The organism is Marinomonas transparens (assembly GCF_016463975.1).
Lineage (GTDB): Bacteria > Pseudomonadota > Gammaproteobacteria > Pseudomonadales > Marinomonadaceae > Marinomonas > Marinomonas transparens.
The window spans coordinates 1-57,671 of the sequence record NZ_JAEMNX010000024.1 but is presented as its reverse complement, the minus strand read 5'-3'; the positions used below and the strand labels follow the sequence as shown (position 1 = coordinate 57,671).

General features: G+C 45.1%; 55 protein-coding genes (1 of these 55 running past the window's edge). 26 read left to right on the top strand and 29 right to left on the bottom strand.

What is annotated here, in order from left to right; all coding sequences use genetic code 11:
* From I8J31_RS17170 to I8J31_RS17155, 4 genes are all read right to left on the bottom strand, one after another.
* Positions 1–903 carry the 5' portion of a S8 family peptidase gene (locus tag I8J31_RS17170; RefSeq protein ID WP_199469816.1) on the bottom strand. 882 nt of this gene lie to the left of the window's left edge, so only the first 903 of its 1,785 coding nucleotides appear in the window; its start codon is at positions 901–903; its stop codon lies beyond the left edge, outside the window.
* A gap of 559 nt (positions 904–1,462) precedes the next feature.
* Entirely contained in the window at positions 1,463–2,440 is a 978-nt protein-coding gene (locus I8J31_RS17165; protein ID WP_199469815.1) for a sterol desaturase family protein, read from the bottom strand.
* 93 nt (positions 2,441–2,533) lie between these two features.
* Positions 2,534–3,931 carry a DUF4856 domain-containing protein gene (locus I8J31_RS17160; RefSeq protein WP_199469814.1) on the bottom strand — a complete coding sequence of 466 codons (1,398 nt, stop codon included), beginning with the start codon at positions 3,929–3,931 and terminating at the stop codon, positions 2,534–2,536.
* A 164-nt stretch (positions 3,932–4,095) separates the two neighbouring features.
* Positions 4,096–5,055, bottom strand: coding sequence for a helix-turn-helix domain-containing protein (locus I8J31_RS17155; protein ID WP_199469813.1), 960 nt, complete (start codon positions 5,053–5,055; stop codon positions 4,096–4,098).
* 263 nt (positions 5,056–5,318) lie between these two features.
* Between I8J31_RS17155 and I8J31_RS17150 the strand changes: the two genes are divergently transcribed.
* The 10 genes from I8J31_RS17150 to I8J31_RS17105 all read left to right on the top strand — a co-directional run bounded on the left by I8J31_RS17150 (position 5,319) and on the right by I8J31_RS17105 (position 17,539).
* Complete coding sequence (locus tag I8J31_RS17150) at positions 5,319–6,728, top strand: ethanolamine ammonia-lyase subunit EutB (RefSeq protein WP_199469812.1); 1,410 nt, start codon at positions 5,319–5,321, stop codon at positions 6,726–6,728.
* A complete protein-coding gene (gene eutC / locus I8J31_RS17145; RefSeq protein ID WP_199469811.1) occupies positions 6,728–7,615 on the top strand; it encodes an ethanolamine ammonia-lyase subunit EutC in 888 nt (295 codons plus the stop codon). The genes I8J31_RS17150 and eutC overlap by 1 nt, the downstream gene beginning before the upstream one ends.
* Before the next feature lie 69 nt (positions 7,616–7,684).
* The gene (eat, locus tag I8J31_RS17140) at positions 7,685–9,079 is read left to right on the top strand and encodes an ethanolamine permease (RefSeq protein WP_199469810.1); all 1,395 of its coding nucleotides are present in this window, start codon (positions 7,685–7,687) and stop codon (positions 9,077–9,079) included.
* A 407-nt stretch (positions 9,080–9,486) separates the two neighbouring features.
* Positions 9,487–10,848 (top strand): ammonium transporter, encoded by a 1,362-nt coding sequence (locus I8J31_RS17135; protein WP_199469809.1) that lies wholly within the window; start codon positions 9,487–9,489, stop codon positions 10,846–10,848.
* Positions 10,849–10,850: 2 nt separating this feature from the next.
* Positions 10,851–11,015 (top strand): hypothetical protein, encoded by a 165-nt coding sequence (locus tag I8J31_RS17130; protein ID WP_199469808.1) that lies wholly within the window; start codon positions 10,851–10,853, stop codon positions 11,013–11,015.
* 179 nt (positions 11,016–11,194) lie between these two features.
* Positions 11,195–11,833 (top strand): LysE family translocator, encoded by a 639-nt coding sequence (locus I8J31_RS17125; RefSeq protein WP_199469807.1) that lies wholly within the window; start codon positions 11,195–11,197, stop codon positions 11,831–11,833.
* 410 nt (positions 11,834–12,243) lie between these two features.
* Positions 12,244–13,938, top strand: coding sequence for a methyl-accepting chemotaxis protein (locus tag I8J31_RS17120; protein ID WP_233402871.1), 1,695 nt, complete (start codon positions 12,244–12,246; stop codon positions 13,936–13,938).
* A gap of 438 nt (positions 13,939–14,376) precedes the next feature.
* Positions 14,377–15,042 (top strand): GntR family transcriptional regulator, encoded by a 666-nt coding sequence (locus tag I8J31_RS17115; protein ID WP_199469806.1) that lies wholly within the window; start codon positions 14,377–14,379, stop codon positions 15,040–15,042.
* Positions 15,043–15,107: 65 nt separating this feature from the next.
* Positions 15,108–16,052, top strand: a complete 945-nt coding sequence (puuE, locus tag I8J31_RS17110) for an allantoinase PuuE (RefSeq protein ID WP_199469805.1) — start codon at positions 15,108–15,110, stop codon at positions 16,050–16,052.
* Between the two features lie 137 nt (positions 16,053–16,189).
* Positions 16,190–17,539: a Fic family protein gene (locus I8J31_RS17105; protein ID WP_199469804.1), complete on the top strand. Its 1,350-nt coding sequence runs from the start codon at positions 16,190–16,192 to the stop codon at positions 17,537–17,539.
* Between the two features lie 23 nt (positions 17,540–17,562).
* Here the strand turns inward: I8J31_RS17105 and I8J31_RS17100 are convergent, their stop codons facing one another.
* The 7 genes from I8J31_RS17100 to I8J31_RS17070 all read right to left on the bottom strand — a co-directional run bounded on the left by I8J31_RS17100 (position 17,563) and on the right by I8J31_RS17070 (position 25,231).
* Positions 17,563–17,928, bottom strand: a complete 366-nt coding sequence (locus tag I8J31_RS17100; protein ID WP_199469803.1) for an AraC family ligand binding domain-containing protein — start codon at positions 17,926–17,928, stop codon at positions 17,563–17,565.
* Between the two features lie 221 nt (positions 17,929–18,149).
* The gene (locus I8J31_RS17095) at positions 18,150–19,376 is read right to left on the bottom strand and encodes an allantoate amidohydrolase (protein WP_199469802.1); all 1,227 of its coding nucleotides are present in this window, start codon (positions 19,374–19,376) and stop codon (positions 18,150–18,152) included.
* Positions 19,376–20,596, bottom strand: coding sequence for a pyridoxal-phosphate-dependent aminotransferase family protein (locus I8J31_RS17090; RefSeq protein WP_199469801.1), 1,221 nt, complete (start codon positions 20,594–20,596; stop codon positions 19,376–19,378). Before I8J31_RS17090 ends, I8J31_RS17095 begins: the two co-directional genes overlap by 1 nt.
* Positions 20,597–20,605: 9 nt before the next feature.
* Positions 20,606–21,424 carry a sulfite exporter TauE/SafE family protein gene (locus I8J31_RS17085; protein WP_199469800.1) on the bottom strand — a complete coding sequence of 273 codons (819 nt, stop codon included), beginning with the start codon at positions 21,422–21,424 and terminating at the stop codon, positions 20,606–20,608.
* Between the two features lie 42 nt (positions 21,425–21,466).
* Positions 21,467–23,056, bottom strand: a complete 1,590-nt coding sequence (locus tag I8J31_RS17080) for a gamma-glutamyltransferase family protein (protein WP_199469799.1) — start codon at positions 23,054–23,056, stop codon at positions 21,467–21,469.
* Positions 23,057–23,062: 6 nt separating this feature from the next.
* The gene (locus tag I8J31_RS17075) at positions 23,063–24,253 is read right to left on the bottom strand and encodes an amidase (RefSeq protein WP_199469798.1); all 1,191 of its coding nucleotides are present in this window, start codon (positions 24,251–24,253) and stop codon (positions 23,063–23,065) included.
* 159 nt (positions 24,254–24,412) lie between these two features.
* Positions 24,413–25,231 (bottom strand): MurR/RpiR family transcriptional regulator, encoded by an 819-nt coding sequence (locus I8J31_RS17070; protein ID WP_199469797.1) that lies wholly within the window; start codon positions 25,229–25,231, stop codon positions 24,413–24,415.
* Positions 25,232–25,579: 348 nt separating this feature from the next.
* On the opposite strand from I8J31_RS17070, the gene I8J31_RS17065 reads away from it, so the two are divergent.
* From I8J31_RS17065 to I8J31_RS17040, 6 genes are all read left to right on the top strand, one after another.
* Complete coding sequence (locus tag I8J31_RS17065) at positions 25,580–26,371, top strand: transporter substrate-binding domain-containing protein (protein WP_199469796.1); 792 nt, start codon at positions 25,580–25,582, stop codon at positions 26,369–26,371.
* 9 nt (positions 26,372–26,380) lie between these two features.
* Complete coding sequence (locus tag I8J31_RS17060) at positions 26,381–27,043, top strand: amino acid ABC transporter permease (RefSeq protein WP_199469795.1); 663 nt, start codon at positions 26,381–26,383, stop codon at positions 27,041–27,043.
* A 24-nt stretch (positions 27,044–27,067) separates the two neighbouring features.
* On the top strand, positions 27,068–27,718 hold the full coding sequence (locus tag I8J31_RS17055) for an amino acid ABC transporter permease (protein ID WP_199469794.1): 651 nt from the start codon (positions 27,068–27,070) through the stop codon (positions 27,716–27,718).
* Entirely contained in the window at positions 27,705–28,433 is a 729-nt protein-coding gene (locus I8J31_RS17050) for an amino acid ABC transporter ATP-binding protein (protein ID WP_199469793.1), read from the top strand. The genes I8J31_RS17055 and I8J31_RS17050 overlap by 14 nt, the downstream gene beginning before the upstream one ends.
* 194 nt (positions 28,434–28,627) lie before the next feature.
* Entirely contained in the window at positions 28,628–29,983 is a 1,356-nt protein-coding gene (locus I8J31_RS17045; RefSeq protein WP_199469792.1) for a GGDEF domain-containing protein, read from the top strand.
* A 97-nt stretch (positions 29,984–30,080) separates the two neighbouring features.
* Positions 30,081–31,436, top strand: a complete 1,356-nt coding sequence (locus tag I8J31_RS17040; protein ID WP_199469791.1) for a GGDEF domain-containing protein — start codon at positions 30,081–30,083, stop codon at positions 31,434–31,436.
* A gap of 12 nt (positions 31,437–31,448) precedes the next feature.
* Here I8J31_RS17040 and I8J31_RS17035 read toward each other — a convergent pair whose 3' ends face one another.
* The 3 genes from I8J31_RS17035 to I8J31_RS21065 all read right to left on the bottom strand — a co-directional run bounded on the left by I8J31_RS17035 (position 31,449) and on the right by I8J31_RS21065 (position 32,599).
* Positions 31,449–32,015, bottom strand: coding sequence for a hypothetical protein (locus tag I8J31_RS17035; RefSeq protein ID WP_199469790.1), 567 nt, complete (start codon positions 32,013–32,015; stop codon positions 31,449–31,451).
* A 12-nt stretch (positions 32,016–32,027) separates the two neighbouring features.
* Positions 32,028–32,393, bottom strand: coding sequence for a DUF805 domain-containing protein (locus tag I8J31_RS17030; RefSeq protein WP_199469789.1), 366 nt, complete (start codon positions 32,391–32,393; stop codon positions 32,028–32,030).
* 80 nt (positions 32,394–32,473) lie between these two features.
* Complete coding sequence (locus tag I8J31_RS21065) at positions 32,474–32,599, bottom strand: hypothetical protein (RefSeq protein WP_267905904.1); 126 nt, start codon at positions 32,597–32,599, stop codon at positions 32,474–32,476.
* Between I8J31_RS21065 and I8J31_RS17025 the strand changes: the two genes are divergently transcribed.
* On the top strand, positions 32,589–33,650 hold the full coding sequence (locus I8J31_RS17025) for a helix-turn-helix domain-containing protein (RefSeq protein ID WP_199469788.1): 1,062 nt from the start codon (positions 32,589–32,591) through the stop codon (positions 33,648–33,650). The two genes, I8J31_RS21065 and I8J31_RS17025, sit on opposite strands and share 11 nt — an antisense overlap.
* Here the strand turns inward: I8J31_RS17025 and I8J31_RS17020 are convergent.
* The 8 genes from I8J31_RS17020 to I8J31_RS16985 form a co-directional block, all read right to left on the bottom strand.
* Positions 33,645–33,947: a hypothetical protein gene (locus tag I8J31_RS17020; RefSeq protein WP_199469787.1), complete on the bottom strand. Its 303-nt coding sequence runs from the start codon at positions 33,945–33,947 to the stop codon at positions 33,645–33,647. The two genes, I8J31_RS17025 and I8J31_RS17020, sit on opposite strands and share 6 nt — an antisense overlap.
* 87 nt (positions 33,948–34,034) lie before the next feature.
* Positions 34,035–35,015 (bottom strand): aldo/keto reductase, encoded by a 981-nt coding sequence (locus I8J31_RS17015; protein WP_233402870.1) that lies wholly within the window; start codon positions 35,013–35,015, stop codon positions 34,035–34,037.
* 87 nt (positions 35,016–35,102) lie between these two features.
* Positions 35,103–35,957: a fumarylacetoacetate hydrolase family protein gene (locus I8J31_RS17010; protein WP_199469786.1), complete on the bottom strand. Its 855-nt coding sequence runs from the start codon at positions 35,955–35,957 to the stop codon at positions 35,103–35,105.
* Between the two features lie 59 nt (positions 35,958–36,016).
* The gene (locus I8J31_RS17005; protein ID WP_199469785.1) at positions 36,017–36,964 is read right to left on the bottom strand and encodes an ABC transporter substrate-binding protein; all 948 of its coding nucleotides are present in this window, start codon (positions 36,962–36,964) and stop codon (positions 36,017–36,019) included.
* Between the two features lie 103 nt (positions 36,965–37,067).
* Positions 37,068–38,072, bottom strand: a complete 1,005-nt coding sequence (locus I8J31_RS17000) for an ABC transporter permease (protein WP_199469784.1) — start codon at positions 38,070–38,072, stop codon at positions 37,068–37,070.
* An 18-nt stretch (positions 38,073–38,090) separates the two neighbouring features.
* Positions 38,091–39,581: a sugar ABC transporter ATP-binding protein gene (locus tag I8J31_RS16995; RefSeq protein ID WP_233402869.1), complete on the bottom strand. Its 1,491-nt coding sequence runs from the start codon at positions 39,579–39,581 to the stop codon at positions 38,091–38,093.
* A gap of 111 nt (positions 39,582–39,692) precedes the next feature.
* Complete coding sequence (locus I8J31_RS16990) at positions 39,693–40,442, bottom strand: SDR family oxidoreductase (protein WP_199469783.1); 750 nt, start codon at positions 40,440–40,442, stop codon at positions 39,693–39,695.
* An 18-nt stretch (positions 40,443–40,460) separates the two neighbouring features.
* Complete coding sequence (locus I8J31_RS16985) at positions 40,461–41,987, bottom strand: UxaA family hydrolase (RefSeq protein ID WP_325101221.1); 1,527 nt, start codon at positions 41,985–41,987, stop codon at positions 40,461–40,463.
* Positions 41,988–42,096: 109 nt separating this feature from the next.
* Here I8J31_RS16985 and I8J31_RS16980 point away from each other — a divergent pair, with 109 nt between their 5' ends.
* The 3 genes from I8J31_RS16980 to I8J31_RS16970 all read left to right on the top strand — a co-directional run bounded on the left by I8J31_RS16980 (position 42,097) and on the right by I8J31_RS16970 (position 44,145).
* Positions 42,097–42,792 (top strand): GntR family transcriptional regulator, encoded by a 696-nt coding sequence (locus I8J31_RS16980; protein ID WP_199469782.1) that lies wholly within the window; start codon positions 42,097–42,099, stop codon positions 42,790–42,792.
* Positions 42,793–42,881: 89 nt separating this feature from the next.
* On the top strand, positions 42,882–43,334 hold the full coding sequence (locus I8J31_RS16975; protein ID WP_199469781.1) for an RbsD/FucU family protein: 453 nt from the start codon (positions 42,882–42,884) through the stop codon (positions 43,332–43,334).
* The gene (locus tag I8J31_RS16970; protein ID WP_199469780.1) at positions 43,321–44,145 is read left to right on the top strand and encodes an amidohydrolase family protein; all 825 of its coding nucleotides are present in this window, start codon (positions 43,321–43,323) and stop codon (positions 44,143–44,145) included. The genes I8J31_RS16975 and I8J31_RS16970 overlap by 14 nt, the downstream gene beginning before the upstream one ends.
* Positions 44,146–44,231: 86 nt before the next feature.
* Here I8J31_RS16970 and I8J31_RS16965 read toward each other — a convergent pair whose 3' ends face one another.
* Entirely contained in the window at positions 44,232–45,128 is an 897-nt protein-coding gene (locus tag I8J31_RS16965) for a GntR family transcriptional regulator (protein WP_199469779.1), read from the bottom strand.
* Positions 45,129–45,538: 410 nt separating this feature from the next.
* On the opposite strand from I8J31_RS16965, the gene I8J31_RS16960 reads away from it, so the two are divergent.
* From I8J31_RS16960 to I8J31_RS16940, 5 genes are all read left to right on the top strand, one after another.
* A complete protein-coding gene (locus I8J31_RS16960) occupies positions 45,539–46,549 on the top strand; it encodes a zinc-binding alcohol dehydrogenase family protein (RefSeq protein ID WP_199469778.1) in 1,011 nt (336 codons plus the stop codon).
* A 3-nt stretch (positions 46,550–46,552) separates the two neighbouring features.
* Entirely contained in the window at positions 46,553–47,755 is a 1,203-nt protein-coding gene (locus tag I8J31_RS16955; RefSeq protein WP_199469777.1) for a mannitol dehydrogenase family protein, read from the top strand.
* A gap of 99 nt (positions 47,756–47,854) precedes the next feature.
* Complete coding sequence (locus I8J31_RS16950) at positions 47,855–48,874, top strand: sialic acid TRAP transporter substrate-binding protein SiaP (protein WP_199469776.1); 1,020 nt, start codon at positions 47,855–47,857, stop codon at positions 48,872–48,874.
* A 22-nt stretch (positions 48,875–48,896) separates the two neighbouring features.
* Positions 48,897–49,472, top strand: coding sequence for a TRAP transporter small permease (locus tag I8J31_RS16945; protein WP_199469775.1), 576 nt, complete (start codon positions 48,897–48,899; stop codon positions 49,470–49,472).
* A gap of 12 nt (positions 49,473–49,484) precedes the next feature.
* Positions 49,485–50,762 (top strand): TRAP transporter large permease, encoded by a 1,278-nt coding sequence (locus I8J31_RS16940; RefSeq protein ID WP_199469774.1) that lies wholly within the window; start codon positions 49,485–49,487, stop codon positions 50,760–50,762.
* Positions 50,763–50,872: 110 nt separating this feature from the next.
* On the opposite strand, the gene I8J31_RS16935 is transcribed toward I8J31_RS16940, so the two are convergent.
* The 6 genes from I8J31_RS16935 to I8J31_RS16910 form a co-directional block, all read right to left on the bottom strand.
* Positions 50,873–51,313, bottom strand: coding sequence for an SRPBCC family protein (locus I8J31_RS16935; protein WP_199469773.1), 441 nt, complete (start codon positions 51,311–51,313; stop codon positions 50,873–50,875).
* A 796-nt stretch (positions 51,314–52,109) separates the two neighbouring features.
* On the bottom strand, positions 52,110–52,703 hold the full coding sequence (locus I8J31_RS16930; RefSeq protein ID WP_199469772.1) for a DUF6151 family protein: 594 nt from the start codon (positions 52,701–52,703) through the stop codon (positions 52,110–52,112).
* A gap of 181 nt (positions 52,704–52,884) precedes the next feature.
* Positions 52,885–54,231 carry an FtsX-like permease family protein gene (locus I8J31_RS16925; RefSeq protein ID WP_199469771.1) on the bottom strand — a complete coding sequence of 449 codons (1,347 nt, stop codon included), beginning with the start codon at positions 54,229–54,231 and terminating at the stop codon, positions 52,885–52,887.
* On the bottom strand, positions 54,209–54,877 hold the full coding sequence (locus I8J31_RS16920; RefSeq protein WP_199469770.1) for an ABC transporter ATP-binding protein: 669 nt from the start codon (positions 54,875–54,877) through the stop codon (positions 54,209–54,211). The genes I8J31_RS16925 and I8J31_RS16920 overlap by 23 nt, the downstream gene beginning before the upstream one ends.
* Before the next feature lie 25 nt (positions 54,878–54,902).
* Positions 54,903–55,316: a hypothetical protein gene (locus I8J31_RS16915; RefSeq protein ID WP_199469769.1), complete on the bottom strand. Its 414-nt coding sequence runs from the start codon at positions 55,314–55,316 to the stop codon at positions 54,903–54,905.
* A gap of 79 nt (positions 55,317–55,395) precedes the next feature.
* Entirely contained in the window at positions 55,396–56,889 is a 1,494-nt protein-coding gene (locus I8J31_RS16910) for an alkaline phosphatase family protein (protein ID WP_199469768.1), read from the bottom strand.
* A 184-nt stretch (positions 56,890–57,073) separates the two neighbouring features.
* Between I8J31_RS16910 and I8J31_RS16905 the strand changes: the two genes are divergently transcribed.
* Positions 57,074–57,664 (top strand): TlpA disulfide reductase family protein, encoded by a 591-nt coding sequence (locus tag I8J31_RS16905; RefSeq protein WP_199469767.1) that lies wholly within the window; start codon positions 57,074–57,076, stop codon positions 57,662–57,664.
* The last annotated feature ends 7 nt before the right edge of the window (positions 57,665–57,671 follow it).

The window sequence follows — 57,671 nt, the reverse complement described above, 5'->3', positions numbered from 1 at the left end:
AGCAGGGGTAGAATTAGATGGCACACCGGAAACAGAACCCCCTGCGGCCCAAATCACAGCATCGGAAAAATCAGACATCCAACCGCCACAACGACCTAATACACGCACGGGTAAAATCTTCGAGTCATACGCCACACCAGCTACCCCAAACCCGTTATTAGTCTGTGCCGCAATCGTCCCAGCCACATGAATGCCATGCCAAGTACTGTTATTACCATTATCACCTGAATTACAATAACCAGCCGAAGCCCAGTCACCCGGATCTATGGCGTCAGCATCCCTACCATCACCATCGACAGAGACATTAGTATCTGCAATAAAATCATAACCAGACAACAGATTATTCACCAAATCTACGTGTGGTAAATAGCCCGTATCTAAGACAGCTACCACAACATTTTCACCGGTAGAAACTTCCCAGGCATTCGGCATATCAATACCGGTATTGCTATCAAATAAGCTCCACTGGTCACTGTAACGCGAGTCATTTGGCACCATAAAAGCTTGATAACGAACATCTGGCTCAGCGTATTCAACCTGAGAATCAGACTTAAACCTATCCACTAGGGCTTTTAACTCGGTTGGTGTTTTTGGCTGCTCCACTTCAATAACACGAGCGCCTGTATGTAGCTTTCGTAAAACCGATAAGGTCTCACCGGTTTCTTCAGATAAACGACTTAGCAATGATGCCTGAGCTGTTTTTTGTGTGCTGAGAAATAAAGCATCATCGCCAAGAAGGCCTTGACTCTCTTTATATTTCACTATGATACGACTAGGCGTCGGATCGTTTACATTCACATACGAGGACGTTCCCAACTCAACGGCTTGTACACTACATGCTGCTATTGCAGCGGTTATTCCACTAACTTGGCGTACTTTTTTAAAAGTTCGTTCCATCGTCATAATAACTATCCCTTTATTAATTAATATCTTCCCTGATGACAAAGCACGACAGACTAAAACAATTTACTGAAGTCAGCTCCGTGCCAACCTTCAAGTATGTTAGTCAATGGTTCGTATGAACCATAAAGAATACAGCCATAAACTGGCTATGCTCTTTTAAACCATATGTCATAAATGAGTCAACTAAACGACATTTAAAAAAACTTAATACTTCGAGTATCTTTGTGCGAAGTTGTGAGCAAAACCAAGGCGAAGCAAAACAGACGAAAAAGTCGCGTTTATGGCTTATAAATGAACATTTGAAGCCTGCTGTTAGCAATGTATTGGACGCACAGCAATCGTGCAAAACCTCACTTCAGATACAGAGAGTCGAGAACAAAGGCTGAACACAGCACCAGCAAATCTAATCATGCCGGCGCTTTCCTCTAAAGTAGAAAGTGAATTGGCTTGTTCACGCCTTCCTGACCTTTGACGAAAAATGCAGTTTGATCAACGCCTTTTTGATCGACTCACTAAGAAAAGGGCATTTTGTTAGGCTTTCACTGCCAACAACACCGCATTACACTCGCTTCCGCCATAACGCCTTAAAAGGCTCTATGAGCTGTCGGCCTGCATTTTTACAAGGGAGAATATACAACCCAACAAAACTCGCTTTATCCAAAACGGTTTGGGTACCGAAAGTGATTTTCTGATCATCATGCCCAAAACGCAGAGAGCCAAAAAAGCGGTCCCAAATAGCCAGTACAACGCCAAAATTACAGTCATAATCCTTCACACTCGAAGAATGATGACGTTGATGTTGAGCAGGAGAAATAAACACTTTTTCCAACGTTCTTCCATAGCTGATAGACACATGGGAATGCCTAAGGTTGGCCCCAAGCAGATTAAAAAAGTAGGTAAAAATACTCACACTAAAAACAGTATAAAGTGACACCTGGTTCGGAAACAAAAAAACAAACACACCGATACAAAGCGCTTGCACAACGAGAGAACGAAGGAAGAACAAAACGCCTTCTATTGGATGAGTGCGAAATACCGTCATCGGCGTCATCACTTGGGCGCTGTGATGTACCGAGTGAAACGCCCACAATATGGGCCATTTATGCAGCAATCGATGAAGATAAAAACGCGAAAAATCATCCACTATAAAATAGCAAAAAGTAAATGAAGCAATCACCCAAGGCGTAGGAAGAGAGAACGATTGAAAAGAGCCAAACCACTGATGTGATTGGAAAAATACCCAACTCGTCAAAATAATTTTCGTTGGCAATAGAGGAATCAATAATGCCATCACAAATCGATTCAATAAAAACACGCCGTAATCCATACGCGCAGAGGAATGCCACCAGATTTGTGGTGAGAAAAGCGTTGCCATTCGGGCTTTTACCTGTCGGCCATAGCGAAGCCCTAACAATAACCAAGCAAAGAGAATGGCAGACAAAATATACCAGACAGAAACACGCTTTTGCATGTTGAAAAAATCTTGCCCTGCCTGCGATACAACAGAAAGAAGCCATTCACCAAAAGCAACCTCCATAATGTCCTCACAGTCGGTTTTAAAAGAGAAAGAAACGCCGCTTTCCCATCAATCAAAAAAAGCGGCGTTTTAGATTAATACAAAATCCATTGATTAATCGTTTTCAGCGCTACCGCCTGATTTCATCTGCTCCATCAGGTCATGCATACCGCCAGTCTTATCATTTAACTTGGCTTGCAAAGAAAACGCATCAGCCAAATGAGCCTGTAGCTTCAGCATATTCAGCTTATAGCCATTCATATCAATTGTTTTTGCTTGAATGAAAGCACCATCGGGCTTGGTTGCGACCACTTGGAAATCACCAAACAACACAGGGCTAAAACCGGTTAAACGGTTTAACTGAACTTGCGTGGCACCCAACTCACGGCCTGCGGCTTGAAGAGACAAGGTAAAGCCTTTCATCTCGCCCCAATGTTTCACATAGTTACGGTAGGCTTTTTTCACATCGCCATCCGCTTCTTCGACCGCTTGCAGCGTTTCTATGTCTTTATAAACACTGCCTGCGTATTTATAAGCTGCTTCCGCGATCACCTGCTGCCAATTCGTCGCAATCGTTTTCGCGTAGGCTCTAAGTGCATGCAGCTGCTCACTCGTTAAGGCTTCTCCATCCGCGTCCGCAATCAACTTACGGCCATCATAAAAAGCTTTGACTATGGTATGAAAATAATTGGTATTGCCAGAGGCATCAATGCTGGCGGCATAATAAGCGTGGGCATACGCCATTTCAGAAGCAAGATCAACAACACCATCTTTATTCGCGTCCGCCTTTTCAAAGTAATCAGGATTACGTTTCGTAATTTGAACCACTTCTTTAGGCGTTAATGATAAAGAATGAGCAGGTGCACCAAAATACCCAAAGCCTTCATCCCAAACGTGTTCTTTACCCGTGTAAGGTGTGCCTTTTTTATAAGGTTTGTTGTTCAGATAAACATCTGCACCCAATTTTTCATCCAAATAATGGTTCACAGACTTGTTATAAAACACCGCGCCCATGGTAAATTTTGAAATAAGTTGAGTGTAATCATAACCATTAACAGGGTCGTAACCGCCTTTTGTCGCCGCGGCTTTTTCGATCATCGAAGTCAGTACTTCTGCTGCCGTTAAGTTACCCGGCCAGCCAGTCATCACACCTTTATAAGCGCTCGACGCTAAATCTTTTCCTTTCGACAATTCATCTACTTGGGTTTGCTTAATGGCAAAACCTTCTTTGCTTTTCGGGTCAAGAATTTTACGACCCGAATCCTTACCAGAAAAATAAGCCAACAATTCTTTTGAAAGCGCCTCATTCGGTTTTCCATTTCCGGTTTTTGCTAAAGCTTTTAAAGAGTTATGCAGAGTATGGCGTGCAATTTGACCACCATAAGACACCGAGCTTTTTTTATCACCCTGATAATCCTTTTGAGTAATACCGAACTCATAAAACGGATCGGCGGCCAAGGTAACCGATGCTGCGCTTAATGCAACTAATGATGAAACCAACTTAATCTTCATGTTTTAACCTCAAGACTCACTTTATTCGTGATTTTATTTTTTTTAGAAAACCGCAGAGAAAATTAACATAAGGAAAAAGCTATCGCTATTGATTCTCATTGCCTATTTGTAAACATTTGCTATGAATAAGATAGTAAAAAACTATTTGAATAATTTGATTAGTATTAAGTACGCCTCTCAAGCGTATGAGAAGGCTGCTCACCAAACAGCTGTCTGTAGTCCTTGGCAAATTGGCTCAAATGCCAAAATCCCCATTGAGTGGCAAGGTCGCTAACCGATTGCCCGTCTTTCGCATTCACCAAATCACGACGAACGCCATTAAGACGACTAATACGTAAGTACTGAATAGGGCTGATGCCCAAAATGCTTTCAAAACTATATTGCAGCGTACGACGACTCACCTTGGTGACTTCACACAACTGAGTGACCGTCACCACATCATCTAAATGCTGGTCCAAAAACTGACGGGCCACATCGACGACCTGTTTACGATGATAATAGCTTGGGGTTTTAGCGGGTTTCGGGGTTTCGACCTTAAGTACTTCAAGCAAGGCCATCATCACAATGTCATGCTGTAAACGCGGGGAAGCATCTGAATTACTACCGGATAAAAGCCGAGCTAGCAAAAAACGTACTTCTTCTAAGGTCTTAGCAGGTACACCTAAACGGCCATATTCAGTTAACTCTTTCCAATTAAGGTCCACGCCATGGGTATTGGCCATTTTCATCAAGGTTGCTCGCTCCACGACCAACCCGTATAAGTCATAATCTTGTGGTGTCGTCAGTTCAAATTCACAATTTCCTGGACGACACATAATGCTGTCATTGCCAATGGTTAAGCCATTAATGCGACTTGCTTCCTGTTCAGCTAATGGAATACCGAGCCACACAGAATCAGGCCAAACCACACACTTCTGCTGCAAAGCTTGGCTGGTATGCTCTTTAAACGCCTGCAAATCATCAAAGGGCAATTCCGTGATGCTGCCATAAAAATTACCGCGGCTTGTTTGATCGTATTCTTGCTGCCAATTAGTCAGATTACTGGCATGAAGGTCCGCATCCCGCGCTTCCATGATGCGGACAGCATTGCTCTTATTTGGTGCACCTTTAATTTCAGACAACATCTTCCACCCCTCTTAAGCCGTGACTGGGCCTATCTCTTCCTTGGAAACAAATATAGTACATTGATATATATAGGATATTTAATTCTTCTCGGTATCTGACAAGCGTTTTTGCCATTATTCGATAACAGACAGATAGCATATTTTATTAAAGTACTCACTAGGAAATATATTTAGCAAGATATATGCCTTCACGATAAAGAGAATGTCAAAAAGGTCGCGAGCGCAGTCGTTCTGCAACAGCCTCATCAATGAGAAAAGTGCTTATGGCAAATCAACATCAATTTCGTAATCAAGTAGGTGAGCGTACCTTTGGCTTTGTTGACCTAGCCGACCTAATGGCCAAAGCCACACCAGCACGCTCAGGAGATAGACTCGCTGGCGTGGCCGCCGACAGTGCCGAAGAACGCGCTATCGCACAAATGACCCTCGCCGATGTGCCGCTCAATTTATTTCTTGAACAACTACTTGTGCCTTATGAAGAAGATGAAATTACTCGCCTAATCATAGACGAACATGACAAAGAGGCTTTCGCCCCGATTGCACACCTCACCGTGGGTGGTTTTCGTGACTGGTTGCTAAGTGATATTGCTACGCCAGCCATGCTGATAAAGATACGCGCTGGCGTCACCCCAGAAATGGCCGCCGCCGTCAGTAAGATTATGCGTAACCAAGACCTCATCTTAGTTGCCAAAAAATGCCATGTTAAAACCGCTTTTCGTAACACCATCGGCTTACCCGGCCACCTATCGACTCGCTTACAACCCAACCACCCAACCGACGACCTAACAGGCATTGCTGCCAGCATGCTAGACGGTTTGTTATACGCCAACGGCGATGCTGTCATCGGCATCAACCCAGCCACGGACAATGTTCAACAAGCAACGAACTTGATCAAAATGATGGACGACGTCATCCAGCATTACGACATTCCCACCCAGTCCTGTGTTTTGACCCACGTTACCAACACCATAGAATGCATCGAACAAGGCGCACCTGTCGATCTCGTCTTTCAATCCATTGGCGGCACCCAAGCCACCAATGACAGCTTTGGTTTTAACCTAGCCAACCTCGCCGAAGCACAAGCAGCGGCCTTATCGCTAAATCGTGGCACCGTCGGCAACAACGTCATGTATTTTGAAACAGGACAAGGCAGTTCATTATCGGCCAATGCCAATCATGGTTTAGACCAACAAACCTGTGAAGCCCGCGCCTATGCCGTTGCTCGTAAGTTTGACCCATTATTAGTCAATACCGTGGTGGGGTTTATCGGCCCAGAATATTTGTACGATGGCAAAGAAATTACTCGCGCAGGGTTAGAAGACCACTTCTGTGGCAAGCTACTGGGCTTACCCATGGGCTGTGATGTTTGCTACACCAATCACGCCGAAGCCGATCAAAACGACATGGACAACTTATTGACACTTTTAGGTGTCGCTGGGTGCACCTTTATTATGGGCATTCCCGGTTCAGACGACATTATGCTGAACTACCAGACGACCTCCTTTCACGATGCGTTATACGCCCGTCGCGTACTGGGTTTAAAACCGGCTCCTGAATTTGATGCTTGGCTAGCAAAAATGGACATCTTCAAAAACAACGAGCAATTTACCCTTAACCATGAATTACCCGATGCCTTCCACCAATCACTTAATCGCATGATTGGAGGCCACTGATGAGCCAAGACAAATCTTTCCCAACTCATCCCCATGCGGAACCCGTGACCAAAAACGCTTGGCGTAAACTTAACGCCTTTACCGATGCTCGCGTTGGCTTAGGTCGTTCGGGCATTAGTGTCCCGACCAAGCACTTACTGGCTTTCCAGCTCGCCCATGCACAAGCGATTGATGCGGTGCATACACAACTCGATTCTGCCCAACTAGCAGACGCCCTAATGGAACAGGACTGGGCTCCTGACTGTGCCCCCCTATTGCTGCACAGCCGCGCGACGGATCGCGCAACCTATTTACAGCGTCCAGATTACGGTCGCTTGCTTGACCAAACCTCCGCACAAAAGCTGGACAAGCATAGCCAACAACATTCGCAAACCTCTTATCAAAGTTATGACCTTGCCATTGCCGTAGTCGATGGTCTCTCCTCGCGTGCCATTGAGCAAAATACCTTACCTTTTTTAAACGCACTTTTTAGTCACATTCAACCCCATAAGCTCTCTCGAAAAGACACCCAAAAAGACAACTGGAACATCGCACCGATCTGCATTGTAGAACAAGGCCGAGTCGCCATTGGCGACGATATTTGCCAACGCCTCAACGCAAAATGCGTTCTCGTATTAATCGGCGAACGTCCGGGACTGAGCTCACCAGATAGCCTTGGCTTGTACCTTACCTGGGGTGGAAAAGTCGGCTATACCGATGCTTACCGAAATTGCATTTCCAATGTTCGTCCTGCGGGATTGGTTTACCAAGAAGCCGCCCGCAAAGCCTTTTACTTATTAAACGAAGCACGAACCTTGAAACTATCCGGAGTGACATTAAAAGACAGATCAGATGATGAGCGAGTGATAGACACAAGCAAGGAATCCGAAAACTTTCTTATTTCTTAGCCATGGAAATACTAAAAGCCACACGGCTACGGAAGAAAAAACAAAAAATTAGCGAATAAGGAAATGACTATGTCAGAACCAATGGATAAAGAATACTTAGCAAAGCGTCAGTTAAAACGCGGTTCAGCAGGCTGGATTCTGCTTGCCGGCCTCGGGGTTTCTTATGTTATTTCAGGTGACTTTGCTGGTTGGAATTTTGGCATCGCCGAAGCCGGTTGGGGTGGTTTTGCCATTGCCGCCGGACTCATGGCCGTAATGTATTTTACTCTGGTACTGTCTCTCGCCGAAATGTCAGCAGCGATTCCGGCGGCGGGCGGTGGCTATAGCTTTGCTCGTCAAGCCATGGGGCCAACAGGTGGTTACCTAACAGGTTTGGCTGTCTTAATTGAATACGCCCTCGCTCCAGCGGCGATTGTTATCTTTATCGGTTCAGCGGTAGAAGCCCTATTGGGCTTCAATGGACCTTGGGTCTACGCCGCATTTTATATCATCTTCATTGGCATTCATTTAGCCGGTGCCGGTGAAGCACTAAAAGTCATGATGGTCATCAGTGCCTTAGCCGTCATTGCCATTATTGCCACGGCGGTGGCCTTGATTGGTGATTTCGACACTAACCGTTTATTTGACGTGGCCGTCACCGATGCCAATGGTGCCTCGGCATTCATGCCAATGGGCTGGTATGGTGTATGGGCCGCCTTACCATTTGGCATGTGGTTATTTCTCGCGGTGGAAGGCGTACCATTGGCTGCCGAAGAAGCAAAAGACCCGGCCAAGGATGTACCGAAAGGCATTATCGGCGCGATGGTCTTCCTGCTTTTTACCGCCCTATTAGTGGTTTTTCTCTTAGCAGGCGCCGCCGGTGCCGATGCAATCGGAAAAAGTGCCGTTCCTTTAGTCGATGCACTTAATGTCGCAGGCCATGAAACCTTAGCGACCGTGGTAAACGTATTAGGTTTAGCAGGGTTAATCGCCTCTTTCTTCTCCATCATTTACGGTTACAGCCGTTTAGTGTTTGCCCTATCTCGTGCGGGTTATATTCCACAGAGCTTATCGGTAACAGACAAACGTAAAGTCCCTTCTCGCGCTTTGATCGTTCCAGGGATTTTAGGTTTTCTAGCGTCATTAACTGGTGAAGGCGACCTAATGTTGGCCATGGCCGTTGTCGGTGCCACGGTTTCTTATGCCCTAATGGCGCTCAGCCATATCTTGCTGCGGATCAAGCAACCTGACATGCATCGCCCATATAAAACACCGGGCGGCATTTTTACCTCGTCGGTCGCGTTCGTTTTGTCATTACTAGCATTAACTGGGGTATACGCTTATGACCCAAGAGCGTTCAACTACACACTAGTCTTGTTCCTAATCGGTGCAGTTTACTTCTTTTTCTACAGCAAAAAGCACCTTGTTGCGAAAACACCAGAAGAAGAATTCGCCATGTTGGCAGAAGCGGAAGCCGCTCTCTAAACACCAACCTAATTTGGTGAAAAAAACCGTCTCTATTTGGTAGAAAAAAGGCCTGAATTTGAAAAAATCGGGCCTTTTTATGTTTTTTTTCCTTATCTATCAAAATCCCCCCTATCCCTTTGCTAGCAAGCGCTTCGTAGGAAAAATTAAAATATCAAACTTGCAAAAGTGGGCATGCTATTTGCTCTTTTAATCAGTGTAGATATTCAACATGGCAATCAGATTCTGAATGGCAAAAAAATCGTTGAAACATTCTTATCAATATTTTCTCAAGGATAGATAAATATCAGCAAATAACGCGTAAGACGTGACCCTGATAGTGCCAAATTAAGGATTGAAAACGGCGTAATACCATCACTGAACTAAAGGTTCTGTGATACATATACTCCACAATAAGGAACAATATTATGGCGACAGAAACTCCAACGCTTGAATCCCTGCAAGCCGCGCTCGATGCGCAGCAAGCGGTATTCAACATGCATCAAGCAATGAATGTAGAAGTCTTTTACTGGTGGTGTACCGCCATCATGGTAATGATTCACGCAGGCTTCTTAGCCTACGAAATGGGGGCATCTCGTAGTAAAAACGCATTGGCAGCCGGTGTTAAAAACATCCTTGCACTGGCCGTCATTATTCCCACTTTTTACCTGTTCGGCTGGTGGATTTACAACGCCTTCCCAGGCGGGTTAATTCCGGCTGAAGCCTCTGCGGCATTACCGTGGGCGCAAAGCATGGGGCCTGATGTTCAAGACATGGGCACAGGGATTTTCTGGGCGGCATTCGCCTTATTCGGTGCAACAACAGGCTCTATTATGTCTGGTGCCGTTATTGAACGTATTCGCGTGAGTGCCTTCTTAATTCTCACCGTCATTCTTGGTAGTGGCGTTTGGATTTTAGCCGGTGCTTGGGGCTGGCATCCAGACGGCTGGATGCTGACTGAAATGGGCTACCATGATGTTGGCGCTTCTGGGGTGGTACACGCCATTGCTGGTTTCTTCACCCTTGGTGTATTGATCAACCTAGGGCCTCGTGTTGGTAAATTCATTGAAGGCGTTCCACAGCAAATCAAAGCCCATAACTTACCCATGACCTTAATTGGTTTGATGATGATCATCTTTGGTTTCTTTGGATTCCTTGGCGGTTGTATCATCTTTAATGGTGGCGAAACGGGTTGGACGACTATCTACAACACACCCACTAACCTATCGGCTTTTGCTTTCAATACCTTGATGGGCTTCGCTGGTGGTGTTATCGGTTGCTATATTGCTACTCGTGACCCTTTCTGGACCATGTCTGGCGGCTTAGTCGGTATCATTTCTGTGGCAGCGGGTTTGGATTTGTACGATCCGGGCTTAGCATTCATTATCGCAACGTGCGTCAGCTTCATTGCGGTTGGTGCCGCAAAACTGCTTGAAAAACGTGGCATCGATGATGCGGTTGGCGCGGTTGCTGTTCACGGTGTCACTGGGGTTGTTGCGGTTATTCTAGTTGGTGTATTCGCTGGCGGCACACCAAATATGGATGGTAATCCAGCCATTAGCTTATACGGTCAAACCGTCTGTGCCATTGTCATGATGGTGCTTGGTTTCGTTCCAGGTTACCTAGTGTCTTATCTTCTTAAGAAGTTCAACATGCTACGTGTTCCTGAAAACGTAGAAGACCTAGGTCTTGATGAAGTTGAAATCCTTACACACCCTTATCCAGAAACCGTCCCAGCGAGTACCTCTAAAGGTGCTGACATGGGCGATCTAGAAGCGAAAGGAGCATAATTATGGGCACATCTATTACAACGTGGGAAAACGTCTCGGCTTACTTTACCTTTGCCGACAGTCCGATGGCTTTGGTTCTATTCAGTGCTGGCGTAACAGGTATTGTTGTCGGGCTGATTCGCTTCATTATGAAACATGAAAAAGAAGCCTTCGAAAATACCAAGTAAGAGGATCACTATTTGATCATCTTTCTGAAATAGGTGCAGATTTATTTCAGTCAAAACGCTCGATGCCTGCCATCGAGCGTTTTTATTTTAGAATCAAATCTAATGAGAGAGTTTTTTATTAGAATTAATGAGTGCTACAGAGCACCTTCCCTAAACTTACCAATCCAACGAGGGTCTTTATGAACCACCACACCCTATTCATTTATGCTGCTGTTGCCTTCTTTTATATTATCAGTCCCGGCCCTGCGGTTTTTCTTGCCCTGTATAACGGCGCATCACGGGGAATAAAAGCCGTTATGGTGTCGGCTCTAGGTAATATTATCGGCCTTTTCTTCCTTTCCTTGCTCTCCATCAGCGGACTCAGTGCCATCCTGATGGCCTCATCAAGTTTGTTCATGGCGGTCAAAATTATTGGGGCTGCTTACCTTATTTATTTAGGCATCAAACAGCTACGCGCCACGCGAAAACCTAAACCAGCAATGCATTCCCCTGACACTATAAAGAGTGAACGCGGTTTATTTTCTTACTTCAAAGAAGGGCTAATTGTGGCGGTGACCAACCCAAAGCCAATTCTGTTTTTCGCCGCCTTGTTCCCGCAATTTTTGGATATGACCCAAGCGATTCTACTTCAGTTCATCATAATGACAGGCATCTTCATGTTGTTTTCATTCCTTTCACTCACCACCTACGGTTATTTAGCCCAACAAACGAAAACACTGGTACGCAACTCAAACGCAGGGAAGTGGTTTCAACGTGTTAGTGGTGGGCTTTTCATCCTCATGGGCATTAGTTTGTTTCAAGTAAAAAATGCAAGCTAATTGACGCGATAAAGTAAACCTCGCCGATTCCTTCAAGCTGAGTAGGTTAGAGCAATTTTTCCTTCTTCAGAGATTCAATTTATGATGGCAGCTTATTTAGCCGCTGCCATCTGCCATCTCCAATAACTCACAATCATTTTTTGATATTGATTCTCAGTAATCACAAAAAATTGTTACCAGAATGTAACTGAAGCGCTTTTTTATAGTAAACAGAATCATCTCATACTATGGTTAGTTATAAGTTCGGCTTATCCAAAAGTAATGTCTTAGATACGTGGGAACAGCAAAAGCAAAAAATCAGATCGAGATCGTTCCATAACGCTAGAGGAAGCCATTCGATATTATTTTTTAGCGCTCACTCCAAAGACTCTACTCAAGGATCAATATTTTAATCAGGATGGAAGTAACCTATGCTACGTCACGTAAAAATTTCCCAAAAAATATTCATAATGAGTGCCATACAGCTCCTTATTATCGCATTTTTAGGCTACGTCAGCCTTACCAGCATGTTTAAAATAGGCAAAGAAATAACCGATATAGCACACACCAACATCCCTCTTTCCCGAAGCATTTCAGTCATTACTGAACACCAGCTAGAAGAAAGCATTTTATTTGAAAAGGTCATTTCTCACGCCCTGATTGACCTCGTTAATGGTCATGATATCTCAGAAGAGACCTTGGCTTTAATCAATAAACTTAAAGAAAAAACCGACCAACTTCATACCGAACTATACGACTTAGAAAGCAGCCTGGAATCAGCTATAGACTCATTGCACTCAGAACAGGAAAAAGCAAAATATTCAACGCTTCTAGAAAGCTTTAAAGGAATAGAAGAACAATTTAGCCATCTCGAAAAAGCCACATTAGATTTCCTAGACACAATGAAAGCAGAGGGCATTAAATCGGCATTAAACAAAGTCTACGCTCTAGAAAAAGAAAACACTCTGGTCGCGGGGCAGCTAGTCGCACTACTTAATCAGGCACAAGAATTCTCATTAAGCGCCGCGAACCAAGCCGAAAAAGATGAACTCAGCGCCATTTCTAATATCACAACGCTTTTAGCGATTGCCTTCTTATTGGGCATCATCATTCCCTTTTTCATTGGTCGTTCCATCACGAACCCTTTGCAATACTTAATTCAGAGAGTACAAGCTGTCGTCACGGGTGATGGCGACCTTACCTATCGAATTAATAGCCCAAGCACGGACGAACTAGGTCAAATATCTAATATTTTCGACAGTTTCATGGCCAAACTGCAAAGCACCATTCAAAACGTTAATACTTCCGCAGAATCTCTAGGCAAATCGTCTGACACAGCGTTAGGTATCATCCAAAACACCCTCAGTGGTGTAGAAAACCAACAAGCAGAAACACGACAAGTCAATGAGTCGGTAAAGCATATGAGCCTTGCCACAGCAGAAGTGGCACAACATACCATAGAAGCGTCAGAAGTGGCTGAACGCGTCAAAGCCAGAGTTCTTGAAGGTAAAAAGTCCGCCGATGAATCTCAGGACATCATTAAAAGCCTCGCCAGAGACGTTCAAGACACCTCCACTGACATCAGTGCTTTAGTAAAAGAAACCGATAATATTGGTACCGTCTTAGATACTATTCAAGGGATTGCTGAACAGACTAACTTACTGGCGCTTAATGCTGCTATCGAGGCCGCTAGGGCTGGCGAAACAGGCCGAGGATTTGCCGTCGTTGCCGATGAAGTCCGCACCCTAGCGCAACGCACACAAGAGTCAACCGTAGACATTCAAGCCCTTGTTGAGAAGTTGCAACAGGAAGCGAGCAAAGCAATGGAAAGCATGAATAAAGGCAGCGCGGTAACAGAGGAATGTCTAGAAAAAAGCCAACGAACTTCTGAAGTGTTTGATGAAGCAGCCATCGCCGTTAATGAAATCTCTGCGTTTAACGCCCAAATCGCCACCGCCGCAGAAGAGCAATCTGCCATGGCTGAGCTAGTCCAAACGAGTATCGAAAACATCAACAAGATCGCAGAAGAAACTCGTACAGACACTCAATCTGCGGTGCAATCGAGCGAAAACGTAGCGATGCGACTGAACGATTTAAACGATAACTTAAGCCACTTTAAATGCTAATCTTACTGAGCTAGCAGCAGCGCAAGATTATCAATTTAGGAGGTCATCTAAAATACTAAAAGGCCCTGTACTTATACAAGTACGGGGCCTTTCTACTTTTGACCTTGCTCAAATAACACACCTTTATTACTGGGCCCAAGACGCTGTTCAGCTTCTTACTTTATAGCCACATTCCTCTCGACCCATTGTATACAATGCCCCCCCCCCTACTATGCGCTAAAAAGCCTGAGCCTTTTACTTGACCGAGAAACAAGCTTTCAATCGCCTGTAAAATAATAGAGCACCATAAAAAGGCGAAAGCTCCGATTTAAACCCAATATAATGCACAGTGTTCAATGCTTTTGTTGAAGATGTGAAGATCATTTTGTCGTGTTATATTGATGAGCTGCTAGGTATATAAATAAAACAAGTTGTATACCATCTTCAAGAGAATAACCTATGTCCAATGACGAAAAAATTTACCAACAAATTCTAAAAGCCATTATTGAACACCAATTACCGCCTGGAGCACGTCTGCCAGAAGACAGCCTTGCCGTAGCCTTTGGCGTTAGCCGCACAGGCATTCGCAAAGTATTGCAAAGGTTAGCCCTAGAACACTTTGTCGTGATCGTGAAGAACAAAGGCGCTCAAGTGAACAGACCCAACGAAACAGAAGCCTTAGAAGTATTGGACAGCCGCATCCTAATAGAACCTCAACTCATTCATGAGCTATTACCACATTGGAATACAACACACTCCCAGACATTCAGAACCATGGTTCAAGAAGAAAACAGTGCAGAACAAAATAGCCAATTGGCTGACAGTATTCAGTTAACCGCACGTTTCCACTACGAGCTCGCCAAGCTGTCAGGGAATAGAATACTCGCCGCCTTTGTCGAACAACTCTGCTATCGGTCCTCCCTTATCTTGGCGGCTTACGGCACCCGAGGCAGTGTGAGTTGTGATGGTGGAGATCATTCGAAATTACTCGACCTACTCGACAAAAAAGACGCCAATAACGCAGAAAAATGGATGAGAGACCACCTTAAACACATCAAAGCCTCTCTTATCCTAGAAAGTCGAGAAGAGCAAAATATTGATTTTAAAAGACTTTTTTCTCGTTAACAACAGGGCACCCATTTTGCTAATAGAACCAAATTTTCCCAACATACTATTTGAGGGCAAGCTTCATGAAACATTATCTAGAAAGAGACCACGCTGGCTACGGCCGTCAGCCACCAAAAGTAAACTGGCCTAACAAGGCTCGCGTGGCGTTACAGTTCGTATTGAACTTCGAAGAAGGCGGTGAAAATTGCGTACTACATGGGGACGAACATTCAGAAACCTTCCTATCGGAAATGTTCGGCGCTCAAGCCTATAAAGACCGCCACATGAGCATGGAGTCCCTCTACGAATACGGTTCTCGGGCTGGCGTATGGCGTATCCTGAATGAATTTGAACGCCGAGGTTTACCACTTTCTATCTTTGCCGTCGCAACGGCCCTACAACGTAACCCAGACATTGCCAAAGCCTTCGTGGATGGCAATCATGAAATCGTCTGTCATGGCTTAAAATGGATTCATTACCAAGACATGCCCATTGAGCAAGAGCGCGAACACATGCGCGAAGCACTGGCGCTTATCGAACACGTTACTGGGGTAAAGCCCACCGGCTGGTACACAGGACGCGATTCGCCAAACACCCGCGCCCTCGTCGCAGAACAAACCCAACTAAAATACGACTCAGACAACTACGGCGACGACCTACCCTATTGGGTACAAGTCCCTCATCATGAAGACGCTCTTCATGATGGTGAAAATAAAACCAAACCGCATTTGATTGTGCCCTACACCCTAGACTGCAACGACATGCGTTTTGCTTCACCTTACGGATTCAGCCATGGAGAAGAGTTTTTCCAGTATCTAAAAGACAACTTTGATTGTTTATACGAAGAGGGCGCCACCGCACCAAAAATGATGTCCATTGGCATGCACTGCCGAACCCTAGGCAAACCCAGCCGCTTCATGGCATTAAAGCGTTTCTTAGATTATGTGCAATCTCATGACCATGTTTGGATCGCTAAACGGGAAGACATTGCCGACCACTGGATACAAAACCATCCGCCAGAGCTTTAGTAGATAAAATGAGAAAAGAACAAAGGAGCAATACCGCTACAGTATTGCTCCTTTTTTATTTGACATGGTTAATTGACATTAACACTAAAAATGTCATTATAAGTCATTCATAACGCAATTTTAGGAATTTGAGTTATATGTCAAAGGGAAGCGTAGAAAGAGCCCCTGAGTTTCATATTGATAAAATAGATTTGTCTGCTTTATCGGCATTTATCACATCTCATAAAGCGACCGACGATAAAGGCAGGTATTTACACTGGGACCAACTCAAATGGCGTGTTCCAAGAGCTGATGCAAAAAATATTTGGCTCGCAGTAAAATTCCATAGAGCAATGCAGGAAAAAGTCATCACAATAACGGATGAAAAAAACATTCCTTTTTCGTATTCCATCACCCACTCTATGGAAGCAAAACTACATCAGGTAATAAAAATCGCTGGTGGAAGTATTGGGGCAATAGCAGACAATCCAGTTTCCAAAAATATTCAGCAAAAATTTCTCGTTTCTTCATTAGTGATGGAAGAAGCCATCACCAGCGCTCAACTTGAAGGCGCTTCTACGACCAGAGAAGTAGCGAAAAAAATGTTAGAAGAAGAACGGGACCCTATTGATGAGGATGAAAGAATGATCCTCAACAACTTCTTCTTACTGAGACATGCAGAAAGACAGTCAAAAAATGACCTTACTGTTGACCTGATTCTAGATTTTCACAAGATAGCAACAATAAAGACCACGGAAAACAATGTGGTACCCGGCGAATTCAGACAAAATGACGACATCTATGTAGAAGATACAACAGGAGAAATCGCCCACCAGCCTCCATGCTATAACCAAATCCCCACTCGACTCCAAATGCTATGCGACTTCGCCAACACAGATCATTCAGGTTCCAATGGCGGCCAATTTATTGCTCCAGTCATCAAAGCCATTATTCTCCATTTCATGATCGGTTATGAGCACCCATTTAGAGACGGTAATGGTAGGACAGCAAGGGCCTTGTTCTATTGGTTTATGCTTAAAAGCGACTATGAATTATTTCGTTACGTATCCATCAGTAAATTATTAAAAGACGACCCCAAAGGGTATGGGCTGTCTTATATGTACACGGAAAAGGATCAAAATGACCTAACCTATTTCATTGATTTTCAGCTAGACATTATTTTATCCGCATTCGATGAACTACAGCGATATTTGCAACAAAAAACCGAAGAGTTCAACCAAGTTCTTACGCTTCTAGAAAATTCTGGCTACAACCATTCCTTAAATTTTGTTCAAAAAGATATCATCAAGAAAGGCACCAAAGAGCCAGGCAGGATATTTACAGCAAAAGAAATTGCTAGCTCTTATGATGTGTCAGAAAATACAGCGAGAACATACCTAACCAAATTGGTTTCTCTAAAGTTACTATTAGAAACAAAAGACGGACGAACAAAACTCTACCTTGCCCCGTCTGATCTTATGCAGAGATTAAAATCAGACAGGACTTAATGATTTCACCTTGTCTCTAGCAGCTAAAACACCACATCTTCCGGCACGGTGACAAAAATCGAATGGCGGATTTCATTGTTCAGGGCCTTGCTGCAATGACCTTCGCCTTGGGTGTCTTCCAGTAGCAGAACATCGCCACCGCTGAATTGGCGCGTTTCACCAGATGACACCATGAATTCACAGCTTCCCTTGATAATAAACAGCAATTGGCGCTGTGGTGCTGGGTGCCATTTAAAATCGTAGTCGCTTGGGGTTTCGCGAAAGATCATCTCGCCAACGGGAAAGCGCTCTGACAAAAAACCAATTGGGCCACCATCACGAACCGCTATATTCAAATCACCAAAGTGGCTCTTGCCCTGATCATCGTTAAAAATGCGCGTAAATCTCATCGAATACCCCTCTATTTACCGTAATCATAAACCTCCATGCAATTCAATTGGCTTGCACATTGCCTCGTTCCTCAACATGTCAGCGCCAATTAAACACATGAAAACCTTTACTCGCTTGTTCATATTTATTTCATTCAAGTGTCATTGGATACAACGCCAGAGCGATTCTTCGAGCCTGCTCGGGGAGCGAGGCGTTATGCCTGAATAGCCACAAAAAAACGTTAGATCAAACTCTGTAATGTGTGATCCAATACCACCAAGCTGGCAGAGACATCTTCGGCGTTGATCGCTTCCGCCGGATGATGACTGATGCCTTTATCACAACGCATAAACAACATGGCAACAGGGCAAATATCCGCAATCGCCATGGCATCGTGGCCTGCGCCAGAAGGAAGAGTTAGTGGTTCGTAACCCGCTTTTTGAATAGCACGACAAAGCGCAGACTGTAACTTCTTGTCGCAATGTACAGCATCGGCGGCGTGGGTTTGTTTTATGTCTAAAGTGACGTTACGGCGTTCAGCAATGGCTTGAATATCCGACAAAATCTGCGCTAAGCCTGCGTCTCGCTTGTCGTCAAATTCACTGCGAATATCCAACGAAAAGTTAGTCTCGCCTGAAATGACATTCACACCGTTCGGGCGGTTATTAATTTGTCCTACTGTCGCCACTATTTTGTGTTCTTGAGCCACTTTTTCGACCGCTAAGATCATCTCACTCACGGCACACAACGCGTCTTGGCGTAATGGCATAGGCACGGTTCCAGCGTGACCTGCCATGCCTGTTACCGTTAAGTCGAATCGTTTTGCACCAGCAATGGCGCTAACCACGCCAACTGGTAAATTTTCGTTTTCTAGCACTGGACCTTGTTCAATATGCAGCTCTAAATAGCCCATTAGGGCGTCTTGGTGGATGGCGGCATTTTGTACCTTGTCAAAGTCCAAACCAAACGCTGCCATGGCGTCTTTTAAGCAAATGCCATCGCTGTCTGTTACCTCCGCCCATTCTTTTGGCCATTGGCCTGTCAGTGCTCGACTGCCTAACAAAGTCGAACGAAAACGGGTGCCTTCTTCATCCCCAAAGCCAACAAGATCAAGGTGAAAAGGCAAATCTATAGATTGCTCTTTAAACGCCTGTATTAAGGAGATCGGGGTTAATACCCCTAGCATGCCGTCGTATTTACCGCCATTTGGCACGGTATCCAAATGACTTCCCATCAAGAAACGAGGCGCATTAGGGGTTTTGCTTTCTAAACTTCCCCGTAGGTTTCCCGCTTCGTCTTGCCAAGAGGTCATACCCGCCTGCACCATCCACTCGCCAACCAGTTGATTGGCTTGTTTATGCTCCGCGGTCAAATAGCGGCGATCCAAACAGGTGTCAGACTGACTGATGTTGCCAAGCTCGTCACAACGCGCCATGACTTGTTGTGCGATTTTGTCGTAATCAATCATTACTCATCTCCAGAATAAAGCGCCATGGCCGCGTCAACCGCCGCGCCTGCGGGTAATCCATGTCCAGCACGTCGTAATACGGTTTCAAGAGATTGCAAGGTGTGCAGAACGGCATCTTGTCGAGCGTTGTAGCCCATGGTGCCGATACGCCATACCTTGCCTTTTAATGGGCCAAAGCTGGTGCCAATTTCGATGTTAAAGATGTTCAGTAAATCATGACGGATTTGCTCGCCGTCTACTTGATCGGGAATGTTGACCCCCACCACGTTGTTCATTTTATGTTTCAGATCACCAAAGATCTCTAACCCCATGGCCTGAACGCCCGCCAACATAGCATCGCCCGCTAACTGGTGGCGCTTAAGCACGGCGTCTTGGCCTTCTGTCAGTAAACCTATGGCACATTCACGGGAACCAAACAGCATGGTCGCCGCTTCCGTATGGTGGTTTAAGCGTTCTTCACCCCAGTAATCCATGATCATGGGCAAATCAAAATAGTTAGAACGTATACGCATTCCACTAGAGTCTTGATGATGGGCATCACGAATACCCGCTTCCACATGAGCGCGTTTTCGCACCGTAGTAACAAAACGTTCACTCAACGTGATAGGCGCACTGCCCGATGGACCACCCAAACATTTTTGCAGACCAACGGTCACGGCATCTATCTTCCATGCATCCGTTTCTAGCGGGTTGCCACCAATAGACGCGGTGGCATCTGTGTAAAACAACACATCATGGGCGCGGCAAATATCGCCAAGTTCTTCCAGCGGCTGCAACATGGTGGTCGAGGTATCACCTTGTACAATGGCTAATAATTTAGGTTGTACTTTTTTAATGGCGTCTTCGATCTGTTGAGGGTCAAATACGTCACCCCACGGCACTTCGATGGTGTGCACTTCGGCATCGGCACGTTCGGCAATTTCTGCTAACAGATGACCAAAGCGACCAAAAATAGGGATCAGTACCTTGTCGCCCGGTTCTAAGCAAGACACTAACGCCGCTTCGATTCCTGCGCGAGACGTGCCATCAATCAAAAAGGTCTGTTGGTTCTGGGTATTAAATACACGGCGATACAGTTCCATGACTTCATTCATGTAGCTGGTCATGGTCGGGTCGTATTGACCAACCAGCTGGGTCGACATGGCGGTCAAAACCCTCGGATAACAGTTGATCGGACCGGGGCCCATTAATAATCTTGGTGGTAAAGAAAGCAACTGCATAATGAGCTCCTAAAAAATGACTTGGTAAAGCATGCGTAACCCAGTAAAGATAAGCACAACGGCAAACACCTTCTTCAGCTTGGACGCATCAAGACGGCTCGCTAACCCAGCTCCCACAGGAGCAAATAAAACCGTTAGTGGCACAATGAATGCGAACCCAATAAAGTTCACCAAACCCACGGTACCAAAAGGCGCGTCTAATGGGCGTTCACCCATCACCAACATGGTCACAGCACCCGGTAAGGAAATGATCAGCCCCACTGCGGCGGCCGTTCCAACCGCTCTATGTGCTGGATAATTGCAAAAAGTCAAAATCGGAACGGTCAAGGTTCCGCCGCCAATGCCCACCATGCTGCTGAATAAACCCACCAGCGTTGCAATAACACCCTGTCCCGTTTTGCCCGGTAAGGATGAAAACAAAGCTTCTTTGCGAGCAAACAACATGTTCAATGCTGACAAACAAGCAATAATGCCAAAGAATAATGTTAGTAGTTCACCATTGACGCTGGTCACCACATAGCCACCAACCATCACACCAACGAAGATAAATCCCCCCCAATGTTTTAACAAAGCGAAGTCCACATTGCCTTTCGCATGATGGGCACGGATCGAACTGATCGAAGTAGGAATAATGGTCGCAAGAGAGGTGGCCGTTGCCACCAACATAGCGGAGTCACTGTTTACACCAAGTCCTTGATAGATGAAAAACAACACAGGCACGATGACAATACCGCCGCCAACACCGAGCAACCCAGCCAATACACCGCCGATCACACCAGTGCCCATCATGGCTAACAACATGGAAATATTTTCCATCAAAAATGACATTTATTTCTCCTAACTTTTGTTCTCTTATTTGAATATTTTTAACTATGTGCTTTTAAGATGCGTACCTGTAACGGCTGCCCCATCACTACGCGGGTCCGTCGCTGCGATTGTTTGTCCATCAGGCTGAAGCACGACCGCACCGGCGTGCCCCATCAATTCATTACAAGAGTCTACGACCACAAGGTCATGACCGCGTTTTATTAACGTATCTGCCGCTTCACGGGCAAAATCCGCTTCCATTTTGAGATTGTGACTTTCACTTCCCCATGTTCGACCCAACAGCCAACGACCTTCGCTTATGGCTTTATCTAATGGCATCTGGTGATAAACATAACGACTAAATAACGCGGCTTGAGTCTGCGGCTGGCCTTCGCCCCCCATGGTGCCATAACTGATACGACGACCATCCTTTAACTCTGCAAAAGCCGGGTTCAAGGTATGAAATGGCTTTAAATTCGGCGAAAGCTCTTGAAGTGAGCCTTTTTCTAACGAAAAAGACGAGCCGCGATTATTCCAAACAATGCCTGTGGAAGGGCTAACAACACCGCTGCCAAACTCCCAATACAGGCTTTGAATGTAGCTGACCATTCGGCCTTCATTGTCACACGCGCCCATCCAAATGGTGTCCCCTTGTTTTGCCTCATAAGGCCAAGGCTGTGCGCTATCCAAAGAAATATTGTTTAGCATCTTAGCCAGTGAATCGTCGGCTAATAAATCCGCCAAATCTGCGGTTAATCTTGATTCATCGGTGACATAAAGATTACGTGCGATAAAGGCTTGCTTAGTGGATTCAATCAGTAAGTGCGCCATGTCTGTCGACGTTTTACCCTGCTCATAAATTCGATCATAAAGGGCCAAAATCAATAATGAGGCGATGCCTTGGGTCGGCGCTGGCAAGTTATAAAGTTTGCCAACACTGGTGCTCACTTGCAGCGGTTCCACTCTTTGCGCTTGGTAAGAATGAAAATCGCCCAATCGAATCGGAGAACCAGCGGCTGCTAAATCTTTCGCTAATAATTGCGCGGTTTCCCCTTGGTAAAAATCCTCTAGGCCTTTTTCCGCTAAGCGTTCTAACGTGGTTGCAAGGGTCGGTAAGGTCAGTGCATCGCCTTGTTGATAAATACTGCCTTCTGTTAAGAAAGCATCCGTAAAGCCCTGCATCGGCGATAGGTCATCAAAGGTTTTTACACTGGCATCCACAAAGCTTTTGGTAACATCAAGCCCTTGATTCGCATAGGAAATAGCGTCGCCTAACAAGCTAGATAAAGGTAAGTTTGGCTGCCAGTTTTGGCTAACGGCTAACGCTTCTTGCCAACCGGCTACGGCACCGCCCATGGTCAAGGCGGCTTTTCCGCCCCGTGTGGGAATGATGTCGTGACCCTTATAAAAATCGAGTGTCGCTAATTGCGCCGCTTTGCCTGATGCATCAATGCCAATCGGCGCTTTGCCCGGTTCGCTAATCAGCCAAAAACCATCGCCACCCAAACCATTCATATGTGGATAGGCCACTGCAATCGAGGCCGCTGCTGCGACCATGGCTTCAATCGCCGTGCCACCTTGCTCTAGTATTTTTTTGCCTGTCTCGGTCGCCTTAAAATGCGGAGCAGTAAAGGCTATTTCATTTTGGCTCATGTCACACTACTCCATTAATTTCTTGGCTATTTGAATGAGTTCTAGGTCACTGTTTCTTGGGCCAACCAGAGACAATCCGCAAGGTACACCATCCAACTCACAAACCGGTAAATGCAGTTGCGGAAGCCCAGCTAAACCTGCAATTGCCGTTAAATCCATCAGCTGGTTACGATAGTCGGCGAGTTCATCATCTGACGCGGTAAATAACGGCGATAAACCGGGCGTGGTTGGGATAATAAGCACGGACCCTGCTATGGCACCTAATAGCCAATCGGTGAATTGCTTTCTTTGTTGTTGAGCGGCGTTTATTTCGTCGTCCGAAATGGTTGCACACCATTGAAAACGAGCCTGAATATCGGGTGCCATGACTGGGTTTGTCTGAATGAACCAATCACCATGCTCTTGCCATATTTCAGAACCTTGCAGGGTGCGGAAGGTTTCGCCTGTTTTCCATGCTTTAGTGTCGATATTTAGCACTGAAATATCCATTGCAGCCGCCGAAAAAACACTGCGTGAGAACCAGCGTTCAAATTGCTTTTGCAACGCTTTGCCATGGGCCACACTTTCGATCAAGTTATCTGCCACCAAAACATGACTAAGTTTTTGATTAACTTGACCTTTAAAGAGTACCGAAGCCGTTTTCTCTAAGATGTTCAAGTCTTTTGTGATCCAGCCAACCGTATCAAAAGACGGCGCAAGGGCAACCATATTATCCGCCGCAATCGCACCATGGGTTGGACGCAAACCAAACAAGCCGTTGTAACTTGCTGGTACGCGGATGGAGCCACCGGTATCCGTACCTAAACCAATATCAGCGAGCCCTAACGAAACAGCCACCACCGAGCCCGATGACGATCCACCTGGGAGACGGTCTGGTGTCACCGGGTTTGATGGTGTTCCGTAATGAATGTTTTGACCATTTAAACTATAAGCCAATTCGTCGGTGATGGTTTTGCCACAAAAATCCGCCCCTGCATCCAGTAATGCCTGCACACTTGAAGCGGTTTGAGTGGGAATATCATGGCTGGCAAGCCAAGAAGGATTACCCGCCGAGGTTGGCAAACCTGCCATATGAAACAAATCCTTAACCGCCAGACGAAGGCCACTTAAAGACTTATTATTCAAGGCTTTAGACGTGATTTTAACGCTATTATCACCGAGCGTAAGAAATGGATTTTGAACGATTGAATGCTTCATATGGTCCCCTTGGTCAGAACATATGAAACAATCGTTTCATTCACATGTCAACTGAAACAAAATAAGATCGCAAGATTACCATGTTGAAAACGAAGGATAAAAGCAGACATTTAAAATGTGAAAACACCCAACACCTTGATCGAAGGTCATGGACTTAATTCAAGGTTCTAACTCATCAAGTTTTTCATACAAAGCCGAAATTGCCTGCGTTCTTCGACCTGCGGTATCACCGAGATAACCATAAACACGGTTACACAGCATAGAAACAAGGCTCATGGGGGCAGCATAGCTATCGAATGGGCTTTCGTTGCCAAGGTGGCAAACCAATACATGGGACACTTGTTGGTTATAAACCTGTCCAGTTGGGTCAGTAATAAGAATGGTGGTTTTCCCTTCTAGTACAGAGACAATCTGTTTGAACTCTCGTGTCCGTCTTCTAAAGCCCAGCAACACGACCACTTCGCCCTCTAGAATATCGTGTAAGTCTTCTGCTAATGTCTGCCCCGGCTGAGGTAACAAACGCACCATTCTTCGTACTTGTTGTAATTGCTGACGAAAATGCAGGGCAAGGGGATAAGCGTTTCGAAAACCGATCAAGGTTACTCGGCTGGCATTGGCTAGGCGCTGGCTTATCTCATTGAGGACTTCCGGACTTAGCCCTTCAAAGGTTAACGCTAGATTTTTGAGCTCTTGAGAAGTTTGATCCAAAGAGGCGCCTTCCGTAAAAATAGGCACTCCGCTTTCTCGTATGGCAAGTTGCGCCTGTTTCGCCCCCTGATGAGAGTCGTAACCAAGCTGACGAAAGAAACGACTGACCGTCGCTTTTGAGGTATTGGTGTTATCAGCAATTTCAGCAGACGTTTGGCTAACAATCGCCAATGGGTTCTGCTGTAAATAGTTCGCTATAGATCGAGCCGATGGCGATAGGTCTGGATAACTTTTCTCGATCAGAGATAACACGTCTTGCTTGGTCGTCACTTATAAACCTCAAATAAACCGTATTTTTTACTGGTGTGAAGGCGTCACAATAATAGAAAGCACCGTCACTGCCAACTCAGATTCAGGCTTTACAGCGAGATACACAAGAAAGCACTGAAAAAAGCCCAAACAACCCATAACCTCAAAAAAATTGCACTGCAAACAAGCACAAAAAAAGCAAACGCACCAAAACATTCCGACTTTCACCTATTTTTCGTAAGGGAATTTTTATCGGTTTTGCAGCTTTTTGTTACATAGAATCAGCTTTAAGAAACATTTGTTTCATTTTGGCATGGGTGTTGCTAATTGTGTTTCAGGCATTAAACCAAACACGAGGATTATCCTGAAATGAAAAAGTTAACAAAACTTCTAGGTAAAACATTAATTGTAGCGGCCTGTTTTTCTGCGTTCAATGCAACGGCAGACGTATTACAAGACATAAAAGACCGTAAAGTTATCCGTATTGCTGTGCCACAAGATTTCCCACCATTTGGTTCTATCGGTAAAGACCTTAAGCCTCAAGGTATTGATGTGGATATGGCCAACTACATTGCTAAAGAAATGGGTGTTGATCTAACGATTATTCCCGTCACCAGTGCAAACCGTATCCCTTACCTACAAACGAAGAAAGTAGATCTGGTTATTTCTAGCCTTGGTAAAAACCCTGAGCGTGAAAAAGCCATCGACTTTTCAACACCTTACGCGCCATTCTTCCTAGGCGTATTTGGTTCTAAAGATGTGAGTGTAGACGCCATTGCGGACCTTGCTGACAAAACAGTTGGTGTGACTCGTGGTTCTGTTGAAGATCTGGAGCTAGAAAAATACGCACCTAAATCGGTTAATGTGCGTCGTTTTGAAGACAACAACACAACCCTTACTGCTTATTTATCGGGTCAGGTTAACCTAATCGCTACGGGTAACTTGGTTGCAACAGAAATTGCAAAACGCCAACCAAGCCGTGCTCCAGAAGCGAAGTTCATGCTGAAAGACTCTCCTTGCTACATAGGTTTAGCGGAAGGTGAAGTGGCACTGCAAGCGAAAGTCAATGAGCTAATCAAAAAAGCATTAGCAAGTGGCGAGCTAAACAGCATTTCTATGAAATGGCTAAAAGCGCCGCTACCAAAAGGTTTTGGTGCCTAAGGGTCCTTTATGTTGTATTTCTCTGATCTATTGCAATACAGCGACACGTTTCTCAGTGGTCTTCGGACCACTGTGGAACTGACTGTACTGACAACCATTTTAGGCGTTGCTCTAGGAACAACTTGCGCGGCAATACGCCAGTATGGAAACACCGTCAGCCAACGTGTGGTCGCCTCTTATGTTGAGCTTATTCGCAATACTCCCTTTATTGTTCAACTGTTTTTTATCTTTTTCGGTCTTCCTGCTATTGGTATGAAATTATCACCATGGGAAGCCAGTATCATTGCGTTAACGATTAACCTAGGTGCTTACAGCACAGAAATTATTCGTGCCGGCCTAGGCAGCATTTCCAAAGGGCAGGTGGAAGCCGCGAAAGTGTTAGGGCTTACCTTCAGACAAACTTTATTTCGCATTATTTTTATTCCTGCTTTTGAAAAAATTTACCCTGCACTCGTGAGCCAATGCATTATCGTAATGCTAGGTTCGGCCGTTATTTCGCAAATTTCAGTCGCCGATTTAACCTATGCAGCTAACCTTGTTCAATCTCGAAATTTTCGTGCCTTTGAAAGTTACTTGGTAACCGCTCTGTTGTATCTCGGTTTATCTATCATTTTAAGGTTTGTTCTTGACGCCATTGGCAAACGCTTATTCGCCTATCGTGCCATCAAGTAAGGAAAATAAGATGAGGAAGAACAAATGATTCAATTTTCAAATTACGACATTATCAGCAACTTGCTGTTTGCCACCCAATGGACAATATTACTGTCATTGGCCGCCTTCATTGGTGGGACAAGTGTCGCTCTACTATTAACCGCTATGCGTTTAACACGTAATCCGGCCATGCAAACCGTGGTACGTATTTATGTGGAGCTGTTTCAAGGCACGCCATTATTGATGCAAATGTTTTTGTGTTTCTTTGGCTTGTCTATGCTGGGATACGAAATCTCAGCCTGGAGCGCCGCGATTCTATCACTGACCTGTTTTACCAGTGCTTTTTTGGTAGAAATTTGGCGTGGCTGTATCGATACGTTGCCAAAAGGCCAGTGGGAAGCTTGCCGCTGCTTAGGGTTAAGCTTTCTACAAACTTTGCGTCATATTATCTTGCCGCAAGCCATCCGCGTGGCAACGGCCCCCACCGTTGGCTTTTCCGTACAGGTGATTAAAGGTACAGCATTGGCTTCTGTGATTGGTTTTGTCGAACTCACTAAAGTCGGCACCATGTTAAACAATGCAACGTTTGAACCTTTTAAAGTTTTTACTTTGGTCGCACTTATTTATTTTGCACTTTGTTACCCTTTGTCGCTCTACAGCAAGCACTTGGAGAAAAAATTCAATGTCTCTCGTTAACCTGCATCAAGTCCATAAATACTATGGCGATTTACATGTCCTTAAAGGCATTGATCTTGATATCAAAGCTGGCGAAGTGGTTTCCATTATCGGTAAAAGTGGTTCAGGTAAAAGTACCCTTTTGCGTTGTATAAATGGTTTAGAAGAATACCAACAAGGCGGCATTACGGTTGATGGTAACGAAGTCACTACAGAAGACATCCAAGTACGCCGCTTAGCCTTAAGTGTTGGCATGATTTTCCAAAATTTTAACTTATTCCCACACATGACAGTGGGCGAAAACATCATGTTAGCACCGACCATTGTGTTGAAAAAAAGCAAAGCGGAGGCGGAAGAAATCGCCCGTGCCATGTTGCTAAAAGTCGGTCTAGAAGAAAAGTTCGACAGCTACCCAGAAAAACTGTCTGGTGGACAACAACAACGTGTGGCCATTGCCCGTGCGCTTGCTATGTCGCCTAAGGTGCTACTGTGTGACGAGATTACTTCAGCACTCGACCCTGAACTGGTTGGCGAAGTGCTTAAAGTACTAGAGCAATTAGCAAAAGAAGGCATGACTTTGGTACTCGTTACCCACGAAATGAACTTCGCCCGTGACGTTGGCAGCAAAGTGGTCTTCATGCACCAAGGTAAAGTCTGGGAAGAAGGCGATTCTAAAACCCTGCTTTCCGATCCACAGACAGATGAACTAAAACAGTTTATTGGTGCCGTGCTTTAAGTTTTTTCGCTTCTTAAAAAGGCCAGCCTGTTGCTCTTATGGTAAGAGAACGGACTGGCTTTTTTATTTTCTGCATCAAAACCCAAGCTTATTAAACGCCCCTACAATGCGTTACAACTTATTCTGTGTCCGACAAGCAAAAGTGACGTAAAATTAAGCCTGCGATAAAAAAAATACTCAGGATATTTTACCTAATGTTTGATTGGATCAATGCTTCTCTTAACCGAAAAATTGGCAGTATACTCGCGGTATCATTAAGCTTCTTATTGGTCGTTATCGGCTATTCCATTTACCAAGTTCGCTCCATCAATGCTGAATTAAAAGACGTATCAAGAGTCGACCTTCCCCTCACCTCAGTCATTACGGAAGTCGAAATGTTACAGCTGCAGCAGCACCTTTCCATGGAACACTTCCGCTTGTTAATGGGCAAAGGCAATGAAGAACAAGACCCTATCGCGTCGTTTTCACATCGCCACCAAACCATTGTTCGCCTGCTTGACCAGGCCACCCAGTTAGTCAGCACAAATATTAATAACGATACCATTCAATTTAAACCCGAAGAATATCAACGCATACTCGATGAAATACATACCTTCTCTATTGTGAACCAGAGTTTTGAGCAACAACTTGAGAGCCTGCTCGGTACAGCTTCCTTATCAGAAGAAGTTTGGGCCGATTTAGAAGCAACAGCAGCCAATTTAGATAAAAACATTGTCTCTATCTTAGAACAAATTAACCAACTCACCCTTGAAGCCACACGTTATACCGAGGAACACCAACAGAGCTTCTTGCTAGTCGAAACAGGCCTTGGCATTTGTGCCTTTATCTTAAGCACCTTACTCGCCGCCTATGTCATACAGGTTATGCGTTCCCGAATTGACAAGATTCACCAACAGGTAGAACAACTGCATACCTCCCTAGAACAAGGCGGTCCAATAGCCAGACCTGACAACCACAATCTAAAAGCAAGTGATGAATTGAGCGAACTGGAACTTGACCTTAAAAAGATGATTGCTCGCCTTTCTGATGAAATGAACACCCGTCAGGAGTTCGAGCAGCAGCTTATTCAGCTGGCAACAAAAGACAAGTTAACCAATACCTATAACCGCCATAAGTGGACAGAACAAATCCAATTATTGATCAATTTTGCCAGCCAAGATAAAACCTTTAGCTTGGTCTCATTAGATGTTGACCACTTTAAAAAAATCAATGACACCTATGGTCACCAAGTTGGAGATAAGGTTCTACAACGATTAGCGGACTTACTGCAAAAGAATCTGAAAAAAACAGACATGGTCTTCCGTATGGGCGGTGAAGAATTTATGGTGCTTTTAATACAGCAAGATCTAGCAGAAGCATCAGCCATTGCTGAACGGCTACGTAATAAAATAGCAAGCTATCAAGAAGAGAATTTGCCCACCTTCACTGCCAGTATGGGCGTAACCGAATATAACCTAGGCGAAACAGAAGACAGTCTGATGACCCGTGTTGATGAAGCCCTCTACCAATCAAAGAAAAGTGGCCGTAATTGCATCACTTGGCTGGAGTAATCAAAGTAGCCTTTTTTACACCTTGGCTCTATCTAAATCTCAAAATTGAAGTAAAGTTAAATTTGTCATGAAGAAAAAAAGACAGGACGTTTACGCTATGTTTGACTGGATTAATGCCTCCCTTAACCGAAAAATTGGTAGTGTGCTCGCAGTATCATTAAGCTTTTTACTCATTGTTATCGGTTATTCCATCTATCAGGTTCGAGTCATCAATAGCGAGTTAAAAGAAGTCTCAGAGATTGACCTCCCCCTAACCGAAGTCATCACTCAGGTAGAAATGCTACAACTAAAACAACATCTTTCAATGGAACGCTTCCGTCTTTTAATGGGCACAAACAACGCTGAGCAAAATCCTATTAAATCTTTCTCAGACCGTCATCAAGCCATTACCCACCTACTCAACCGAGCCACTCAGCTAATCAGCTCTAATCTTAATAATAACAACATCCAATTTAAGCCAGCCGAATATCAGCTCATACTCGATGAAATTAATGATTTTACCAAGAGCAATCAGAACTTTGAGCTGCAGCTTGAAAGCCTCTTAAAAAGAGGCCTCTTATCGGAGAAGGCTTGGGAAGAACTAGAAGTCTCAGCCTCTAACTTGGATAGCAATATAGTCACGATATTAAAACAAATTAACCAACTCACTTTAGAGGCCACACGCTACACAGAAAACCATCAACGCCAATTTATGGTCATTGAAACCGCCCTTGGCATTTGCGCTTTTCTATTAAGCTCTTTGCTTGCCTTCTATGTATTGCATGTCATTCGTACTCGCATTCATAGTATTCATCAGCAGGTGGAACTACTGCACACCTCATTAGAGCAAGGGGTACCCATAACAAGGCCTGACAACAATAGCGTTCAACCCAGTGATGAATTGGGTGAACTCGAGCTCGACCTTAAAAAAATGATCTCCCGTCTATCTGACGAAATGGACACCCGCAAAGAAGTCGAAGAACAATTGATTGTACTGGCCACAAAAGACAAACTGACCAATGTCTATAATCGTCACAAGTGGTCGGAACAAATCCAGTTATTGATCGACCTTTCCAACCAAAATAAAACCTTTAGCTTAATTTCATTAGATATTGATCATTTTAAAAACGTCAATGACAGCTACGGCCACCAAATTGGCGATAAGGTCTTACAAGCATTAGCCAATTTATTACAGAAAGACCTAAACAAACCGGACATGGTGTTTCGCATGGGCGGTGAAGAATTCACAATTTTATTAACACAACAGGGCTTAGAAGAAGCATCGAACATAGCTGAGCGCTTTCGTCACGACATAGAGCACTACCAGTCCGAAAACTTGCCTCAATTCACTGCCAGTATGGGCGTAACCCAATATCACCTAGGTGAAACAGAAGACAGCCTAATGACCCGTGCCGATGCGGCCCTCTACCAATCCAAAGAAAATGGTCGTAACCGCGTCACCACGGTGGCGTAACAGGTTAAAAAGTCAGCTAAAAACCACCTCACAATTCACCTCTTCTTGATCCAACCCAAACAAAGAAGACCATGACCATTCTCCGGGGTTAAGCACAAAGCCATAGCTTAGGGTTAACCCCGATTCAATTTTGATGTCGCCAAGCCTTACTTCACGGCCATCTGTAACCTGATAGTCTTCGCTAACCACTTCATCCCCAGAGATAAGCCTATTGGCCACCTCATCTGAATAGATAGCTAAACGAATAGAGTCAGCCGAATCAATATTGATGCTAGAGCCACCAAAGTCACCCGCCGCGAATCGAATAGGAACCGATACACAAAGGTCATCTTGCTGCTTGCTGGGTGTTTTTCTGGCAATCAGAACACCTTTTCCAGCAATGCCTCGTAACTGCAACAAGGTGCCCACTTTGGGTGATTCAATTAGCACTACAGCTTTAATATCATCAGGCTGAAAGGGTTCGCTTTTCACCCGTGAACTTTCGCTGCTACAGGCCGTTATTGTGAAAAAAACCGCTAAAAACATCAAAAATGGGCATAACATGGTGGATAAGCGGGGTAAGTTATTAACATATTTCATTTTCTTCACCTTTTAAATAGTCCTGTCGTTGTGTGGATAAATACCAGAATCGCCCTGAGGCTCACTGTCTGATTGGCTAGGTAAGGCCAATAAAATAAGCAAGACCAACATGCCAATTACAGGTATTAACACCACCAGCAACCACCAAGCAGAAAGATTCGTGTCATGTAACCTTCTGACCGTTAAAGACAACATGGGAAGAAAAATCAGCAGGCTATAAAGCGCTTCCATTCTCCATGATGCGTGAAAGAAAACGTCCAATAGGACGAATCCCACGGACACTAAACAGTTCACTAAAAAGAACATCCAAAATGCTTCTCGTGATGCGGTGCCTGAAAATTGCGCATAACGCTTCCAAGCGTCGAAATACCAGTCCATACTTTTCTCCTTTGATGAATCCCATCGAGGGGTGTTGAAGGCTTAAAAGTATCTTGCAAAGAAAAGATTCGCGTCCTAGATCAGGTTCGAGGACGTTCTTGATGAGGATCTAGGACATAATACAGGCCTGAATAGAGACCTTTACAGTCAGGCAAGGTTTTAGCTAATGACACAGAGACATCAGACGGAGCCAAAATGATCGCCATTCCATTACCTTTTGTGATTGCCTTGTTGTTATCCATATTGGCGGTTTTATTATTTCTTCGCCGTGAAGACAGCACCCAGTCAGCCTTTGTTTTTATCGCCTTATGTGCACTAACGACAACCGTCGTAGGGCTACGCTGGACGTTTGATTATCCGTTATTTCGTTTAATTCAGCCTATTTTAGCGGCCTGTATTCCTGTCACCGCTTGGTATTGTTTTTCCAGTGCATATACAGGTCATAACTTTCGCTTTTGGCACTTTTTACCCCCTATTTTGGTCACTTTAGCGTCTTTCACTTACCCCTTTTGGCGACCGCCTTTAGACCCCATGTTGACGTTTCTGTATGTGGCTTATGGTGTGGCGCTGATTCATGCTTCCTTTAACCGCTCTAACATTCCCGAGCAAGTGCGCTTTTCCGATATCGATAAGGCCTTAAAAGCAGAGCGTCTTGCAGGGATCATGCTGTTAATGTCAGCGGCGATTGATGGTGCCTTAGCAGTGGATTTTTCATTTTATGCTGGCGATCATGCCTTGGTGATACTCACAGTGGGTCATGCCATACTCTTGCCGGTGCTTGCTATCACGGTCATTATGATTAGCCTAAGCATAGCGCCAAGCGTTAACGACCTACCTAATCAAGAGAACAATCAAGATGCACAAAAAGCGCCCGTAGAAGAGCAAAAGGACAAGCCTCATCACCAGCTCACTGAGGATGAAGTAAAAGACATAGTACATAAGGTGGACGTTCTGCTCACCACCAAAGAAGCCTTCCTAGACCCAGACCTGACCCTAGATAGACTGGCCCGTAAGGCCTGCATTCCAGCCCGTCAGATATCGGCGGCGATCAACCAAGTTTATGGCCGCAACGTGTCTCAAGTGGTTAATGAATACCGCATTGAACGAGCAAAAACATTACTGATCAGCAGTGATAAAAGCATCACTCAAATCTATCTCGACTCTGGATTCCAAACCAAGTCCAACTTCAACCGAGAGTTCAACCGTGTGACGCAACAGACGCCGAGCGCCTTTCGGCGCTCGCGACAGAATTCATAACAAAGAAATCATTTTAACGCTGACGTAGAAAAGATAAAACATCTTGGTACATAGCTTGATGCCGCTCTTGCCGTGATAACCATGGGAAATCACCACCAGCGGAAATGTTCCAGCTAAAGGTGTGCCAATCCGTACCACATCCGTGTCCAGAAAAGCCGCGTTATCTGCGATTCTCTCTCGTGGAAAAGTCGTTACGGATGGATACCAAACACTGGTTTTTAAAGGTCTATCACTGTCTGCGTATAAAAGGCTTTGACCAAAACCCACCGCCTGTGCCGAAACAGTAGTTGCTGGCATTAGCACCTTAGCACCGGGGCGTTTGATGAATGAATGGCTGGTAGGTTTGCTATAAAAGAGCGATTTATCTCAAACCAACTATGCCCATCAAATAACCCGCTCCAACGCCTGCCAAAACGCTTCGGGAATGGCTTCTTGGTACCAAGCAATATTCTGTACCACACGCTCTTCACTTGCCATGCCGATAGCAATGGATTTCACACAGTCATAACGCAAAGCGTATTGAATCGCCGCCGCTTGAAGGGAGACATCAAACTGTTCACATACCGCTTCTATAGCGACCACTTTTGTCACAATGTCTGGCGGCGCTTCAGCGTAAAAATAATGCCCAAGATCGCGAGACCCCTTCGCTAGGATGCCAGAGCTAAAAGGCGCAGCGGCGATCAAAGAGACCTGATTCGCAGCACACTTATCCGTAAAGCTATCGGTAATGTCATGATTTAATAAGGTGAAACAATTGGCCACCATAAAGCAGTCAAACTGGGCGTATTCCATGGCTCGGTCGCACACTTGCCATTCGTTCACTCCCAAGCCGATGTTGCCCACAAGGCCTTGCTCGCGAAGTTCCGACATTGCGCTGAAACCACCATCAATCGCTTGCTGAAAATAGACCTTATTCTTTTCCTGATGGGTCAGTTCACCAATGTCATGCATGAATAACATATCAATTCGGCTGACTCCCAAACGCTGTAAAGAGTCTTCAAACGAACGCATGATGCCGTCATAGGAATAATCATATTCACGGTCAAAAGGACTGGCCTCGACATAATGGTCAGCGTCTTTTTTATGACTATTTTTGTCTGGGTGTAAGACTCTCCCCACCTTGGTGGATAAGAAGATATCATCCCGAGACATGGCCTCTAAAGCCACGCCCATGCGCCGTTCAGCAAGGCCAGCACCGTAATGGGGAGCGGTGTCAAAATAGCGGATCCCCAACTTATGGGCTTTCGTCATCGCCTTGCTCACCGCTTCATAGGAAATAGGCCGATAGAGATTACCGACTCCCGCACTGCCAAAGCCGATTTCTGTGATGGCTGAACCACTGCTGTCTATTATTCTGGTTTTCATCCTTTGCTCACTTCTACTTAGCTGCTAAGGCAGGGGACAAGGTCACATTGAGAGACTATTAAACACTGTCACTAGCACGGCAACAGCTTAAGCCTTAACCACTTTTTGACACTGCACACCAAGCTTGTCTATGCCCAACTTCATTTCTTCCCCACCCTTCAGATAAAGCGGCGGATTCAGACCCAAGCCTACGCCCGGTGGCGTTCCGGTTGAAATAATGTCGCCCGGTTGCAAGCTCATAAAACGACTACAGTAAGCAATAAGATGCGGCACTTTAAACACCATGGTAGAAGTGGAACCATTTTGATAACGCTTGCCATCTATCTCTAACCAGATACCAAGGTCGTTGGAATCCCCTACTTCATCCGGTGTGACTAACCAAGGGCCTGTTGGACCAAAAGTGTCGCAGCCTTTGCCTTTATCCCAAGTGCCTGTGCCTTCTAGTTGAAAAGCCCGTTCAGACACATCGTTGATCACGCAGAAGCCAGCTACATGCTTCATCGCATCCGCTTCATCAATGTCGCTGCCGCCTTCACCTATAATCACCCCCAGTTCGACTTCCCAATCGGTTTTCTCAGACCCTTTAGGGATTTTTACATCATCATTTGGCCCGACGATGGCCGAGGTCCACTTGCTGAAAATCACTGGCTCTGCTGGTACAGGCATACCAGATTCCGCCGCATGATCGGCATAATTCAAACCAATACAAATGAATTTTCCGACCTTATTAACACAGGCACCCAAGCGTAGATCTTGCTGTGGTGTTCCCTCAACCAAAGGCAGGGTATTGGTATCTAATGAAGCCAATTTGCCCATAGTGTCAGCACTTAAATGCTCACCCGCAAGGTCAGGAATGATCGCTGACAAATCTCGAACACGCCCTTCATTATCAATTAACCCCGGCTTTTCTTGCCCGACTAATCCGAATCGTACTAATTTCATTTCTCACTCCAATTTAAAAAATTGCCATGGGCGAAAGAGAAGACCATGGCACAAGGATGTTAGTTATAAAGCACAGCAGCGATTTTGGGATCGTCGATGTTTTCCGCAGTGTAATAATAGAACCCCGTATCAATCACCGTCGGTACGCTTTCTCCTCGGATAGCTTGCACTGCGGCTTTCACCGTTTCATAGCCAATACCCACTGGGTTTTGGGTAATGGCACCCGCCATAGCGCCGCTACGAATCGCCCCCATCTGTGCTTGGCCTGAATCAAAACCAATCACCACCACGTTTTTCGCTTTAGCTTCTGTCACCGCATTCACGACACCAATCGCAGAGCCTTCGTTAGCACCAAACATGCCTACTAAATTAGGGTAAGAGGTTAAGATGGCACGCGCCACTTCTGTCGATTTTAGCTGATCACCATCGCCATACTGCACGGTGACCACCTCAACATTCGGGTAGGCCTCTTTCATACGATTAAGGAAACCATCGCGACGATCCACCCCGGTGGTACTGGTTTGGTTATGGGCAACGACCGCCACTTGGCCTTTGCCTCCGATCAGCTCAGCCATTTTATCGGCTGCCAACGCGGAAGCCGCCACGTTATCTGTGGTGGCGGTAGACACTGGAATATCACTCTCCACACCACTATCGAAAGCCACCACAGGAATGCCAGCTTTTTGTGCTTTACGTAACAGAGGGATCGCTGCTTGACTGTCTAATGCCGCAAAACCAATGGCATCCGGTTTATTCGCCAATGCCGCCGCCAGCATGTCTATTTGGCGATCCACTTGTGCCTCTGTGTCTGGTCCTTCAAACGTCACCTTAACATCAAATTCTTTTGCTGCTTGATCCGCACCTTGCTTCACCGCTTGCCAAAACTGATGTTGAAAACCTTTTGAAATAAGCGGTATATATAACTGATCATCCGCTTTAATCAGGGATGAAGTAGTCATAATAGATACTGCACTGATAACACCTATGAGCGTTCGACGTGACAACATGTCCGTTCCTCCGTTATGTTGTTATTTTCGAGGTTTGCTAGGGCGACACAAGTCGCCAGTTAACACTTAATTCTTTAAAGAAGTATTACTTAACCTAAGACGGCTAGGCTTTCTGGCGACGTATCATGTCCGCATAAACCGCAAGAATAATAATGATGCCAGTGACCACGGTTTGCCATTCTTGTGCCACTGATAACACCCGTAAACCATTAGTCAGTACCGCCATAATCAGGGCTCCAATCAAGGTGCCAATAATAGAGCCTCGACCACCAGATAAAGAGGTGCCGCCAATGACCACAGCGGCAATGGCTTCCAACTCATAACCTAGACCAAGCGCAGGCTGAGCCGAGTTCAATCGAGAAGACATCAAGATACCGGCAATGCCACAAATGCCTCCCGCCACAGAATAAATAGCAATTTTCCAACGATCAGTATTCACTCCAGACAAGCGCACTGCCTCTTCATTGGAGCCAATGCCAAAGCAATAACGACCTAGAATGGTTTTGCTCAATACATAGCTAGCCACACCCGCAACAATAAACAGGATCAGCACACCATTAGGAATGGGCAGAAAAGGTAAGACTTCGCCAATCAAGGAACCACGAGAGATTTCATCGTAGCCTTCAGTATTACTAAAATAAATTGGTCGTGCACCACTAAAAACTAGAGATAAGCCTTTCAAAATCAACATCATGCCAAGGGTGGCAATAAAAGGGGGAATCTTCATTTTGGCGACAAAGGAACCAGAACAAAAACCACAAAAAGCACCCGTTAAAATTGCGCCTAATAGACCAACAGGTAATGGCATATTCAGATTGGTCAATAAGACCCCAGCAATAACCGCCGTGAAGGTCATTAACGTCCCCACCGATAGATCAATGCCGCCGGTAATAATCACTAAGGTCGCCGCGACCGCCAATACGCCATTCACCGAGGTAGCCTGCAAAATAGCCAACATATTCGAGGTCTGCATGAAGTTAGGAGAAGCGATGGAAAAAAACACCAATAACACCACGAGACTCGCAAAAGCTAACAGTCGTTGATGGGCGGTAATATCAAACAGTCTACTCAGTAGTGAAACAGGTTTAACTTGGCTTTCGGTATTCATTATTATTCTCTCCTAGCCTTACTGGGTGGCTAATGCCATGATTTGTTCTTGTGTTGTGGCGGCACCGCCGGGCAAAATACCCGTTAATTTGCCTTGGCACATGACTGCAATTCGGTGACTCAAACGCATCACTTCTGGTAACTCAGAAGAAATCACGATGATGGCTCGACCTTGCTGAGCCAAGGCTTCCAATAACTTATAAATCTCCGCCTTTGCTCCTACATCAATGCCTCGGGTTGGCTCATCAAAAATCAAGATATCGCAATCTCTCAATAACCATTTAGCGATGACCACTTTTTGCTGATTACCGCCAGAAAGAAGACCCACCTCCTGTGTGTCTGAAGGCGTTCTAATGCCCAGCTGCTCAATATAGCCCTTAGCCACGGCTTCCATTTTTCCCTCGTCCAACACACCAAATGCATTATAAAAGCGACTCAATGTCGCCATGGCGGTGTTGGCACGAACATCCATACCCAAGGCCAGGCCAAAATGCTTGCGATCTTCGGACAAATAACCGATACCTGCTGCCACCGCATCATTAGGCGACTGAATAGAGCAAAGTTTGCCATTCACCCAAACCTCCCCAGCATCAATAGGGTCGGCCCCAAAAATGGCGCGAGCCACTTCGGTTCGCCCCGCGCCCATTAGGCCAGCAAAACCTAAAATCTCGCCTTTCTTAAGTGTGAAACTGACATCGCGAATCGCTTTGCCGCGATTCAGCCCTTTCACTTCTAACACCTGTTGGCTCTCTGACAGATCAGGAATCTCTAGGGTTTCCTCTTTGACCTCCCGTCCTACCATCATGGAAATAATATCGGCTAGTGGTGTTTGTGCTGCATCGACGGTGTCTATGTACTCGCCATCACGCATCACGGTGACCCGATCAGCAATTTTTTTGATCTCATCCATTTTATGACTGATGTAAATAATCCCCACGCCTTCGGCTTTTAAACGCCGAATAATGACAAACAGCTCGGCAATTTCCGCATCATTCAATGCCGCCGTGGGCTCATCCATAATGAGAATTTTTGATTGATAGGACAGGGCCTTGGTGATTTCAACCATCTGTTGCTTGGCAACCGTTAAATGGCCAGTTTCTGTGGTCGGATCAAGATTGAAATTCATGCGCTGAAAAATATCACGGGCTCGCTGGTTGAGAAGGCCCTCATCAATAACGCCAAGAAAAGAACGCGGTTCACGGCCAATAAAAACATTCTGTGCCACCGTTAGATCATTCATCAAGCTCAGCTCTTGGTGAATGATGCCAACCCCTGCATTTTGGGCTGCTTTGGGGCCATCAAAAGTGACATTCTGGCCACTAACTTGGACGCTGCCTGCATCCCGTTGATAGACGCCGGAAAGGATTTTCATCAAGGTGGATTTGCCCGCGCCGTTTTCGCCCATCAAAGCATGTACTTCACCTCCAACCAGATCAAAGTTCACCGCTTTGAGGGCATAAACGCCGGGGAAGCGTTTTTCAATGCCTCGCATTTCCACCAGTAATGACATTAGTTTCTCTCCTTTTTTATTTTTAGAGGCTATCGCAAAACTACTGTGCTCGTGACCTTTTGCGGCACCCTTTTATTGGGTAGAGATTTTCTTAAAAAATGACAGTGATTATTAAATAGTGACGCCTCCATCCACCAACATAGCTTGTCCGGTAACAAACTTACTGTCGTCGGATAAAAGATAAACAATCATAGGGGCAATGTCGCTGACCTCGGCGAGCCGCCCCATAGGTTGACGGGCAATAAAGTCTTTTTGTGCTTGTACTGGGTCAGGTGCTGAGTCAATTCGCCCCCGTAAAGAAGGTGTATCCACTGTCCCCGGACACACACAATTACAACGAATCCCCTGCTTGACAAAATCCGCAGCGATTCCCTTAGTCAAACCGATTACCGCCGCTTTCGTCGCACCGTAGGCAGTACGCATGGGGAAGCCTTTGATGGAAGATGCCATAGAGGCCATATTGACGATAGAAGAAGACCCCCCGACCTTAGCTTGTTCTAACATGCCGGGTAAAAAGGTGCGGCACATGCGCACCATAGAAGTGACGTTTAACGCCACACTGAAATCCCAATCTTCATCACTGAGATCCAACACGGAGCCATTATGGACAAAGCCCGCACAGTTGAATAAGCCATCTAAATTTGGCAATTGCCCAGCAAGTGCTTTAATCGCATGACCATCGGTGACATCAAGTAAGTGGGTTTTAATACCTGGGCAAGCCTTTTGTAATTGCTGTAACGCCTCGGCATTTACATCGGTGGCAATCACCTGTGCCCCTTCATTAAAACAGGCTTCGGCACTTGCTCTACCGATTCCTTGACCCGCGGCTGTTATTAATATTGTTTTGCCTTTAAGTCTCACTTGGTATTCTCCGTTTCGTTACATCACTGCGCCAATCTGCCAAGGAACAAACTCTGCCCCACCATAACCGAGCGCCTCACTTTTGGTTTCTTCTCCAGAGGCAATTCGAATAATCAATTCAAATAACTCTGTGCCTTTGTCTTCAATAGACACATTGCCAGAAACAATGTCACCGCAATTCAAATCCATGTCTTCTTCTAAACGGCGATACATATCCGTATTGGTCGCCAGCTTGATACAAGGAGTCGGTTTATAACCAGAGACCGAACCACGGCCCGTAGTAAAAATAATCATGTTAGCGCCCGACGCCACTTGCCCAGTGACCGAACAGGGATCGAAGCCCGGACTGTCCATAAAGACAAAACCTTTTTTATCAATTTTTTCGGCAAACAAATACACATCGGTTAAAGGTGCGCTGCCGCTTTTGGCCACCGCTCCTAGGGATTTTTCGAGAATCGTGGTTAAGCCGCCTTTTTTATTACCTGGGCTAGGGTTATTGTCCATTTCGCCGCCATTGCGGGCGCAGTAGTCTTCCCACCAATGAATACGATTAACGAGTTTTTGCCCAACGGCTTCGGACACAGCACGACGCGTCAGCAAATGCTCTGCACCATAGACTTCCGAAGTTTCAGACAGGATTGTGGTACCGCCATGGCGCACCAAAAGATCCGAGGCATAGCCTAAAGCCGGATTCGCTGTGATGCCGGAATAACCATCTGAACCGCCGCATTGCATACCAACCATAATCTCTGAAACCGGCGCGGGTGCACGCTGCACTTTATTCGCCTGTTCGGCAATCAAGTGCAGTTCTTGCAGCCCTTTTTCAATGGTTTTTCGAGTGCCGCCTTCCGACTGAATCGTCATGTAACGGAACGCGCCGTCAGCACCTAATTCACGTTCACCCACCAAACTAGATACCTGCATCACCTCACAACCTAAACCGACCAATAAAATGCCGCCAAAGTTGGGGTTTTGCGCGTAGCCAGACAGGGTTCGATGCAGAGTTTGATAACCTTCCCCATCCCCTGACATGCCACAACCGCTGCTATGAACAATGGGCACAATGCCATCGATATTGGGGTAAGCCTTGAGGAAATCGGTCTTGCTTGCCGCTTCTTCAATAAATCGCGCCACTGAGCCTGCGCAATTCACTGAGGTTAAAATCCCTAAATAATTGCGTGTGCCAACACGACCGTTGGCACGGTGATAACCATTAAAAGTGCGAGGGGGAGCAATGGCGGGAAGGGGAACACTTTGCTCAGAAAAAGCATAACTTTGCAGATGCTCTCCCATTCCCATGTTATGCACATGGACATGTTCAGCAACGGCAATAGGTTGAGTCGCTTGGCCAATGATTTGACCATATCGAATAACATTGTCGCCTATCGATAAAGGTTTTATAGCCAGCTTATGGCCTCGGGGAACATCACTTTGCAGTGTCATGCCAAATTCATGGAGTTCACTGCCTTTTGCCAAATCACGCAAGGCGATAACGACGTTATCATTAGCGTGTAGGCGAAGGGCTTGTATGGAGCCAAAAATCACGGGCTATCCTCTACTCTAAATTCACATTCAATTGTTGTTATTGTATATTCAAACTAGCATCGTAAACCCCAACCGTCAACTAACATGTTAGTTTAAAGAGATTAGAAAAATGACAGAATCAACGCTTAATAAAATTGAAAACTTGAGCGGTTCACTGTCTCAACGCGTCTACCAATCCTTGCGAGAAGCCATACTTTCAATGCGGTATCCGCCCGGTACTGTGATCCGTAAAGGTGCGATTTGTGAACAGCTGGGCGTCTCTCGATCCCCAGTAGCAGAGGCCTTAGCACGACTTTCTGCGGAAGGTTTGGTGGACATCATTCCACAATCGGCCACCAAGGTGTCGTGTTTTTCGATGGATGACATACGCGAAGCCTGCTTTTTACGGCAAGCCTTAGAAATCGCCGCAGTAGAACGCGTCGCACAATATCGTAATGCAGAAGAGCTGGCTGCTCTCACTCGTAATGTGCGCATGCAAGAACTGCTGGTCGCCGATAAAGACTTTGTGGGCTTTTATCAAATGGATGAAGAGTTCCATACCTTATTGATGGATTTCACCGGCTTTGGTGGCGTTTCACAGGTATTAGAAAGTGTGTCTTTACACCTGACACGGGCTCGAATGTTAGTCTTGCCAGAAGAAGGTCGCCCTATCGAAACCATCAAAGAACATAAGGTTATTTTAAAGGCGATCAAAGAACAAAACCCTGACGCCGCACGCCAAGCGATGAAGCACCACCTCGGCCAATTGGTACCAAGAATCCAACCATTAGAAGAAAGCCATGCGGAGTATTTTAAGCGCAACTAGCTGTCTAACTGTTTTATACAACCGTCCGACACAATAACCGCGCTGACCTATACGTCGCCATAAATAAAAACAAAAAAAGGAAAACCAGCATGCTTTATAACATTCCATCTTTAATCACCCCCGAATTACTCTATGCCATGCGAGCCATGGGACACGGCGACGAACTGGTCATAGTGGATACTAACTTCCCCGCGCAAAGTCACGGTAAGCAATGCATTCGCCTAAGTGGGGTCGATGTTTCCCAAGCGCTGGCAGCGATTCTCACTTTGCTGCCCATCGATACCTTTGTAGAAAACCCATTTGCCACCATGCAAGTGGTCGGTGATCCGGATGCCATTCCACCCGCGGTCCAGGAGTTTACCGACATCATCCAGAAAAAAGCAGCTACCCAACAAACAGAGGAGCAACAGCCGCCAGTTGGTTTAGAGCGCTTTGATTTTTACGAGCGTGCGAAGAAGGCTTTCGTCATTATCCAAACTTCAGATAGCCGTCTTTACGCCAATATTATTATCAAAAAAGGCATTATCAATGATGCGGATTGATGCTCACCAACATTTTTGGCACCTAAAAAGAAATGACTATGGCTGGCTCACACCTGAGCTCACCACACTGTATCGTGACTTCACCCCTGATGACTTAACGCCATTGCTGCAACAACACAACATCGACGGCACCGTGCTGGTACAAGCCGCACCAACTGACGCCGAAACCGATTTTTTATTGGCACTCAGCGAACAACATGCGTGTATTAAGGGGGTCGTTGGCTGGGTCGATTTTGACAGTCAACAAGCCACAGAACGTATCGTACAACTGGCGCAGCACCCCAAATTAGTTGGGCTTCGCCCTATGATTCAAGACATAGAAGATGTCGATTGGATGCTCAGCTCTGCCGTGGGTAAGGCTTTACAAGTCTTAAGCCAACATCGACTGGTTTTTGATGCCTTGGTTAAGCCTCAGCATCTGGCTAATTTGAAAGCCCTTGTCGATCAACACCCGCAGCTTAAAGTTGTGATTGACCACGCTGCTAAGCCAAACATCAAAGACCGTGATTTAGCCCAATGGCAAAGGGACATGGCCGTCTTTCGCGATCACCCACAAGTGAGCTGCAAGCTATCTGGCTTGGTTACAGAAGCGAAAAAGGATTGGCAAGCAGAAGAGCTCTATCCCTATATAGATACGCTCTTCGAGGTATTTGGCGAGCAACGCCTTCTTTGGGGCAGCGACTGGCCCGTATGCCTACTCGCCAGTTCTTATGAAAAATGGTTCGACACGGTTAATAGATATTTAACAAAAAATCCGTGTTCAAAAGACAAGATATTGGGCGGAAATGCAATACGCGTTTATGGCCTTTGATCTTGCCCCAAGACTCAAACAAGACCTTTTCACATTGTTGCGAGCAAAGACCTCACATGCAATTTTGCTCGTCGTGGCGCAGTCCATCAAAGTATAGCGGTATTTTTTAATGACTGTTTTGCCGTATTCAAGTGCTTTTCAAACGCTAACATCGCGCCACGACGATCCTTCTTCAGCATCTTACTCATAAACGCAATGTGCTCATGGGCCGCTACCCTATTACGCTCTTTTTCATTACTCCTGTCCCATTGATAATGGTAGTGAAAAACAAAACTGATGATGTCGTAGAACTCATTAATAAACTGATTAGGCTGGCCCTGCTGCAATAAATCATGAACCCCTTGATCCAATCTCGGGAAGTCTTCATAACGCGTTTCGATGTTTTCTAACACCGCCTGATGTTTTTCCATCAAGGTCTTCAATTCTGCCCAATAAGGGCTGTCATCTGGCAATGACATAAAATTCGATAAAGCATGCATTTCAAACAGATGGCGTACTTCATAAAGTTGATCCACAAAGGCTTCATCAAATTCTTTCATTTGCCACTGGGATCTAGGGCTCTTTTCGATCAGACCAAAACGTGAAAAGCGAATTAAAAACTCACGAACGGCAACCGTGCTGCTGTCCGATTGGCGCGCTAATTCCAGCTCCGAAAATTTGTCTCCAGGCTTGAGTTTTCCACATTGAATCAGTTTAAGAAAATACTCTTCTACCAGTTTTTCTTTCGGCTTAGTGTGCAGGCTTACATCAAAGTAATCTTGTTCTTCTGGCATGGCGACCAAGGTTTTTTGTGCTCCAGATTTCACCAAAATATCGAGCGATTCTAGATACTCAATAGCTTTTCGCACTGTGGTACGGCTGACACTAAATTGCTTCGCCAGCACAACATCGGACGGTAAATCGTCACCCAATTCATAATACTGCCTAATATGCTCTAGCAGGGAATTAACCAACTTTTGAAATAAGAAATTCTTACGACTCACAAGCACTTACCTTCTTATTATTGTTCAACACCTCAATAGTAGTGACCCTTTATAGCATGTCATTACAAACCTCTGTTACTTTTATCAAGTCAGTATTTTTGATGTTTTAAAAAAACAAATAACGGGTATTTTTTTTTAAAACTGCTTTTTATTTGATGTATTTTATAAATAAAAAACAGTTGAATTTTGTCTTTTAAGTTTCTACTCTGATGAACATATAAAAATAAAAACATGTTAGGTAACCTTATGAAAGCATCTCAATTAGCACTCTATTGCACCCTCCACCAAGTCAACTCAGTTGATTCGACACATCGCATTTCAATGCCTACACCCTTGATGAGCTTCGCTTAAGCCTCTGACATTTTTATATTTTTTCTTATTAAATTCCTCTTGCTGGAGAGACAAGTATTATGAAATCTGCCATCTGTACACAACCCGGTATTATCGAAGTCAAAGACGTGCCACGCCCTGTCAATAAACCCGGCCATGTCATTATTAAAGTTAAAAACATCGGCATATGTGGTACTGACATCCATGCCTTTAGCGGTCAGCAACCCTACTTCGAATACCCTCGTGTTTTAGGTCATGAGCTTTCCGGCGTAGTGGATTCGGTGGGCGAAGGCGTCGACATTACCATCGGTCAAAACGTTTATGTGGTGCCTTACATGGCGTGCGAGAAATGCATTGCTTGTCGTAACGGCAAACCAAATTGCTGTACTGACATTCAGGTCATTGGTGTGCATGTAGACGGCGGCATGGCGGAATATTTACAAGTCCCTGTGGACTACATTGTTGAAACCGACGACATGCCATTAGATCAAATGGCCGTGGTGGAATGCCTAGCCATTGGTGCTCACGCGGTACGTCGCTCTCAGTTAAAAGCCGACACCAATGTATTGGTTGTGGGGGCAGGCCCGATTGGAATGGGCATTGCTCAATTTGCAAAAGAGCGCGGTGCTCGCGTCATCATGATGGACATGAATCAAGAGCGTCTAGATTTTTGCAAAGCCACCTTAAAAGTAGATGACACGCTACTCGCCGGTGCTAACGCCACAGCAGAGCTGGCGGCGCTAACTGACAACGAATTCCCAGTCACAGTATTCGACGCAACCGGTAACCCAAAGGCAATGCAATCTTGTTTTGGTTGGGTATCCCACGGTGGCACACTGGTATTAGTTAGCGTAGTGAAAGCTGACATTCAGTTTTCTGACCCAGAATTTCATAAACGTGAAATGACCCTAATGGGTAGCCGTAACGCCACCAAGGAAGACTTCGAGCACGTGGTAAAATGCCTACGTGAAGGCCGTGCCGTGGTGTCATCTATGATCACTCACCGTGGCTCATTAGTGGATTTACCAACCTTATTACCCTTGTGGAGTAAGAGCGAAACAGGCGTTATCAAAGCCTTGGTTGAGGTATAAGCAATGGCAAACGACTTGCTGTCCCCAAGCTTACTGCCTCAAGACTTAATCATGCAGTTTGGTACGAGCCGGTTTTTGCAGGCCCATGTGGACTTCTTCGTCGGCGAATCCATTGCCAACGGAGACTCCACCAGCAAGATTGCCATCGTGCAATCTTCCAGCAATAGCGCTGGCAAACGCCGCTTGACGGCCTTTAATCAAAGCTCGTCTTATCCGGTTAAAGTCCGCGGGTTACAAGATGGCAAAATTATTGATCAAAGCCATCAAGTTCAAGCAATAGAAGTCGCATTACAGGCTCAAGACGATTGGCAACAAATAGTCAGCTTATTCTGTCAGCGCGTCAGCCATGTGGTTTCTAATACGGCAGATCAAGGCTACCAATTGGATGACAGCGACCATATAGGCCTAACACCGCCAAACAGTTTCCCAGCCAAGTTATTGGTATTACTAAAAGCCCGTTTCGAACAAAATCCAACGCCCGTTACCTTAATGCCCTGTGAACTGGTTGCTAATAACGGCGATGTGCTAAAAAGCTTGGTGGTCGATCTAGCAAGTCAATGGCAACTCGATGATGCCTTTTTACACTGGCTAAAAAATGATTGCCTATGGGTTAACTCGTTAGTGGATCGGATTGTTTCTGAAGCCATCGAGCCCATTGGTGCGGTCACTGAACCTTATGCTTTATGGGCAATTGAAAAGCAGACTAACCTAACCCTGCCTTGCCAACATTCAGCCATTCATCTAGTGGACAGTTTAGAAGATATTGAGTTTTTAAAACTCGGCGTGCTGAACTTATCCCACACCTACCTAGTGGACTTATGGCAGACAATGGCAGCAGAAAACGATGACATCGCGTCTATTACAACAGTCCGAGAAGCCATGGAGAATCCTGTATTACAGGCCGAGCTAGAAGCCGTTTTACAGGAAGAAGTTGTCCCTGTGCTAACCGCGATGAATTTATCAGAAGATGTTGCCAGCTACGTTAACAACGTACGAGAACGTTTTTTAAACCCTTTTTTAGAACACAAACTCAGTGATATTGCGCAACATCATCAAGCAAAAATCGAACGCCGAATCCTGCCGATTTTTGAAAAAGGACAAGCTTTTTTCAGCGTAAATGAAGGTACTAAAAACACCTTGCCGCGATTATCCGCTTGTTTGAAGCGCCATGGTTTTAACCTTGTTTCCACTTCAGAAGGAGCTTGAAGTATTAGCATTTTCTTGTGGTAAGCCCTGCTAGGGCTTACCGAGAAAACAAACCGCACACCATAGTGTGCTTATTATAAAAATAAAATAGGTATTGTTATGTCAAAGCTTGAAAAAACGAATAATCAATCTCTTCTATCGACCTTAACTCGCCGCACTCTTATTGCGACTGCCGCAACAGTGATTACGGGTGCGAGTATGCTGAGTAGTGCAGCAAATGCCACAACGCTAAAATGGGCACATGTGTATGAAGCTGGTTCTCCATACCATGAAGCGGTACTGTGGGCGGCGGATGAGATCAACAAGCAAACCGACGGTCGTGTTTCTATTAACGCCTACCCAGCTTCCTCTTTAGGGAAAGAAGCAGAGCTAAATGAAGCGTTAGATTTCGGTACTGTCGATATTATTTTCACTGGCGAGATCTTCGCTGGGCAAGCGTACGCGCCAATGAAGATATCTTCTTTTCCTTTTGTGATCCGTGACTACAACCACTGGAAAGCTTACCGTGACAGCACTCTTTTCCAAGAAATTTCAGCCGGTTATGAAAAAGCCACAGGTCATGATGTTGCCTCCTTCACCTATTATGGTTCACGCCATGTAACGTCTAACAAGCCGATCAATACGCCTGCTGACATGAAAGATCTAAAAATACGCGTGCCAAATGCACCTTTGTTTTTAATGTTTCCTAAAGCGGTTGGCGCAAACCCAACTCCTTTAGCCTTCTCTGAAGTTTACTTGGCACTGCAACAAGGTTTGGTTGATGCACAGGAAAACCCATTACCAACCATTAAATTTAAGAAGTTTTACGAGGTTCAAAAATACATCAACCTAACGGGCCATATGTCGAATTCTCTGCTAACGATTATTTCGAACTATTCGAAAAACAAAATCAGTGCCAGTGATTATGACAAGCTAGTCGCTATCACTAAGCAGGCTGCTAATAAGGCGTCAGACCAAATCAATGATGCAGAGCAAAACCTATCTGCATGGTTCACCAAACAAGGTGTTACGGTAAATAAGGTGAATAAGAAGCCCTTCCAAGATGCGATCAAACCTTATTTGAACGATTCTGATAATGGCTTTACAGCGGAACAACTAGCACGTTTAGAAGCCCTGTAACCATTCATTAAGAGGGATGCTGATGATGACAAATCAAAAGCAAACTGGACACGTGGAAGAACGCGTGTCCGCCCTCGATTTGGTCGATGAGAACCAAACCGAGGAAGTATTTGCCTTCAATATGGCAGACATGCCCGTGATGATTATTTTTTGGGTCCTAGTGGTGATTGTATTTCTGCAATTTTTCACCCGCTACGTCCTCAATGACTCACTCGGCTGGACCGAAGAGATAGCTCGTTACCTTTTGATTTTATTGGGCTTTGTTGGATCAATAACAGTCGTAAGGAAAGGTGGGCACATTTTCTTAGAGTTTTTCTATCGTTTTATTCCCAGTCAATGGACAAAAGCCCTCGTGATCTTTGCACAGGTTGCTAGTACCAGCTTCTACATTTACTGCGCTTACTTGGCAAGCCAAATGGCCCTACGTATGAATCAAAGCTTGGTTTCAATACCTATCCCCAAAAGTCTGATGTACTGGACCGTGTGTCTTTGCTGCATGCTCATGGCAATACACTCTTTAGTTTGGCTGTTTAAACGCATCAAACAACCCCATGTCGAAGTGGCCAACAGCCTTAATGATCAGGTGATTACAGACTAAGGATTTTTGTTTATGTCTATCTTATTTATGTTCCTCATACTATTTTCATTACTAGTAGTTGGGGTACCTGTTGCGGTTTCTTTAGGTCTAGCCTCGCTATTTTTCATTATCATGGAAGGCATTCCTAATATTGTGCTGCTGCATAATATGGTCAATGGTATTAATAGCTTTCCTCTGATTGCCATTCCCTTCTTTATCCTCGCCGGACATCTGATGAATACCGGTGGTATTACCAATCGTATTTTCGCTTTTGCACGCTCGTTAGTCGGCTGGATGCCCGGTGGTTTAGGCCATGTAAACGTTGGCGCCAGTGTTATTTTTGCGGGCATGTCAGGGGCAGCGGTAGCCGATGCGGGTGGCTTAGGAAATGTAGAAATTAAAGCCATGAAAGATGCCGGCTATGACACAGATTTCTCCGTGGGCATTACCGCTGCATCGTCAACGATCGGCCCAATTATTCCACCGTCACTACCTCTGGTCATTTACGGCGTCATGGCCGATACATCGATAGGACAGTTGTTTGCTGCCGGGCTTATTCCGGGCTTATTGATGGCCTTTGCCTTAATGGCCATGGTGTCTTGGTATGCCAAAATACGTCATTACCCAAAAGATGATCGCTTTAGTTTCCAAGTGCTCTGGGCCACCTTTAAACGTGCTTTTCTGCCTTTAATGACGCCTGTTATTATTGTCGGCGGTATCACCACAGGGGTTTTCACACCAACAGAAGCCGCTGTGGCTGCGGTGGCCTACGCGATGTTTTTAGGACTGTTTGTTTATCGTACCTTGTCTTTCAACAACATTCTTAGGGTGTCACAAGAAACCATCGAAACATCGGCCTCTATTCTAATGATAGTTGCCAGCTCGACCATCTTTGCTTGGATACTAACCGCCAACCAATTCGCCACCTTTTTTGCTGAGGAGCTGCTGTCTTTTACCGATAACAAGATCATGATTCTGTTGATCATGACCTTACTGGTATTAATCATTGGTTGTTTTATGGAAACCATAGCAGCCATCACCATTTTGGTTCCTGTGCTCTTGCCAGTGGCAATACAAATAGGCATTGATCCGGTGCACTTCGGCATTATTTTGATCCTTAACTTGATGCTAGGGTTACTAACCCCGCCAGTGGGTATGGTGCTGTACGTACTTGCCAAGGTGTCAGAAACCCCCTTTGAGCGATGTGTAATTGCTACTGCACCATTCTTAATTCCATTAGTCTCGGTACTCATGCTACTGACCTTTATTCCTGCTATTTCAATGTGGTTACCCACACTGATCTATCGATAGTCAGTTAGGGGCGCGTCATTTTATTAATGACGAAGAAAGATATTAAAAAGCCAGAGTATTCAATACGAATACTCTGGCTTTTTTTGGTCTAACTTAATGTAATTGGCGTATCACGAATGATCTATTGGCACATCATTTGGAAAGGGCTTACCTTTACCCGTTTCCAACACACCCTTAAGACTCAGTAAGAATACGGCCCACTTGGTACTACAATGCGCCATAAAATCGGTCGATTCTTTCCAGTTTGCATGGGTAAATCTTACAAACGTTTGATCTTCTTCAGCGTCTAATTGAAATTCAATCTCTGTGCCCATCCATGCTTCTGGCATATTACCTGAATGTTGCCAGCACACTGTTTTATTGGGGATAAGCTTTGAAACGGTAAAATCTGGGCCGCCACCATTAAAACGAAACTTAATCGTTGAACCAACCTCTCCCGCTCCAGAGACATCGTTAGTCCACCATCCCGTTAGCCCATCGTTGGTCGTTAATGCCTCATACACACTTTCTGCTGAAGCCTTGATACCAACACGATGATTAATTTCAGCCATAGCATTCTCCTTCTTTTTTATTGAAGCATAGCGGCTTAATAAGCATTAAGGGGATAAAAATAAGTCAGGTTTTATTTACCCATTAAAGCCCAAAAACTACCATGTAGTATTTTCCGTAAATGATGAACAATTTAAACCTTGTGTTTTATTCCCTTAAAAAATAGAGCATTTATTATGAACACTCTGACGTCTATTCTTTCGCTGGAAATCAGTCGGTAGCGGCTACTACAATTTCGAACATGAGCGGAGCCATCAAGAGTCGTTTTACACCAAGCACACTCAGCGATGGCGTGGCGCCGACTGGCCCAAATCGAGCACCTATGCTAATCGCTCAACCCCCTCATTAATTTGGCCCTCTAGCTCTCCCATAGAATTAGGATAAGCCAGCCATAAGTCTAAAGCCGCCAAAATAAAGGCTTTCAAACCAAAAAACTACTGCGTAGTACCACTTATAAATTACGAACAACTAAAAACCATATCTTTTAGACTAGAGCAGTCATTCAGAATGGTAGCATTCAATGAGCTAATGCTAGTGCCTTCGAGCTAAAACGAAGTAGCCATGAGATTGTGATGCAGTCTTGCTGGAAAGAAGCTGAAGAGCATTTCGACAGGGTAGGCGGTCACACCTAGAAGAATAGCGCCGAAAAAACGTCACTCTGCGGAGGTGATGCGCAGAGCAAAAAGAACACCCCATCCTCCGCCTTCCCCTTAACAGACAAAAGGGGAAGGAACCGTGACTAGTTTTGTCGCTATCCTACTGATAATTGGAATGTAAAACTTGCCAAGAAAAAGCGACTCAGCCCTTCGTTAGGACGTTCGGCTCAACAACTGGGTCGCCATTTTCTTTGAAGAACACGGAGGGCTTATTTAGACCTTTCAACTTCCAAATAAGCAGCTTAGCAAGCACTCGTAGGGTGATCTTAAAAAACGAGACTTGTAGATTTTCAGGGACGTGCTGTGTAGCAAATTTCACCATTATATGGCCTCTGCTTTTGCCTAGATCTGCCTCTCTAGTTGCCTCGTTATCCATGAAGTTATGAATCACACCAACAAATGGAACACCAGCGTCCATGGTGTTGCCTATTGGCGTATTACAACATTTAGCATACCAACGATGTATGCCTTTAGGGCTGAGCCTCATACATGAGACATGCTCATTACCTTGGGTGATTTTTAAACTGGCTATAGGCATTTGAAAGATATCGGTGCCGCCATATTGGTCTAAAACATCAACTTTTTGCTCGGAAGCATCACTTTCTTGTTCTAAATAATGTGCGAACGACTGACAGTCATCACAGCAACAAACGACCCTTGTGCCGGATTTACCGGTCACATTCGTCGTTGTTCCTTGAACGCTGCCGCAAGCACATTTTAATTTTATTTCTGGCATGAGATTAATCCTCTCCAGGTTAACTCAATGGCAATAGTCGATATGCTCGACTAGCTATGCATCGATACTAAAGGGCTTTTTCTTATTTCACTAGTACAAAGTCATCTACACAAATACGCTAAGTCCTAGGAAAAAACGCCGTCCCTTTTCGGGAGCGACGCTTTAAAACAGCCGAGTCAATCTAGATAGATTGCATCAGTTTTTCATTTGATACACGGTACACAAACAGCGCTGGCAGCAGCGCGAGCACACTGCCAACCAACAGGACAGCCAAAGCAAACAGCCAATCTTTGCCGCCTAATGTGGCTTCTATGTTGAATTGCACCTTATTACTGAGCATGTAACTGATCCACTGCACTTCCAAGGTGGCCAATACCATGCCCACCAGCAAGCCTACCGCCATCAAGCTGAATACAAACATCCAGACAGATAACAGCAAGTAGCTGCGCGTCGCACCTATGGTTCGTAAGATGGCAAATTCCCGTTTAAACAAGGCAAACAAGGCAGCAATGCCAAATACCAATGACAGCATCACCAAGGCTTCACAGATCAAGGTTATTTGACTCATCAAGGCTCGTGCATCCCCCATTAGGGCATACAAGGTCACCATGACTTCTGCTGGGAATACACCCTGTGTTTCATTGTTACTGAAATCACTACGTAACCCATAGGCACTGGCAATAGTAATAGGTTTCACTATGAAAGCAGAAACCGGTTTAAGAGGATCATGCTCATCGAATGTGCCTAGGTGCTCGACTTCGTTATGACCTTCGCGCTCATGGTCGTGCTCTTCATGCTCCTCATAGCCATAACCTTTATGTTCTTCATGCTCGTGACCTTCATGTTTCTCATGCTCATGCCCTTCGTGTACACCATGCTCGTGACCTTCATGCTCATCTTCGGCATGGCCATCACCTAGCCCATGTACCGCCCAAGTCGCTTCAACAGGTACCAAGATTGCGTTATCCCAGGGCGTACCCGTAATAGGAAGCTTACGAACCACTTGATAGTCCACATGGTGGGTATGCTCTTCCGCTTCATCTTCATCACTGCTCTCTAACATGCCATGTTGAGGCTGGAAGATCTGTCCTGCCTTTAGCTCAACATTGGCACCAACAAACGCCGAATGAATGTTAGGAAAGTTCTCTGTTTCACCATATATCGAAGCAAGCAAAGGCTGTGTTGTGCCAATAATCGGGCTACCCGCATAGCCATCGCCCAACACCACAGGCGCAAACCACTTCACTCGTTCATCATCAAGTAAGTCATGCCAAACGTGGGTTGGTACGGTTTCTAAAAAACCCGTTTGTAAGAAGGCGATATCTAACACCAAATCAATCTTGGAGCCCGGCGCACCTATGATCAAATCAAATTGATCAGACACGTTAGCACTGCTCTGTTTGATCGCCCGTTCTTGCGACAACAAGGCAACACCCAGAGATAAAGCAACGCTAAACAGCGCAATAAAAATCACACAAGGCCAAGTGTATTGACGATACCAAGCTTTAAGCAGCATCCATGGATTCATCTTGGATCACCCCTCTTTCTAAGTATAAAATCTGACTAGCTTGTCCAATCACCAATGGATCATGGCTAACCGCTAATACAAACTTGCCTAAATCGGCTTGGGCTTTCAGTTGCTGAATCACAAACTCAGCATTTTCTTTGTCCAGCGATGCCGTAGGCTCATCCGCCAAAATAATCGCAGGACTACCTGACAAAGCGCGGGCCAGTGCAATACGCTGCTTTTCACCGCGGGAGAATTGACCAATATTCTTATGCACATCTTTAACACCAAACTGCTTAAGCAAGACCAAGGCTTGCTGGCGCAACTCGTTAGGAATACGCCAATGGGAAAAGCTGTGCTGCAAGATCACATTATCCAATGCCGACAACGAAGGGATCAGGTGAAAGTCCTGAAAGATAAAGCCGACATTTTTACTTCGCCATTGGGAACGAGCCGATTCATTGAGATCAAATAATGATTGACCTTGCCAATGCACTAAGCCTTGAGTCAGTTTAAGTTGACCAGAAACCGTATGTAGAAAAGTCGATTTTCCCGCACCTGATGGGCCAGCCAGAACATTAAGTTGCCCATAAGGTAGAGCAATATCGCCCAGCGACAAGATCGGCTGTTTATCCAATTCAACAGTAATATTACTTAGCGTTAACATGGTGACTCCTTGTAAACGGCTGTGATTATTTTGCGGTTTCAAACTCGGCATGAACCAAGCGCACTCTGCTTAAAAAACCCGTTTCTTCATCAACCTGTGTGCCGATTTCTAATTGCCCCGTTACGTAGATAGGCTGGTTATATGGCACTACATCAATAATGTCGTCGGTTTTCACCAGCATAATATCCGCTGGCCAATCCGCTTCAGACTCACAAAATGGGCAATAGGACATAGGCATCTTGGTTAGCACAAAGAAGGCGGCTTGGGCTTTGATTGGCGGTGCCATGTAGCCTCGAACACGAATCGTTTGACCTTGCTTCTGTTTAGCCATTTCTGAAAATTCACCACCTCGGCCATACAAATCACGAAAATGCAGCTTGTCCGCCGCCATGGAAACACTGCTCATACCAAGCCATAACAAGAGCAATACAATGCGCATGAAGAATTCCATTAAAAGTTTAAAACGAAAAAGGACGCCAACCTTAAGTTAGCGCCCTTGAGCTATCTAGACTTGTTAATTACTTAACAAGACCAGATGCGTAGCCCATTACGTTGAAGATGTAGTTTTGCTCTACAGAACCATCCATCAACCAAGCTTTAGGACCACGAGCGTAAATCGCTACGTCTTCGCCAGCATGAGATTCAGATGATTTAGGGAACAAGGCTTGCTGAATGTAATCAATATCCGTTGTATCAACATTCGTTAAGTCTTCACGCTCGCCTTTTACTGCACCTGGACCATTGATGTAGCTAAGGGTTGTAAACGGTTTGCCATCATCATCTAGGTTAGGCGTTGTTTTAGGATGACCCTTACCGTCAACACCCACACTCAAACCTAAGATTGGGTTACCGCGTTTCGCATAGCCTTGCATCGTCAAAGTATGAGAATGATCGGCTGTTACAATGATCAGGGTATCTTCTTGGTAGGTTTTTTCCATTGCCGCTTGAACCGCATCAGCAAAAGCAGAACCATCTTCTAAAGCGCGCGCTGCGTTGCCTGCATGGTGAGCGTGGTCAATACGTCCGCCTTCAACTAACAAGAAATACCCTTTCTTGTTGTTATCCAGAATGTCGATTGCTTTACCTGTCATTTCCGCCAAAGAAGGCTCGCCACCTTTGTCTTTAGCGCGATCCGCTTCGTATTCCATGTGAGAGCTGTTAAACAAGCCTAAAACTGGACCGGTTTTTTCTGTATTAAGCTTATCGAAGCCAGCTTGGTTCCAGATGTATGACGCGTTCTGGTATTTCTTAGTCCATTCTTTCGTTAGGTTACGGCCGTCAGTACGCTTACCTGATTTGCCCTCGCCATCTTTCATTGTTTTAGGAATGAAATGACGACGACCGCCACCAAACAACACATCGACATTCGAATCTACTGCTTGTGATGCGATATCGATACAACCCGCTGCTTTTTGCTCAGCAGACAACTTGCTATCGTCTTCGTAGTTACGGTCTGCAGAATGGGCATAGGCCGCCGCTGGCGTTGCATGAGTAATACGAGCTGTTGAAACAACACCTGTTGATTTGCCGGCTTGCTCTGCTAACTCAAGAATGGTGGTTACTTCGTTTTTCATCCCAGCCTGGCAATCGCCACGGTCAACATTAGAAGCCACACTCAGCATGCCCGCTTTGGTTTTAACACCCGTAAGAAAAGCGGTTGCTGTACCAGCAGAATCTGGTGTTTGAGCATTCGTGTTGTAAGTCTTCGCTAGTGCTAGGTGAGGAAACTGTTCGTAGCTAAGTACATACTCTTCACCTGATCCACCCTCTTTTTGACCTTTATACATACGAATCGCTGTGTTTGAAGTGACACCATTGCCATCACCAACAAACAAGATCACGTTTTTCGCCATACCATTAATACGAGGAGCATTTAGTTTTTGCTGAAGCGTTGCTTGACCGTCTTTAAACCACTGATCATTAGACTGTGTTACACCAGAGGCCATGACACTGCTCATCACACCAGCAGTAGCAACTGCGGCAACCGACTTAGTAACTAGATTGATTTTCATTATTTACATCCTCAATGGAGCGCTTAGAAAGTTTCGCTACTCTACCGGGGATAAATGACATTTCATCGACATTCTGATGTCAGTTTTATGACAAACTAGAAAAAAAAAGTAAAATAAAAAACAATTAGATATCGATATCATTAATTTGTCATATTTAAAAAATATAGTATTAGATTTGTACGGCATGAAAGACGTCATGATTCTCGCTTTCCGATTCACTTTTACCTGCTTATTATTCGCAGTCTCACTTTCTACCAGTACACTAGCGGCCAATACGTTAGCACCCAATAAACTGGCTCCGCCCATCAAAGGGTTGGAAATCCATCAGCAAACCGACATAGCTCTAAGCGACTATTTAGGAAAAGTGACCTTGCTCGACTTTTGGGCATCCTGGTGTGCGCCTTGTCGGCAATCACTGCCCCAGTTAAATAGATTACGGAATCAGTTTAACAACAAGGGTTTTGAAATCATCGCCGTTAATCTAGATGAAAACACCAAAGACGCTAAAACCTTCCTTGAGCAATACCCTGTGCAATATCCGATTCTCACCAAGGCCTCCCAATCACAAATCCAAGCATACGAAATAGAGGGCCTGCCTGTTTCCTATCTAATAGGCAAAGATGGAAAAATCATCACTCGTTTTGTCGGTTTCAAGAAACGTCATTTGAAGGAAATAGAAAGGTACTTACTAGATGAGACCTTTGCACGAAGTCATGAGCAAAACCGAGACAAGGCAAAAACAGACGAAAAAGCAGAGTTTATGGGTTATAAATGAGCATTTT

What these genes read in the sequence shown, in the direction of transcription:
- I8J31_RS17040 (WP_199469791.1), top strand. Translation starts at nt 30,081, where the DNA reads ATGTTTGACTGGATTAATGCCTCCCTTAACCGAAAAATTGGTAGTGTG.
- I8J31_RS16935 (WP_199469773.1), bottom strand. Translation starts at nt 51,313, where the DNA reads ATGGCTGAAATTAATCATCGTGTTGGTATCAAGGCTTCAGCAGAAAGT.
- I8J31_RS17155 (WP_199469813.1), bottom strand. Translation starts at nt 5,055, where the DNA reads ATGTTGTCTGAAATTAAAGGTGCACCAAATAAGAGCAATGCTGTCCGC.
- I8J31_RS17085 (WP_199469800.1), bottom strand. Translation starts at nt 21,424, where the DNA reads ATGTCATTTTTGATGGAAAATATTTCCATGTTGTTAGCCATGATGGGC.
- I8J31_RS16925 (WP_199469771.1), bottom strand. Translation starts at nt 54,231, where the DNA reads ATGAATCCATGGATGCTGCTTAAAGCTTGGTATCGTCAATACACTTGG.
- I8J31_RS17005 (WP_199469785.1), bottom strand. Translation starts at nt 36,964, where the DNA reads ATGTTGTCACGTCGAACGCTCATAGGTGTTATCAGTGCAGTATCTATT.
- I8J31_RS16975 (WP_199469781.1), top strand. Translation starts at nt 42,882, where the DNA reads ATGCTTTATAACATTCCATCTTTAATCACCCCCGAATTACTCTATGCC.
- I8J31_RS17020 (WP_199469787.1), bottom strand. Translation starts at nt 33,947, where the DNA reads ATGCCAGCAACTACTGTTTCGGCACAGGCGGTGGGTTTTGGTCAAAGC.
- I8J31_RS17065 (WP_199469796.1), top strand. Translation starts at nt 25,580, where the DNA reads ATGAAAAAGTTAACAAAACTTCTAGGTAAAACATTAATTGTAGCGGCC.
- I8J31_RS17035 (WP_199469790.1), bottom strand. Translation starts at nt 32,015, where the DNA reads ATGAAATATGTTAATAACTTACCCCGCTTATCCACCATGTTATGCCCA.
- I8J31_RS17080 (WP_199469799.1), bottom strand. Translation starts at nt 23,056, where the DNA reads ATGAGCCAAAATGAAATAGCCTTTACTGCTCCGCATTTTAAGGCGACC.
- I8J31_RS16905 (WP_199469767.1), top strand. Translation starts at nt 57,074, where the DNA reads ATGAAAGACGTCATGATTCTCGCTTTCCGATTCACTTTTACCTGCTTA.
- I8J31_RS17150 (WP_199469812.1), top strand. Translation starts at nt 5,319, where the DNA reads ATGGCAAATCAACATCAATTTCGTAATCAAGTAGGTGAGCGTACCTTT.
- I8J31_RS17045 (WP_199469792.1), top strand. Translation starts at nt 28,628, where the DNA reads ATGTTTGATTGGATCAATGCTTCTCTTAACCGAAAAATTGGCAGTATA.
- I8J31_RS16930 (WP_199469772.1), bottom strand. Translation starts at nt 52,703, where the DNA reads ATGCCAGAAATAAAATTAAAATGTGCTTGCGGCAGCGTTCAAGGAACA.
- I8J31_RS17100 (WP_199469803.1), bottom strand. Translation starts at nt 17,928, where the DNA reads ATGAGATTTACGCGCATTTTTAACGATGATCAGGGCAAGAGCCACTTT.
- I8J31_RS21065 (WP_267905904.1), bottom strand. Translation starts at nt 32,599, where the DNA reads ATGGCGATCATTTTGGCTCCGTCTGATGTCTCTGTGTCATTAGCTAAA.
- I8J31_RS17165 (WP_199469815.1), bottom strand. Translation starts at nt 2,440, where the DNA reads ATGGAGGTTGCTTTTGGTGAATGGCTTCTTTCTGTTGTATCGCAGGCA.
- I8J31_RS17000 (WP_199469784.1), bottom strand. Translation starts at nt 38,072, where the DNA reads ATGAATACCGAAAGCCAAGTTAAACCTGTTTCACTACTGAGTAGACTG.
- I8J31_RS17125 (WP_199469807.1), top strand. Translation starts at nt 11,195, where the DNA reads ATGAACCACCACACCCTATTCATTTATGCTGCTGTTGCCTTCTTTTAT.
- I8J31_RS17010 (WP_199469786.1), bottom strand. Translation starts at nt 35,957, where the DNA reads ATGAAATTAGTACGATTCGGATTAGTCGGGCAAGAAAAGCCGGGGTTA.
- I8J31_RS16945 (WP_199469775.1), top strand. Translation starts at nt 48,897, where the DNA reads ATGATGACAAATCAAAAGCAAACTGGACACGTGGAAGAACGCGTGTCC.
- I8J31_RS17130 (WP_199469808.1), top strand. Translation starts at nt 10,851, where the DNA reads ATGGGCACATCTATTACAACGTGGGAAAACGTCTCGGCTTACTTTACC.
- I8J31_RS17060 (WP_199469795.1), top strand. Translation starts at nt 26,381, where the DNA reads ATGTTGTATTTCTCTGATCTATTGCAATACAGCGACACGTTTCTCAGT.
- I8J31_RS17120 (WP_233402871.1), top strand. Translation starts at nt 12,244, where the DNA reads ATGCTACGTCACGTAAAAATTTCCCAAAAAATATTCATAATGAGTGCC.
- eutC (WP_199469811.1), top strand. Translation starts at nt 6,728, where the DNA reads ATGAGCCAAGACAAATCTTTCCCAACTCATCCCCATGCGGAACCCGTG.
- I8J31_RS16920 (WP_199469770.1), bottom strand. Translation starts at nt 54,877, where the DNA reads ATGTTAACGCTAAGTAATATTACTGTTGAATTGGATAAACAGCCGATC.
- I8J31_RS16940 (WP_199469774.1), top strand. Translation starts at nt 49,485, where the DNA reads ATGTCTATCTTATTTATGTTCCTCATACTATTTTCATTACTAGTAGTT.
- I8J31_RS17050 (WP_199469793.1), top strand. Translation starts at nt 27,705, where the DNA reads ATGTCTCTCGTTAACCTGCATCAAGTCCATAAATACTATGGCGATTTA.
- I8J31_RS17095 (WP_199469802.1), bottom strand. Translation starts at nt 19,376, where the DNA reads ATGATTGATTACGACAAAATCGCACAACAAGTCATGGCGCGTTGTGAC.
- I8J31_RS16910 (WP_199469768.1), bottom strand. Translation starts at nt 56,889, where the DNA reads ATGAAAATCAATCTAGTTACTAAGTCGGTTGCCGCAGTTGCTACTGCT.
- I8J31_RS17025 (WP_199469788.1), top strand. Translation starts at nt 32,589, where the DNA reads ATGATCGCCATTCCATTACCTTTTGTGATTGCCTTGTTGTTATCCATA.
- I8J31_RS17055 (WP_199469794.1), top strand. Translation starts at nt 27,068, where the DNA reads ATGATTCAATTTTCAAATTACGACATTATCAGCAACTTGCTGTTTGCC.
- I8J31_RS16970 (WP_199469780.1), top strand. Translation starts at nt 43,321, where the DNA reads ATGATGCGGATTGATGCTCACCAACATTTTTGGCACCTAAAAAGAAAT.
- I8J31_RS17015 (WP_233402870.1), bottom strand. Translation starts at nt 35,015, where the DNA reads ATGAAAACCAGAATAATAGACAGCAGTGGTTCAGCCATCACAGAAATC.
- I8J31_RS16915 (WP_199469769.1), bottom strand. Translation starts at nt 55,316, where the DNA reads ATGCGCATTGTATTGCTCTTGTTATGGCTTGGTATGAGCAGTGTTTCC.
- I8J31_RS17075 (WP_199469798.1), bottom strand. Translation starts at nt 24,253, where the DNA reads ATGAAGCATTCAATCGTTCAAAATCCATTTCTTACGCTCGGTGATAAT.
- I8J31_RS16995 (WP_233402869.1), bottom strand. Translation starts at nt 39,581, where the DNA reads ATGTCATTACTGGTGGAAATGCGAGGCATTGAAAAACGCTTCCCCGGC.
- eat (WP_199469810.1), top strand. Translation starts at nt 7,685, where the DNA reads ATGTCAGAACCAATGGATAAAGAATACTTAGCAAAGCGTCAGTTAAAA.
- puuE (WP_199469805.1), top strand. Translation starts at nt 15,108, where the DNA reads ATGAAACATTATCTAGAAAGAGACCACGCTGGCTACGGCCGTCAGCCA.
- I8J31_RS17115 (WP_199469806.1), top strand. Translation starts at nt 14,377, where the DNA reads ATGTCCAATGACGAAAAAATTTACCAACAAATTCTAAAAGCCATTATT.
- I8J31_RS17090 (WP_199469801.1), bottom strand. Translation starts at nt 20,596, where the DNA reads ATGCAGTTGCTTTCTTTACCACCAAGATTATTAATGGGCCCCGGTCCG.
- I8J31_RS16950 (WP_199469776.1), top strand. Translation starts at nt 47,855, where the DNA reads ATGTCAAAGCTTGAAAAAACGAATAATCAATCTCTTCTATCGACCTTA.
- I8J31_RS17030 (WP_199469789.1), bottom strand. Translation starts at nt 32,393, where the DNA reads ATGGACTGGTATTTCGACGCTTGGAAGCGTTATGCGCAATTTTCAGGC.
- I8J31_RS16955 (WP_199469777.1), top strand. Translation starts at nt 46,553, where the DNA reads ATGGCAAACGACTTGCTGTCCCCAAGCTTACTGCCTCAAGACTTAATC.
- I8J31_RS16980 (WP_199469782.1), top strand. Translation starts at nt 42,097, where the DNA reads ATGACAGAATCAACGCTTAATAAAATTGAAAACTTGAGCGGTTCACTG.
- I8J31_RS17135 (WP_199469809.1), top strand. Translation starts at nt 9,487, where the DNA reads ATGGCGACAGAAACTCCAACGCTTGAATCCCTGCAAGCCGCGCTCGAT.
- I8J31_RS16960 (WP_199469778.1), top strand. Translation starts at nt 45,539, where the DNA reads ATGAAATCTGCCATCTGTACACAACCCGGTATTATCGAAGTCAAAGAC.
- I8J31_RS17105 (WP_199469804.1), top strand. Translation starts at nt 16,190, where the DNA reads ATGTCAAAGGGAAGCGTAGAAAGAGCCCCTGAGTTTCATATTGATAAA.
- I8J31_RS17160 (WP_199469814.1), bottom strand. Translation starts at nt 3,931, where the DNA reads ATGAAGATTAAGTTGGTTTCATCATTAGTTGCATTAAGCGCAGCATCG.